This is a genomic window from Shewanella sp. S1-58-MNA-CIBAN-0166 (assembly GCF_040310085.1).
In the GTDB taxonomy this organism is placed as follows: Bacteria; Pseudomonadota; Gammaproteobacteria; order Enterobacterales; family Shewanellaceae; genus Shewanella.
In genome coordinates, this window is the sequence record NZ_JBEOPN010000027.1 from 1 (window position 1) to 57671 (window position 57671).

Consider the following 57671-nt stretch of genomic DNA (forward strand, 5'->3'; position numbering starts at 1 on the left):
TAATTCACTTGCTGTAACTTACCGCTCCCTGTTTATTTGTAAATTAATTGAGGCGACAACTATCCTGACACAGGGGGGTTAGTGTAGCGTGTAAAGTTTTAATGTATTAGCATCAACGCGTATGAGTTATGCTTATATTGTTTAAATACAGCATGTGAGTTATTTATTACAGGGCATCCAGTTGTTCACTTAATTCGATTAAACTACTGGCGGTTATGTCTGGTTCAATGCCCCACGGGTCAAATATTTTTTTACTGTCTCTTTTGATCCAAGCCGTATTCAGTCCGGCGGCTTTTGCACCAATCACATCCCATGGATTACTCGACACCATCCAACAATGATTGAGGTCAGATTGGGTGCGAGTCATTAAATAATGGTAAACGGCGGGGTTAGGTTTAAACGTCTTTAGGTCATCAACACTGATAACGTCATGGAGCTGCGGTAAAACGCCTGAATTTTGCATCAGTGTACGAACCGCAACTTCAGGTCCATTTGAAAAAGCGGCGAGGGTATGACCTTGATTGCGCAGTAATGCTAGCCCAGGAATGACATCATCAAAAGCCGTGAGTTGACTAAATTTAGCCAGTAAATCTTGTTGTTCGCTGTTTGACAGTGTGACGTTGAAAACAGATAAACAATATTGTAAAGCTTGTTGAGTACACACACCGAAATCTTCATATTGTTGCATTAAGCCACGACGAAATGCATATTCGACTTTTTTATCGTGCCACAATTGACCAAATGCTTGTGCCTTGTCGCCAATCAATTGCTGCAGATGCTGGCCCATATCCACTGGATCCACTAATGTGCCGTAAACATCAAATCCAATCATTTTATGCATGTTCATTGTTCCATTTGGGTTATGAGCCAAGTGCTTAAGCTCTTTATCATTTGATATACTTGCCAATAAGTTCTATCTGTAGCGAGTTAGCGTGCTCATAATGTGAGCCATGAGTTACTATAAACTAACTATATCATTCGTTCAATTACTATTTTGAACGAACGTTCCAAATGATGTGAGTTATTAAATGATATTAGCTTGCTCTGTAATATTGGCTCTCAAGGAAAACTTTGATGTAGAGTTAATTCATTGTATTATTTTGATAAAAATTATTGAAGGTAATGTTAAATGGAGTGTCCTCGTTGTAAGGGTATCTTTACCCGTAAAGCGCTTAAACAAGTCCGTAAAGGTAAACATGGGGTTGAAACACAGTGCCCTAAATGTGATCAATGGTTGATGTTCGAGCCTAAAATGATGATGACCAAAAATATTGGCTTATTCATTTTGTTGGTATTCAGTGTGGCTAACTTCTTCATCGACAACACTGATTATCGCTTAATATGCTCGTTTTTAGGTTTTGCGGGTGCTTGTATTGCTTTTTATGGCGTATTTAAAAGTAAGCTTATTGCAGCGCAGGAGTAATGGGTAATGAGTAATGAGTAATGAGTAATTTTAGCGATGGTGTGGAAAAATAGCGCTATATCTTGCAGGTGTAGATACAACTAAGTCGTTTGCTATGCTATAGCGTATTTAAAAGAGAGGTGATGCTGATTACCTCTCTAAAGCGATGTTGATTATTATCCCGAGCTGAGATTATGTAGATATCCCAAACTGTGATTATTTAGAATTTCTCATCATTTCGTGATGAGATTGAAACTCTTCAGTATCAATAAACTTATTGCGGTCCAAATCGATACGCTCAAACATTTCATCACAATCCGATGCGTTTTTTAATAGTCGCCCTTCAGATTGATGCAATGCTTGCCTGGCTTTTTGAAAGCGTTCAAATTCCTCTTCAGATATCAATTTGTCTTGATTAGTATCAAAATCGGAAAATGCAGGCATCTGAGACATTCTCATCATTCCATTTTCATTTCCAATAACATTAGCTGACATAAAAATAGTCAGACAAACGAGTAATACTGATAGAACATAGCTACTCATAATATTCTCCTTGTTAACTTTCCAATATTATTATACGCCTATTTACCCATGTGAAAAACAAGGTTATATAAAGTGTGCAAATTGATCATATTACTTTTTAGCAAACATAACGGTTCACTCATGACTATGTGGGAAAAAGCAATTGATTGAGGTTTAGCCAGTAATGAGACTATTGTGTTTGCTTACAAGAGGGTTAACTATCGCCTCAGAAATGTGCAGCGTTTAGGCAACCAGCGGTTATGGTTAACCCACTTGCTGCTTAATTAAAAAAAGCGGTTTAATTCGGTATTAATTCGGTATTAACTCGGGGGGAATTCGCTGTCAACTCGGGTTAGCTTGACGTTCATTAAAGGAGAAGGGCTAATTAAATAGGGAGACAATAACCTGACAATTTATTCGATAGTGTATTCGATCACATATTCGATAATTTGTCGGAATGTCTCCCTAGGTGTTCACATGAGTGAATAAACGATCGATTTAATACTCGTCGCTGTTTGCATCACTCATGCGCTCGCGTCTTTCTTGGGCTTCTTCAAATGCAGCGTTAATTTCTTCTAATACAGAATCGACGTCAGCCGCTGTTGTGTCTTCTTCAAATAAACCGGTCAATTGTGTTTCCGGCGTTAATTCACCTTGTTCGTACAAGGCCCACATTTCTTTAGCATATTTTGTTGCGGCTAATTCTGGGGCAAATTGAGAATAATAGTCTGTCATATTATTCACATCACGAAATAACATCGCTTTGGCATTATTGTTTGCTGATGCATCAACAGCTTGGGGCAGGTCAATGATAACCGGTCCATTCTGATCTACGAGCACGTTAAACTCTGATAAATCGCCATGAACAATACCTGCACATAACATTCGTACGACATAACCCATCATAACGTAATGCTGCGTTTGCGCTTGTTCAGCACTCATCTGAGTAACATCATTTAATCGAGGTGCAACATCACCATGAATATTGGTGATCAACTCCATCAATAGCACTCCATCAAAGCAGCCATAAGGCACTGGTACTCTAATTTTAGCGGCGGCGCATTTATATAACGCGTCGACCTCGGCATTCTGCCAAGCTTTTTCTTGTTCTTCACGACCGTATTTAGAACCTTTTTCCATGGCTCTACCACGACGACTGTTTTTGGTTTTTCGACCTTCTTGATATTGTGCTGCTTTTTTAAAACTGCGCTTAGTGGCTTCCTTATACACTTTGGCGCAGCGAATCGCATCGCCACATCTGATCATATAGACCGTAGCTTCTTTGCCACTCATGAGTTGGCTTATCACTTCATCGACGAGACCATCGTCAACCAGTGGTTGTAATCGTATAGGCGTTTTCATAGCGTCGTTATACCTTACTTGCGCGCTGGATGATATATCTAAGGAAATAATTTTTACTTGCTGATGGGCTACTGATTAAATGAGGCTCAATAGTACTGAATTTGTGCTTTGTAGACTCTTGTTTATTAGATGAAAATGCTGTAGCCATTCAGCTAAATATAGTCGATTCTGATCCTTTTACCGAAAGATATCGATGGGGTGAATGTTGAGTTATCACTAAAAAGAGCTGCCAAACGTGTTATATTAGCGGCCGTCATTTAGCGTAATGATATCAGTTGCGCCTATAGATTAAAAATATTGCTGATGGTACGCCTAAACTAACGTTAGGTATAAAGGCCATCATTTAACGCAGTATAATATCTTGTATTTAATGATGGAGAACTTCAGCAAGACTTAAGTTCTTCTTCAGTCAGTATTGAGTGATGAGTAGGATAATCTTTTTTGATTTAGTTATTATTTGATTCTTATCTGAATCGGCTATTATTTGAAGCGATTATTGTCGATAACTCATTGAATAGTGATTCCAAAATTTGGCATGGAAGTCATCATGCACGCCTATTTTTTTTAACATTTTAATAGAGTTTTTATGAAACGGACCTTACTTTTAACACTATTTGTTTTTTCTAACGCCGCAACCGCAGTTGAACCTTTATTTGAAACCCCCAAAGATATGCAACCAACATGGATTGATGACATTTTGTCGGTTTTTGGCGCGGATGGTGAATTCGATGATACTAAAGCTATTGATATGAGTTATTTACCTACGGCTTATTACACCCCAGAGAAAAAGTTTGGTGTGGGTTTACTTATGGTGGGGTTATACAAAACAGATAACGCATCAAGTGAACAACAGCCTTCATCATTGGTGTTGAATTCATTTGCTTCTGTGAACAATTCTTATGGCGTCACGGTAGAAAATATGACGTTTTTAAATCAAGGTAAACAGCGTTTGTTGCTTGACTTAGAACTGCATAATGAAGCTGCTGTTTATTATGGAATAGGGATTGAACAAGGCGACCAAGACCTTAATCATCATGAGTTCAAAGAACAACTGTATAGTTTTAAGCCGCGTTGGATGACCGAAGTTGCCAGTAACTATTTTATTGGTGTGGGTGCTGACTTTATTTATACCACGGCCGACAGCTTAGAATTAGTCGCAACAGAAGCTCCTGTGGATTCAAGTACGCTTCTGCCAGACAACTTTAGCTCAGGTGTTGTAGTAACCAGTATTTATGATTCAAGAGATTACCGTTTAAACGCAACAAAAGGCTGGTTATTTCAGGTTGATGCTGGATTATACCAAAATGACCAGTTCGATTCGTTTTCTACTTATAATATTGAATTAGCGAACTATATTGATTTAGGCTCGACACCGGGTTTAATCGCATGGCAAGTGCAAGGTCATCTAACCAGTGGCGATGTACCTTGGAATCTATTACCTGATCTTGGTGGCTCCGACGCGATGCGAGGTTACATTAGAGGCCGATATCGTGACGAGCAAATGATGATGGGGCAAGTTGAATATCGCTTACCAGTGTTCCAACGATATGGCATGGTATTTTGGGGCGCTGTTGGTAGTGTGGCACCTAAAGTGAGTGAGCTAACCGATACGCTATTAACGGCCTATGGCACAGGATTTCGATTCAAAATTAAAGACAATATTAATTTACGATTTGATGTAGGGGTCGGTGAAAATGAAACTAACTTCTACCTAAATGTGAATGAAGTCTTTTAAGGCGATACTATTGATGATGACAGTAATGTCGCGAGTGAAGCTTATGCTTATGATGACCGGGTGTCGTAACATCCGGATATCTGCGACAGCTTATGCTGTCGACTCGAGAATGATGATCATTGTGTGTTTGGTTAGTGGCTTATTGCAGAGTAATAGTGCCTTGGCCAGTGACATTCCACACAGTTGCCAGCGAAGCTTTAATTACGCTATTTATCTCAGTGGTCTACACACTGGTAAGATGAACCGTACTGAGAACTGGCAGGGTAAATCTGCTGTTATAACCTCAAAGAGTGAAGCCAGTATTCTAGGAATTGGCACTCAATATCAACAACGTACTGAGTTATCGTGGTCAAATAACCGCAATGAATGGCTAACCGATAGTTTTCATCAGCAGGTAACCGGTTTTCGCTCAAGAGACATGCAAGCCACTTTTTACAATAATGGCCTTGAGTCACGAGTGGATGTTGATGGCGATATTGAGAATTATACCTCAAGCCAAATACCATTAAGGGATGTAGACACCTTAGCCATTCAAATACGCGAAAACTTGCTCGGTGGCCGACGTCAATTTGCGTTAATTAGGCAAGCTTCAGATGCAATTGAACCTTATCAATTTTATGTAAAGGACGAATTAACCGCTACCATCGCGTCTTTGGGGGAGATACAACTTATTCCGGTGGAGCAAACCGGGGCCGAAGAGGTGACGTACTACTTTGCACCAAGTATGAATTATCAACTGGTGAAAGCCCATTATCATGGGATGATTTTGCAAGGTGTTATTGAGCTAGAACATTATGTTTCATCTTGCGATACCATAACGGAGAGCTAACCTTACCTCGTGATAAGCAGCAAGTTCAGTACCGTTTACTTCATTAGGCTTATTGACGCGTCAATGAGCCTAATTTTCACGGTATTATTGCCATAAATGGACACTATAGAGAATTGATTTACTCGTTATGGGCGGTGGCTGACTCATCACTATTTATGCTAGTTATTTTAGCATTAGCCATTATCTACTCTAGCCATAGCCATTATCTACACTAGCATTAGTCATTATTAGCACGAGTCAATAATGATTAAAGGATTAATCTCGATACCTTAATATTAGCCCCGCAAGATCATCAATAGACTTTTTCGTACAAGCTATCAAGTAACAATATCCCTGCGATAAGCTCGATGGCGTTAGTTGCTGACTAACATGATGAAATCGTGTCGTCTATGTTATATGATTTTGGCTGGTGAATATGACCCAAAATTTTTATCGAATAGGTATAATCTACTGCTGATGTTCCCATTGGAGATACCATGGCCAAGGTGATCAATAAAGCCATTTTTAGCAGTCGAATATTATCGATAAATCTGGTGACCTACCATACTCATCATCGTGTGATGACACATATCGATCCGGTACAACAAGGCCGCTATTACAAACTCAACTTTGTTCTTGTACAACCTAAAGTGGGCGGGGTGTTTCGTTGTGCCAAATGCATCATGAACTTATGGGGACGAGTATATTTATTTCGTCCAGATAAATATGAACACAGCGTGACTAAGATTGAGACTGGTAAACGTGTGTTGCTAAGTGTTGCTTTGAACATCTAGAAGGGTGTTAACGGGACGATAAGTTAACGTTCGTGGACAAGTTTAGGGTTAGCCTGTAATTGTTGGGTTAACGCAGTTGTTGGCTTATGAGTGTCATTGGTTGAAACATATTGACGTTTAGCCACCACTTGTACACCTTCAGTTGATAGTTTGAGGTTTAAATCACCCTCAGGTACACAACAACAGGGCAGACATTCATCTGGTTTCAGTTCTGCTAGTGGCTCGGAGAAGTATTTGACTTCTCCTGATATCACTGTGGTTTTACACGCGCCGCAAAATCCATTACGACACTCTGAAAACACTTTTACTTTTTTCGACTCAAGCGCTTCTAATAAGCTTGAATGTTGGCCGTCAAATAAAATAACCGGCTGTCCTTTCAAGCTCACGATAGGGGCTTTTTTGAAAAAATTTTTATAGGTCAAAATCTAAAAACTCGTCGCCATCAACAGAAGAATCAATTTGACCAACAAGATAAGATGATACTTCTACTTCTTGTGGGGCAACCTGTACTGCATCACTTTCTAACCAGTTTTTCATCCACGGTAGTGGGTTTGACTGTTCATCATAAGGTTGAGGTAAGTGAACTGACTTCATCCGTTGGTTAGTAATAAACTCAACGTACTGGCATAAAATCTGTTCATTTAAGCCAATCATCGAACCGTCTTTGAATAAGTACTTGGCCCATTCTTTTTCTTGTTCCGCCGCTTTAACAAATAAGTCATACGCTTCTTGCTTACACTCAGCAGCAATTTCTCCCATTTCTGGGTCGTCTTTACCACCCTGCATCAGGGCTAAAATGTGTTGTGTACTATTGAGGTGTAATGCTTCATCACGGGCAATTAAGCGAATAATTTTAGCATTACCTTCCATGACACGGCGCTCTGCAAAGGCAAACGAACAGGCAAAACTGACATAGAAGCGAATCGCTTCTAAGGCATTAACTGACATCATGCACAAATATAATGACTTTTTAAGAATACGTGAATTAACGGTGATTTCTTTACCGTTAATAATGTGCGTTCCTTCACCTAACAAGTTATTAATCTGGGTGAGGTTAATTAAGTCATCGTAATAAGCGGCAATATCACCGGCACGCTTTAAGATTTCGTCATTTTGTACAATATCGTCAAATACCACAGACGGGTTATTAACAATATTACGAATAATGTGGGTGTACGAACGCGAGTGAATGGTTTCAGAAAACGACCATGTTTCAATCCACGTTTCTAATTCTGGTAGCGATACCAAAGGCAAAAATGCCACATTCGGTGAACGGCCTTGAATTGAGTCGAGTAATGTTTGGTATTTTAGATTTGATAGGAAAATATGCTGTTCATGTTCAGGCAAATTACCGAAATCAATTTTGTCACGGCTGACATCAACTTCTTCTGGACGCCAGAAAAACGATAATTGCTTTTCAATTAGTTTTTCAAAGACTTCATATTTCTGTTGATCGTAGCGTGCCACATTAACCGATTGACCGAAAAACATAGGTTCTTTGGTAGAATCGTTAGGTGTTTGACAAAATGTTGAGTAAGCCATTATTTAGGTGTCCTGAAAACGCATTTTTCAAAAAGCGGGGAAGGCCCCCGCTAAATATACATAAAGTGATGATTAGATCTTACACGCACCGCCACCACAACCATCGTCTTCTTCTTCGACAGCAATAATGTCGTCAAACTGATCAGAAGCACCGTCACGAGTATTATGATAATACAATGTTTTAATGCCCAGTTTGTAGACGCTTAACAAGTCTTTTAACAATGTTTGCATCGGTACACGACCGCCTTCAAAACGGCTTGGGTCATAATTGGTGTTAGCCGAAATAGCTTGGTCGATAAACTTCTGCATTAACCCAACAAGTTGGATGTAACCATCGTTGTTTGGCATATTCCACAGCAGTTCATACTTATCTTTCAGTAATTCAAAATCAGGAACGACTTGCTTTAACTGACCATCTTTACTGGCTTTAACGCTAATTAAACCGCGTGGAGGCTCGATACCATTAGTCGCATTTGAAATTTGCGATGAGGTTTCAGACGGCATTAGCGCAGACAAGGTTGAGTTACGTAAACCGTACTGCTTAATGTCGCTACGTAAGCTTTCCCAGTCCATGTGCAATGGCTCGTCACAAATCTTGTCTAAATCACGCTTGTAGGTGTCGATAGGTAAAATACCTTTCGAATAAGTTGTCTCGTGGAATAACGGACATGCACCTTGCTCTTTTGCTAAGTTCATCGACGCTTTCAGTAAATAAAACTGAATCGCTTCAAAGGTTTTGTGAGTTAAGTTATTAGCTGAACCGTCTGAATACTTTTTACCGTTTTTAGCTAAATAGTTAGCAAAGTTAATCACCCCAATACCTAAGGTACGACGGTTCATTGAACTCGTTTGCGCGGCTTTAATTGGGTAGTCTTGGTAATCAAGTAAGTTATCTAGCGCACGAACAGCTAAATCAGCTAATGGTTCAAGCTCTGATAAATCTTTAATTGCGCCTAAGTTAAGTGCTGACAAGGTACACAACGCGATTTCACCGTCTGGATCATCGATGTTTTTAAGTGGCTTAGTCGGTAAAGCAATTTCTAAACATAAGTTAGATTGCTTAATTGGCGCAACTTTAGAGTCAAACGGGCTGTGAGTATTACAGTGATCGACGTTTTGAATATAGATACGGCCAGTCGAAGCACGTTCTTGCATCATCAATGAAAACAGTTCAACCGCTTTAATTTGTTTTTTGCGGACATTGCTGTCTTGTTCATACTGAAGGTATAAACGTTCAAACTCAACTTGGTCTTCAAAGAATGCATCGTAAAGACCAGGCACGTCTGATGGGCTGAATAGACTGATATATTCGCCTTTAATCAAACGTTGGTACATTAATTTGTTTAACTGTACACCGTAGTCAAGATGACGTACACGGTTGTCGTCAACACCACGGTTGTTTTTTAGTACTAATAGCGATTCAACTTCTAGATGCCATAAAGGATAGAACAGCGTTGCTGCACCTCCACGTACGCCGCCTTGAGAACAAGACTTCACCGCTGTTTGGAAATACTTATAAAATGGTAAACAACCGGTGTGGAATGCTTCGCCGCCACGAATAGGGCTACCAAGGGCACGAATACGACCCGCATTAATACCAATACCAGCACGTTGGCTAACGTATTTAACGATAGACGATGCAGTCGCATTGATTGAATCTAAGCTGTCATCACACTCAATCAATACACATGAGCTGAACTGACGTGTAGGGGTACGCACACCGGCCATGATTGGTGTCGGTAAAGAAATCTTAAACAGAGACGTCGCGTCATAGAAGTCTTTAATGTACTTCAAACGAATTTCTTTTGGGTAACGGGCAAACAAACATGCTGCGACTAATATGTATAAAAACTGGGCGCTTTCGTACACTTCATGGGTGACACGGTTTTGAACCAGGTATTTACCTTCAAGTTGTTTTACCGCGGCATAAGAGAAGTTCAAATCGCGCCAATGATCGATATAGGTGTCGAGTGTGTCTAATTCTTCACGGCTGTAGTCAGCCATGATATGCATGTCATATTTACCCAGTTCAACTAATTTGGTGACATGGTCATATAACGTTGGTGGTTCAAATTGACCAAACGCTTTTTTACGTAAGTGGAACACCGCTAAGCGGGCAGCCACAAATTGGTAGTCAGGTGACTCTGGAGAGATCAAGTCAGCCGCAGCTTTAATGATCGTTTCATGAATGGCTTCTGTTGGAATGCCATCAAAAAACTGCAGATGAGATCGAAGTTCTACTTCAGATACTGAGACGTTTTTTAATCCCTTGGCTGCCCAAGTGATTACGCGATGAATTTTATCTAAATCGATAGATTCACGTTCGCCACTGCGTTTAGTGACTGTCATATTGCTATTCATTGAAGAGAGGCCTTGGTTCTATATCTAATCATGTGATCTGTTGTTGGATGCAGTGCTGCTTGATTCGATCCGAACCAGTTACAAAACAATTCCATGTTAAAACAATCAACCTGATGTACTCACAACGTGGTAGTTAAACACCAGTACGTTCAGTTAGCCACTACATCCTTTGGAACGTCGTGGAGTAGTGTTTTGATTGTCAGCCACACACAAGATATGGTGTTATTTAAAATCTAAGATACAAGATAGTGAGGTTTGAGGTTTATTGCAAGCCACAATTTCATTAACTTCTTGTGGATAACTTGAGGATAAACGGCAGGGTTAGTGACAACTAACCCTAGAGCCCAAATTCATAAAGAGTTTTTGATAAATGATATTTTTTAATCCATCAAATGATAAAAATTTGATCGCTAAAATAAACAGCGATCAAAAAAAATGGACCGTTTATTGGTTGATCTTTTGTTGGTTTTGATCGGGTAGAAATTGATGACTGTTAACTGTACATTTAAGCTTAATAAGACCCGTTAAACTTCACTCATGCTTTGTTCATTTACCCAAAAATTAACCCGCTAAACCGATGCCGAACACTGTCATTAATCAGTGAAAAACTGTTTAAGTGAGGCTCCGTGTTGAAATTGTTTGCCTGCTGGCCATGTGTCAGGTTTATCTGTCGCAGATAAATAACCCCATAACGCAACGCCGCCTAACATACTGGCATTGTGGGCGGCGACTAAGTCACGTTCAGCGTCACCTAGATATAAGATACTTTGAGGAGCAATGGCAATTTGTTGTGCTGCTAACAGCATTGGTGCGGTATGAGGTTTAGAGTGACGAGTGCTATCACCACTGATCATGGTTTTCAATTTATGAGTTAAACCAAGCTTTTCCACTAATGGCCTGGCAAATCGAGCCGGCTTATTGGTCACTACGCCATAAGGAATCGATTGGGCATCAAATAAGGATAATAGTTCGGGTAAGCCAGCGAATAAACGGCTGTTGTCACCATTGATACGGGCATAATGCTGAAGTAGTGCTTGCTGGATGGTAATTTGTACTTGTTCATCGGCATCTGGAATGGCCGTTTTAACTAAATATAAGCTGCCATGTGATGCCGCATGGCGCATCAAGTCAAGCGGTTGGACGTTAAAACCGGCTTCATCCAAGCTGAGATTCAATGCCTGTACTAAATCTGGTGCGGTATCGGCTAAGGTACCGTCTAAATCGAACAGCACTCCTTTTATATCTTGTTTATGCAAGGGCTAGCTCCTAACGAGAGAAAATAACAATAGACAGTGCAAGCCCTTTATAGCGTTATTGGCACAACATAACGCTATTGTGGTGCATTCACATTGAAATGTTGAAAAGAATCACCTGGATGATTAATCAATTTTTTGAGTGGCTATCATATAATTTACATCGACACTTTTAGTGTACTTAAACACACCCGACAATGGATTGTAGGTAATTCCCAGCGCATCTTTACACAATAAGTCGGTGTTATCGACCAATGCCATCAGTTCCGATGGGCGAATAAACTTGCTGTGATCGTGAGTACCAACTGGCAGCATTTTTAATAAATACTCTGCGCCGATAATCGTCTTTAAATACGACATCATATTACGGTTTATGGTTGAGAAAAACACAAATCCATTAGGTTTAACCATGTCACAACAGGCTTGAATAACTGATTGGGGATCGGGTACATGTTCGAGCATTTCCATGCAAGTGACCACATCATAATATTCGCGGTGGTTATCGCGATGTGCTTCGGCTGTTGTTTTGAGGTAATTAACCGTAACACCAGACTCTAAAGCATGTAGTTTTGCCACTTCAAGTGGTGCGTTGCCCATATCAATACCGTCAACGTTAGCACCTAGGCGCGCCATACTTTCTGACAAAATACCGCCACCACAGCCAACATCAAGTACTTTTTTGTCAAAAATACCTTCAGCGGTTTGGTCAATGTAGTTTAAACGCAGTGGATTAAGTAAATGTAATGGCTTGAACTCGCCATTGAGATCCCACCACGTTTGCGCCATGGCTTCAAATTTTGCGATCTCGAGTGGATCAACATTGGGTGTCGATTGTTCAGCGTGTGACATAACGTAACCTAAGTGTGTAATAAAGTATGGTCGCTATTATAGCGATAACCTTTGCGAATAGTAGTCAACAATGGCTTTTGCCGTTTACGCTTGCTCATAAAATATCCATTTAAGCGAGGTAAATGGATGTTTTATGCTATCAACTGCTTAAATCATCAGCAAGTTAACGATAATTGTTGCTCAAATTTAGTCGTATATTAGCCAATGAATAAACTAAATTAGCTGAAAATATTAGCTTTTTTGTAATTTTTAAGAGTGATAGAGCATTTGGCTGGTCTTTGCTCTGGCGACATTAAATATCTGTGTTAGAATGCCAAATCACGTTTTTAAGCTAGATAATAATATGGAAGTTTTATTGTCAGCTCACTTTAGGGGAACGCGCAGTTTATGACTGATCTGGCATCATCTATTTCGCCAATTAACATCGAAGACGAACTTAAAAATTCTTACCTTGATTACGCCATGAGCGTAATTGTAGGTCGTGCATTACCTGACGTCCGTGACGGTTTAAAACCAGTTCACCGTCGAGTATTGTTCGCAATGAGCGAATTAAAAAACGATTGGAACAAACCATATAAAAAATCCGCTCGTGTCGTTGGTGACGTAATTGGTAAATATCACCCACACGGTGATACTGCTGTATACGATACAATTGTACGTATGGCGCAACCGTTCTCGCTACGCTACACATTGATTGACGGACAAGGAAACTTTGGTTCGGTCGACGGTGACTCTGCAGCGGCGATGCGTTACACCGAAATCCGCATGCAAAAGTTGGCGCATTCATTATTAGCCGACCTTGAAAAAGAAACTGTGGATTTTGTGCCTAACTACGATGGCACAGAGATGATCCCTGCGGTGTTACCAACACGCGTACCGAACTTATTAATCAATGGTTCATCAGGTATTGCGGTCGGTATGGCCACTAACATTCCACCTCACAACTTAACAGAAGTAGTGAAAGGCTGTTTGGCGTTAATCGAAGATCCAAGTTTATCGATTGAACAGTTAATGGAATACATTCCAGGTCCAGATTTTCCAACGGCAGCGTCAATAAACGGTCGCAAAGGCATTATCGATGCTTATCACACTGGCCGTGGTCGCGCGATCATGCGCTCGAAAGCGGAAATTGAAACTGAAGATAATGGTCGTGAACGTATTATTGTTCATGAAATTCCATATCAAGTTAACAAAGCCCGTTTGATTGAAAAAATTGCCGAGCTTGTTAAAGATAAAAAATTAGAAGGTATCAGTGGCCTACGCGATGAGTCTGATAAAGACGGTATGCGTATTGTTATTGAAATCAAACGTGGTGAAGTGGGTGAGGTTGTACTAAACAACTTATATTCTCAAACACAAATGCAGTGTTCTTTTGGTATCAACATGGTGGCATTGACTAACGGTCAGCCTAAATTGTTTAACCTTAAAGAAATGCTTGAGTGTTTTATTCTTCACCGTCGTGAAGTGGTCACGCGCCGTACTGTATTTGAACTGCGTAAAGCCCGTGAACGTGCTCATGTTCTTGAAGCACTAGCCATTGCATTGGCTAACATCGACCCTATTATTGCGCTTATTAAAGCTTCACCTACACCTGCTGAAGCCAAAGCAAAATTGGTTGCACAAGGTTGGGAATTAGGCCATGTACAAGGCATGCTTGAAAAAGCTGGCGATGACGCTGCACGCCCTGAATGGTTAGAGCCTGAGTTCGGTATCCGTGACGGTCAGTACTATTTAACTGAGCAACAAGCCCAAGCGATTTTGGAATTACGTCTGCACCGTTTAACCGGTCTAGAACATGACAAGATTTTAGCTGAATATGAAGAGCTTTTAGTTCTTATTGCAGGTTTGTTATTCATTCTTCGTACTCCATCGCGTCTGATGGAAGTGATTAAAGAAGAACTAGAAGAAATACTTGAGCAATACGGTGACGAACGTCGCACCATTATTAACGCCAACGAAATTGATATGAGTCTTGAAGACTTAATCAATGAAGAAGATGTTGTAGTGACCTTGTCTCACTTAGGTTATGCGAAATACCAAGTGCTGTCAGATTACCAAGCGCAGCGTCGTGGTGGTAAAGGCAAAGCGGCAACTAAAGTAAAAGATGAAGACTTTGTTGAAAAGTTATTGGTGGCAAACACCCATGACACCATCTTGTGCTTCTCTGACTTTGGTAAGATGTACTGGTTAAAAGTGTATCAATTACCATTGGCAAGTCGTACTGCCCGTGGTCGTCCTATTGTTAACTTATTACCACTGTCTGACGGTGAGCACATTACTGCAATCCTACCAGTACGTGAATACGCAGATGATAAATTTATCATCATGGCTACAGCACATGGTACCGTTAAGAAAACAGCATTAACTGCATACAGTAACCCTCGTGCAAATGGCATTATTGCGGTGAACTTAAAAGACGGCGACCAATTAATTGGCGTTGATATTACTGAAGGTAGTGACGACATTATGTTGTTCTCTAATGAAGGTAAAGTGGTTCGCTTTAATGAAAAAGCGCGTGATTCTGAAACCGGTGAAGTGAAGATTGATGCTGAAACTGGCGAAGAAATTATTGCACTGCGCCCTATGGGTCGTACTGCTACCGGTGTTCGTGGTATTAAACTTGATGCTGGCCAAAAAGTGGTGTCGTTAATTGTACCTAAAGGTGACGGTGCTATTTTAACCGTAACTGAAAATGGTTACGGTAAGCGTACTGAGCTGAGTGAATATCCAGCGAAGAGCCGCGGTACTAAAGGCGTGGTATCAATTAAAGTCAGTGAACGTAATGGTGAAGTCGTCGGTGCAGTTCAAGTAGGCACATTTGACGAAATCATGTTGATCAGTAATAAAGGCACCTTAGTGCGTACTCCTGCTGAAGGCGTATCCATTATTGGTCGTAACACTCAAGGTGTGACTATCATCCGTACCGCAGAAGACGAGAAAGTCGTTGGTTTGCAGCGTATTGAAGAAATTCAAACTGAAGAGTTGTTAGACGAAGAAGGCAATGTTATTCCAGTAAGCGATGTTATCGATGCTGAAGCGACAGATGCTGAGTCAACTGACGATGTTGAAGCAACAGATGCAGACGAAGCCAAAACCGGAGATGACGAACAAGAGTAATAGATTACTTTTGTTGTAGATATCCTCGAACGGGCGCCCTTATGGCGCTCGTTTTATTTTACGGAATAAATTTCATCAAAATAGGTAAATAAAGGCCTATTCATCAACCCGTAAAATACTTACTATTACGGTTAAATTGTTATTGTCTATATTGATTATTTGTCAAAGGAGTTGTCTGTGAGCGCGATTTATAATTTCTGTGCTGGACCTGCCATGTTACCTCAAGCTGTAATGCAAAAAGCACAACAGGAATTAATTGATTGGAATGGCCTAGGCGTCTCCGTGATGGAAATCAGTCATCGCAGTAAAGAGTTTATTGCGCTGACCGATCAAGCAGAGGTGACATTACGCAAGTTGATGAACATTCCTGCAAATTACCACGTGTTATTTATGCACGGTGGTGGCCGGGCTCAATTTTCTAACGTAGTGAATAACTTTCTTGGCGATAATGGTCAGGCACTTTATTTGGTCAGTGGTCAGTGGTCATCGGCAGCGGTCACTGAAGCGAAGAAATTGGTAAGCGAGCACAATATTGACAGTATCAATATTGTTGAGCAAATCAATGGGCTTCATCAGGTTAAATTGCCGGACTTCACGGCAATCGATAAAGATTATCGTTATGTGCACTATTGCTCAAATGAAACCGTAGATGGTATCGAGATTTTTGAAGAGTTAGACAGTCCATGGCCAATTGTTGCTGATTTATCATCGACCATCATGTCGCATGAAATTGATGTCAGCAAGTACGGTCTTATTTATGCCGGCGCGCAAAAGAACATTGGTCCATCAGGCTTGTCGATTGTCATTGTGCGTGACGATATGCTTAAACTGCCAAGTCTGCCGCAATCATCAGTAATGGATTATCGCGTTGCCGTTGAGTATGGTTCTATGTTTAATACGCCGCCAACGTTTGCTTGGTATTTAGCCTCTGAAGTGTTTGCGTGGTTAGCCGCAAATGGCGGCATAAGTGCGATGGCTGAAGTGAACCAACAAAAAGCTGCGTTACTGTATGCTTGTATCGACAGCAATCCGTTTTATAAAAACGGTGTAGCACCACAAAACCGCTCACGCATGAACGTCACCTTTCAACTAGTGAATGATGCCTTAGACAGTGAGTTTTTAGCCCAAGCGGAGGAGGCTGGGTTAGTGGCGTTAAAAGGTCATCGTATTGTCGGTGGTATGCGTGCCAGTATTTATAACGCCATGCCGCTAGCGGGTGTGCAAGCCTTAGTGGACTTTATGAATAACTTCGCCGTAAAGCACAGTTAATTCGAACCGCTTATTTATTTACCGTAAGATCGGCTTAGTAAAGACAAAAAGCGAATGCCTAACAGCATTCGCTTTTTTTATGCCATCAATAAATGTGTATGTTATCGCTATATTACTGTTCTAACTTCTTGCCACTGGTCTTTCTGGCCTGTGAGTTCTGTTAATTCATCGGCTTTAATTTACAGCGCAGTAAAGTATGACCTAGGCCAATGTTGTCGATATCTTCATCAACATACAGCCCAGCCTCATTGATCATTTTAAGCATGTCTTTACTGTGATACATCCGGCTATTTCCATTGGCTATCGCGGTAAAATACAACGAGGTTGCGTTAACGCAATAGGCGCCCGCTTCGTGTGGCTGTCTGTCCCAATAGGTCTCTAAAATACACAGTTCACTGCCAGGTTTCATCGCAGCCACTGTGCGCTGGAGAATAGTGATGATTTGTTGTTTAGAAAAACAATCTAAAAATTGACTCATCCAATACAAATCACCTCCTTGGTAAAACGGTTTGTTGCTATCAAGCAAATCGGTTTCAAATGGATGAACGCGGTCGGCAACCAAACATGCTTGGGCATTTTTCATTGCCACAGCAAGTTGACCGGGTAAATCCATTATGGTGACGTTGACGTTTTTATTATAGCGGGTGCAGGCAAATGCCCATTTACCGGTATTACCGCCTACATCAATAATATGAGCTGGATCTGACTTGAAAATCAAAGGTAATAAGCTGTCAAAGGCATGATCTGAATAGTAATGATCAAATTCAAACCAGCTTTTTTTAGTTTGTTCAGGTAGCTGGCTTAACCCTGGGTAAATAGTATCCCAATCGCCAAAGTGTTTAAGTCCTATTGCTTTGCCTTGCTTAAGTGAATCATCAAGATCAAACAAGCCTTGATAGCAAACATCATGGACGAAGTTTAGGTTCTTGGCGGCCATATCATCATGGAGTAAGAAATAACCCGTTTTATCGAGTCGATAATGATCATCCTTACACCAAAAAATGCCCATGCTTAATCCCATATCGAGCAATACATGAATGGCATACTCAGACAGTTCAAAATGTTGAATCAGTTGAATTAAGCTAATACCTTCGTCTCCGGCGTCATCAACTTTTGCCAGTAAGCCAAATTGACTTAAGCAACGGGCGACTTGAAAGCTTACGGGTGCGAAAGCTATTTTTTGTGCTTCAAACTTAGCATCAAATGCAGACATTTTTTTGGGAGATTGGTAAAAAGACATTAACCGTATTAACTCAAAGGAAGGAGGTGATATGGGTTTTATAGTAGCAAGATAATGCTAGTAAGGTTTTGAGCTACTTCTAGTTTTTGTTTTTTGATAAATGTATAACAATAGAAGTTGAAGCATAACACTACATTTTGTCTGAGTTTTTTATACAAAACTTTGCCTCAATCAATAATTCGAGCAGGTGTGAGCCCGCCCAAATTATCTTATTTAACTCAGCAAGCCGAATAGAATGGCAGTCATAGATAATAAACCGGTAATGACGACGAATATGTTGCTTACTCGACCGCGGTAGGCTTTTAGTGCCGGTACTTTGTATATCGCATACATTGGCATGAGATACAAAATAGCCGCAATCACTGGGCCACCAAGCGCTTCAATCATACCCAGAATACTTGGATTCATAATCGCCACGCCCCAGGTGGTGATAAACATAAACCCTAAAATAAATTTATCCAGTTTTTTGCTATTTTCTGGCTCGCTGCTATCCGGTAATTGCTTAACAATAATGCCTTTTAACCCTTCTGTGGCACCCATATAGTGACCGAAGAAAGATGAAATAATGGCGATGAAAGCAATGACAGGGGCAAAATAACTGATAAAGCCACTTTCATGCACGTTGGCAAGATAAGACAATATCGGCAAGTTATCGGCTTTAGCTTCTAATAACTGCGCCGGTGTTAACGACAGTACACAAGAGAACACAAACAACATCACAAATCCGACTAACATAATGGCTGTATTGCGGAGGATGACATCGGCTTTATGGGAGGCATTCGCGCCGTGTTCTTTTTTGAGTGAAACCGAGAATTGTGAGATAGCGGGTGAATGGTTAAAGGCAAATACCAACACTGGAATGGTTAACCAGACAGTCCCAAGAAAATTAGTTGTCGAAGGCACAACCATTAATGCATCAAACTTCCAGTCTGGTATGAGGTACAAGGACATAAAAGCAAGGATTGCGACTAACGGATAGACTAATAATCGGGTCACGGAGAGCATAAATTTTTCACCCGCAACCATCACCGACATCATGCCTGAGATTAGCATTCCCGAAAGCAGCCAACGTGGAATACCACTGACTTTATCGATTATTTGCCCGCCAGCTTCCGTCAGTGCAGGCGTACCGTCGAGTAACATTCTTGGCACTTCGGTAAACATGCCTAATTGATTAATAATGAAACTGTCGACAGTATTAGTTATGCCAACGCCATAGATTAATACAATAGGATATATGGCGAGAAAATACAGCCAAGTAATCGCTTTACCTGCTCCAGTACCAAAATGTTCTTCAACGACCTGAGTGATGTCACTGCCAGGAATCGCTGATGAACATAGGAAACGAGATAATCCACGGTGAGCGAGATAGGTCATTGGGCCTATCATGAGTGCCATTAACACTAATGGCCAAAAACCTCCCATTCCCGCATTGATCGGTAAAAATAAAATTCCGGCGCCAACCGCGGTGCCAAACAAGCTCAACATCCAAGTGGTATCCTGGCGTGACCAGCCAGTGGCTGAAACAACGGAGGATACGGGGATCTCTTGTACACTTATGGTTTCATTTTGCATGGCTGACTCGCTTTGTTGATATATTAAATTCAGCGTCAGGCTATCTCTTTTTAAGAAAAATTAAACAGTTACAGAGTCATTATGTTAATAATGTTCATGCAATGGGAGCTGTATCCCGATGAGCGTAAATTAAAAACTACAAGCAGCTTCAATTCATATACAACCATCACCTATAGATTTAACAGTGCTATTACTTTAATAGATACCCGAGAATTAACAGTATTATGCATTAGCCATATTGACTCAATTCGATAAATTGCATTGCTGAGATTTGGCATCACTTGAACCTGCTATTTACAAGGGCAGGTAAGTTAACCTAACTCGGATTGCGGTGTTGGGGAATTATGATGGAATAACAAAATGGCTATTTTTGATAACTGATTTTTATGTCATTTTGAGGGGGTAAGCAGACAATTTGTAGACCTAACATAAACAAGGCCGCATTAAGCGACCTTGTTTATAGCGTAATATTACCAGCTACCCATAATCAAAATGGTATCGGTTATAGCACTGCCGCAATTGATTTCGCTAAATAATCAACATTAGTTTCACTAATACCAGCAATACTGATGCGGCTTGAGCCGACCATGTACACACTGTATTGCTGTTTAAGGGTTGCCACTTGTTCTGGCTTAACACCTAAAAATGAGAACATCCCTTTTTGGCGGGCGATAAAACTAAAGTCACGGTCAACACCATTGGCCGTTAATTGATTGACCAACATTGCCCGGTTACCGTTAATACGGTCGCGCATGACTTTTAGCTCGTCTAACCATTGTTGCTTGAGGGCTGGGGTACCTAAAATGGTTTCAACAATCGCAGCACCATGTGCTGGCGGCATAGAATAAATACAGCGCACTACGTATAACAATACCGATTGGGCAACATCTACAGTTGCACTATCTTTCGCCACAATTGAGCAAGCGCCAATACGTTCGCGGTATAAACCGAAGTTTTTCGAGCAAGAGCTGCATAAAATCATGCTTTCAACTGCTGCAGCCATTTGACGTACGCCATAAGCATCTTCATCTACGCCGTCACCAAAACCTTGATAAGCCATATCAATTAATGGCGTAAAGCCTTGCTTAACCGTAACCTTAACCACTTCATCCCATTGCTCAGTCGTTAAATCCATGCCACTTGGATTATGACAACAAGCATGTAAAAGCACTACGTCATCTTTACCAATGGTATTTAAGGTTGCCAGCATTTGATCAAATTTAAGGGTTTTGCTGTCGTAGTCATAATACGGATAGGTTTTCACCGTAACACCAGCTGCTTCAAATAACCCCGTGTGGTTTGCCCAGGTTGGGTCGCTAACCCATAACACTGCATTAGGATTACAACGCTTAATAAAGTCAGCCGCCACGCGCAGGGCACCAGTTCCGCCAGGGGTTGACACTGTTCGCACTCGGTTAGCCAGTAATGCACTGTGGCTAGCACCAAAAGCTAATTCACCCATAAGTTGGTTAAATGACGCAGAGCCAGTCGGGCCGATGTACACTTTGGTTGTTTCGGTATCTAAACGAATTTTTTCGGCGGCTTTTACACAATCTAGAATAGGTGTATGACCAACAGGATCTTTATATACGCCCACACCTAAATCGACTTTATTTGGGTGGCTGTCTTCGCGGTATTGAGTCAATAGGCCTAAAATCGGATCGGCAGGCATCGCGGTTAATGAATTGAACATGAATTGACCTTCTTATTTAAAATTACAGGCATTAGGGCGAAATAAGCTAACAATATATGCATTATGGTCTTAAGCATAACGTGATTTACATCAATAAAGAACTGCTAAATCAGCTGTGATGGGATATTAGCAAGAGGGTTGTTACAATTTCTGGCAACTAAGCCTGACAGGTGAAATAGCCAATGTTGTGGTCCGATTTGCTAATAAAAAAAGCGATAAAGATAAAATAAATTCAACTTGAGTATAAAAGTCACCTAAAACACAAAATAACGGTTGAATCCTTGCTGACAATCAGTAACGTAGGGCTACGAAGAATTATTTAGTAAATTATTAGCAAACTGTACCGAAAAATTGCCAGTGACATGTATTTTAAGATGTGCACCGATCCGCATCACGTTAACAATGTCACACTTATTTCTCCAGCGAAGCCTTTTACTCATATCTCGGTCGATAGACGTTTAATGAGTGCAACACTAAAGAAGAGTATTAATGAAACAACTGCGTCTAGACCAAATTACTCGCATGAATGGCGAAATTAACATTCCAGGCTCTAAGAGCATTTCAAACCGTGCACTGTTACTCGCAACTTTAGCGCAGGGTAAAACCACTCTGACGAACTTGCTCGACTCTGATGACATTCGCTATATGTTGGCATCATTAAAGCAGTTAGGTGTGCATTACCAGCTGTCTGACAATAATACTGTTTGTGAACTAACCGGTTTAGGTGGCGCTGTTTCATCTGTGGACGCACAGCGTTTATTTCTTGGCAATGCAGGCACTGCAATGCGACCATTATGCGCCGCACTCACATTAGGCCATGGCGAATTTACCTTAACCGGTGAGCCTCGCATGGAGGAGCGCCCAATTGGGGATTTGGTCGATGCGCTGCGTCAATTAGGTGCCGATGTCACGTATCTTAAAAATGACGGTTTTCCACCATTAACCATTAAGGCAACCGGCTTAAATGGCGGTAATGTTGACATTGCCGGTGATTTATCAAGCCAGTTTTTAACCGCATTACTCATGGTCGCGCCACTGACCAAAGACAGCGTCAACATTAATATTAAAGGCGAGCTTGTCTCTAAGCCTTATATTGATATCACCATTGCGCTAATGAAGCTGTTTGGTGTTGAAGTGATCAATCATCAATATCAACGTTTCGAAATTAAGGCCGGTCAACAATATGTCTCACCAGGTAAAGTACTGGTAGAAGGCGACGCTTCATCGGCATCTTACTTCCTCGCGGCAGGCGCTATCCAAGGCGGTGAAGTTAAAGTCACTGGTGTTGGACGCTTAAGTATTCAAGGCGATGTTAAGTTTGCCGATGCGTTAGCCCAAATGGGGGCAGATATCGAGTGGGGCGATGATTTCATTATTGCCAGAAAATCGAGCCTTCGCGCGATAGAAATGGACATGAATCATATCCCTGATGCTGCAATGACCATTGCAACAGCGGCTTTATTTGCCAAGGGCACCACAAAACTGACCAATATATATAACTGGCGTATTAAAGAAACTGACCGCTTAGCGGCCATGGCCACTGAATTACGTAAGGTTGGCGCGACAGTTGAAGAAGGCCATGACTATATTACCATTACACCACCTGCAGAATTAAATACTGCAGCAATTGATACCTATAATGATCATCGTATGGCAATGTGTTTTTCAATGATGGCTTTTGCTGATTGTGGTATCACCATTAACGATCCAGACTGCACATCTAAGACATTTCCAGATTACTTTGCTCAATTTGTACAGCTAGCAAAATAATATTACAGCGCGGAATTAAAACGGACCCTTTAGCGCATCAGGTATGTGCTAAAGGGCGATCTTGGTTTTAATAACCGAAAATTCATCAGTAATTAACATTTTTTTGTTATACAATGCGCGCGCTTATTTTGATGAACCCTTTATCTTTTCAAGGAAGATAGATTATTTTCGGAGGAAATTATGTCTGAACGATCTCCAGTGATCACAGTAGATGGCCCAAGCGGTGCAGGGAAAGGGACGATATGCCAATTGTTGGCACAACATTTAGGGTGGCATTTGTTAGACAGTGGTGCGATTTATCGTGTTTTAGCCTTAGCCGCTATTCATCATGATGTTGAGCTAGAAAACGAAGAAGCACTGACCTTATTGGCTGCACACCTTGATGTTCAATTTTTAACGGGCACCGAGGCCGATGCCATTAAAGTGATTCTCGAAGGTGAAGATGTTACCACCACCATTCGAACACAAGAATGCTCAAATGCTGCCTCAAAAGTGGCGGCATTACCACGCGTACGTGAGGCATTATTACGCCGTCAACGTGCATTTTGTGCCGCTCCAGGACTTGTTGCCGACGGACGCGACATGGGCACAGTGGTTTTTTCTAAAGCACCAGTAAAAATATTTTTAACTGCGTCTGCTGAAGAACGTGCGCAAAGACGCTATAATCAGTTGCAGGACAAGGGCTTCGATGTTAAAATCGACCGCCTTTTAGCTGAAATTATTGAACGAGACGACCGTGATATCAATCGCGCCGCTTCGCCTCTAGTTCCAGCTGATGATGCCCTTGTTATTGATACAAGCGGCATAGGTATTGAAGATGTATTGAAGCAAGTACTTGAATACGTTGGGCAAAAAATTACTGTTGCGTAATCGAATGGTCGATTATTGTACAGTAGGTATTCGTGTTAAGGATGACACGAATAATATTACTAGACTCCACATCTAGGATGGATGGTGGTTTATTTAATGAAAGTAACCTAAAACATGACTGAATCTTTTGCTGATCTATTTGAACAATCCCTTCAAACCCTAGAGTTCCGTCCAGGTTCTATCGTCCGTGGTACAGTTGTTGCCATCGAAAACGGTATGGTACTTGTTGACGCTGGTCTTAAGTCTGAAAGCCCAATCAATGCTGACGAATTCAAAAACGCACAAGGCGTTTTAGAAATCCAAGTAGGTGATGAAGTTGACGTAGCCCTTGACTCTGTTGAAGATGGTTTCGGTGAGACTCAATTGTCTCGCGAAAAAGCTAAGCGTCATGAAGCTTGGATCGTTCTAGAAAAAGCGTACGAAGATGCTGAAACTGTAATCGGTATCATCAATGGTAAAGTTAAAGGTGGTTTCACTGTTGAATTAAACGGTATCCGTGCCTTCTTACCAGGTTCTCTAGTTGACGTGCGCCCAGTTCGCGACACCGCTCACTTAGAGTACAAAGAATTAGAATTCAAAGTTATCAAGCTTGACCAGAAGCGCAACAACGTTGTTGTTTCTCGTCGTGCAGTTATCGAATCTGAAAGCAGTGCTGAACGTGATACTCTTCTTGAGAATCTACAAGAAGGTCAAGCTGTTAAAGGTATCGTTAAAAACCTTACTGACTACGGTGCATTCGTAGACTTAGGTGGTGTTGACGGTCTTTTACATATCACTGATATGGCTTGGAAACGTGTTAAGCACCCATCTGAAATCGTTAATGTTGGTGACGAAATCAACGTTAAAGTTCTTAAGTATGACCGTGAACGTACTCGCGTATCACTAGGTCTTAAGCAACTTGGCGAAGATCCATGGTTAGAAATCAGCAAGCGCTACCCAGAAAGCACACGTCTTACTGGTCGCGTAACTAACCTAACTGACTACGGTTGTTTCGTTGAAATCGAAGAAGGTGTTGAAGGTTTAGTACACGTTTCTGAAATGGATTGGACTAACAAGAACATTCACCCATCTAAAGTTGTTAACTTAGGTGATGAAGTTGAAGTGTTAGTACTAGACATCGATGAAGAGCGTCGTCGTATTTCTCTAGGCCTTAAACAGTGTAAAGTTAACCCATGGGATGACTTCGCAACTCGTTACAACAAAGGCGACAAAGTATCTGGTAAGATCAAGTCAATCACTGACTTCGGTATCTTTATCGGTCTTGACGGTGGAATCGATGGTCTTGTTCACTTATCTGACATTTCTTGGAACGGTACTGGCGAAGACGCAGTTTCTGAATACAAGAAAGGCGATGAGATCCACGCTGTAGTTCTTTCAGTAGACCCAGAGCGTGAGCGCATCAGCCTAGGTGTTAAGCAAACTGAAGATGATCCATTCAACGCATACTTAGCTGACAAGAAGAAAGGCACCGTAGTTCACGGTACTGTTTCTGCTGTTGACGCAAAAGGTGTTACAGTTGAATTAGCAGAAACAGTTGAAGGTTACATTCGTGTAGCTGACATCTCTGCAGACCGCATCGAAGACGCATCTACTGTATACTCAGTTGGTGATGCAATCGAAGCTAAGTTCATGGGTGTAGATCGTAAGAACCGTTCTATCAGCTTATCTATCAAAGCGAAAGATGAAGCTGAACAGAAAGAAGCGATTGCTACTTTGAACAAGCAAGACGATGTTGTAATGAGCAGCGCAATGGCTGAAGCCTTTAAAGCAGCTCGTAAGTAATCGAAAATCGTCTGTTGTATGGGGACCTTGTCCCCATTAGGCGACTGTGTTTGGCTTGATAATATGGGATAGCTAAGATGACAAAATCTGAACTTATCGAAAAACTCGCCACTAGGCAGTCGCAACTGTCGGCGAAAGAAGTGGAAAGTGCAATCAAAGAAATGTTGGAGCAAATGGCGACAACATTAGAAACCGGTGATCGTATAGAAATCCGTGGATTTGGTAGTTTTTCACTTCACTATCGTGCGCCTCGTACGGGTCGTAATCCAAAAACAGGAACCTCTGTTGACTTGGAAGGCAAGTATGTACCGCACTTTAAGCCGGGAAAAGAGCTGCGCGAACGTGTCGATGCTGTTAATCCTTGATTAACGCTTGAATAAAAAGCCTCCTATTGGAGGCTTTTTTGTATCTAATGGCAGTCAATGCTGGTCAGCCCAGTAAATTTCTTGGATAATCATTATATTGATGCACCTTCATGGAGAATAGCGTGAGATCATTTATTGTCGTTGTACTGGTTGGATTGATGTTTGTTCTAGCATTATTATTTGGCGCTAAAAATGAACAAGTCGTAACCTTAAGTTACTTTATTGCTGAAGGGCAGTATCGATTGCCTATGGTACTTGCTGTGGTATTTTTCAGCGGGTTTATTATCAGCTGGATATTTGCAAGTTATCACATCGTGAAGTTAAAACTCGCATTGCGTAAAAGTAACAAAGCGCTTAAAAAGCTCACCGCTGCGGATGCAACCAGTGTAGTTGTAACGCCTAAGGATCAAGCCGCCTAGTATGCTAGAAATCTTGTTCTTGTTATTGCCTATCGCTGCCGGTTATGGATGGTACATGGGACGACGCAGTATTCGTCATAGCGATAGCCAGCAGACTAAAAAATTAAGCCGAGATTATTTTACTGGGCTTAACTTTTTACTGTCGAACGAGTCTGACAAAGCGGTTGATTTATTCATCAGCATGCTCGATGTTGACGATGAAACTATCGACACCCATTTATCGTTAGGTTCGTTATTTCGTAAACGTGGTGAAGTGGATCGTTCCATTCGCATCCATCAAAATTTGATTGCTAGGCCCAGCTTAACCAATGAGCAGCGTGACATTGCGATGATGGAGTTAGGTAAAGATTATATGGCTGCAGGTTTTTATGACCGTGCTGAAGAAATCTTTATTAACTTAGTCAGCCAAGATGACCACAGTGAAGAAGCTGAAACACAACTGCTGTTAATCTACCAAGTGACTAAAGAATGGCAAGACGCCATCAATATCACTAAGCGCCTACCTCGTAAACGTCAGCAAGTGCTTAAATGCACCACGGCCCATTTTTATTGTCAGTTAGCTGATGAAGCCAATAATGATGCTGATAAAATCAAAAAACTACAACAAGCCATTAAACAAGACGCCCAATGCGGCCGTGCTTGGTTAACCTTAGCTAAAATGTATCTTGATGCAGGCCAATTTGAGCTATGTAAGCAGGCGCTACAAGAGTTAAAAGTGGCAGATATTAATTTATTTGCCGATGGTGTTTCAATTGCAAAGCAAGTGTATCGAGATACCCAAGATCCAAATGGTTTTCATGAGCTGCTCGCCAAAGCGATTGCTGATGGCGCGGGAGCCAGTGTAGTAGTTGCACTCGCCGAACATAAAATTAGCCTCGGCCAGCATCAAAGTGCTGAAACCATGATGCTCGATAATTTATATCGTCATCCGACCATGAAAGGCTTTCAGCATTTAATGAAATTACACATTAAACAAGCTGAAGATGGTCAAGCCAAACAAAGTCTGTCCATGCTTGAACAACTTGTTGAACAACAAATTAAATTCCGCCCTAGTTATCGCTGTACTGCCTGTGGTTTTCCCTCTCACGGTTTGTATTGGCATTGTCCATCGTGTAAACAGTGGGGCAGTATCAAGCGAATAAAAGGCCTCGATGGCGAATAACGTCGCCATCACAAGATAGAATCCCTATAATAAATGCATTAACACAAGCTATTGCCGCTGGAGTCCTAATGACTGATAAATCCATTGTAGTCGCCCTCGACTATGACAATAAAAATGACGCATTAACCTTTATTGATAAACTTGACCCAGATATGTGTCGTTTAAAAATCGGCAAAGAGATGTTTACGTTATTCGGACCCGATCTGGTTAAAGACATCCACAGTCGTAATTTTGATTTATTTCTTGATTTAAAATTTCATGATATTCCCAATACGGTTGCAAAAGCCGTTGCCGCCGCCGCTGATTTAGGCGTGTGGATGACCAATGTGCATGCAAGTGGCGGCTTAGCCATGATGCAGGCAGCCAAAAAAGCATTGATACCATTTGGTGAAGATGCACCAATATTGATAGCCGTTACCGTATTAACATCGATGTCAGATGAAGATTTAGTATTACTTGGTATTAATGTCCCTGCATTTGAACATGTACTACGTTTAGCCAAATTGACTCATCAAGCAGAGTTAGACGGGGTTGTGTGTTCCGCTCAAGAAGCTAAATTACTTAAATCATCATTTGGACAAGATTTTACCTTAGTCACGCCGGGGATTAGACCCGCAGGCAGTGATGCTGGTGATCAACATCGCGTCATGACACCACCCCAGGCCATTGCGGCAGGGTCAGATTATTTGGTGATTGGTCGACCTATCACTCAAGCAGCCGATCCATTAGCAGCACTTAAAGCTATTTATCAATCATTGCATGTTTGATTTGTTATCGCGCTAACGGCTAAATTGACTGAGTCATGGACTTGGTCAATCTAGTGGCTAAAGGAAACTTATCTACATTAACCAAATCACACAGAAATAAGGGATGACTATGTTTGATGACAAAGGGTTTGATAGAACAGGGTTTGATTACACAGGCAAAAATGTTGTTGTGGTTGGCGGTACATCTGGCATTAACCTTCAAGTAGCCATTCAATTTGCTACTGCTGGTGCCAATGTTGCGGTCGCAAGTCGCAGTATTGATAAGGTTAATGCTGCGGTAGAATTACTGATCCAAGCTAACCCGAACGCCAAACATTTAGGTGTCAGTTTCGATGTACGTGACAACGATGCATTAACGGTTGGTTTTGCAAAAATTGCTGACCTTTACGGTCATATTGATGTGTTAGTGAGTGGCGCAGCGGGTAACTTCCCCGCCAGTGCGGCAAAGCTGTCGAACAATGGCTTTAAATCGGTTATCGATATTGATTTAATTGGCAGTTTTCAAGTATTGAAACAAGCTTATCCATTGTTATCTCGCCCGAATGGCAGCATTATTCAAATTTCCGCACCACAAGCGTATATCGCTATGCCGTTACAAGTGCATGTTTGCGCCGCTAAAGCCGGAGTCGATATGTTGACTCGTACATTAGCGTTAGAGTGGGGTGTTGAAGGGATACGAATTAACTCTATCGTACCTGGTCCAATAGAAGATACCGAAGGCTTTAATCGCTTAGCCCCCAGTGAGGAACTGCAACAACGAGTGGCCAATAGTGTGCCGCTAAAACGCAATGGTAAAGGTCAAGATATTGCTAATGCAGCTTTGTTCCTTGCATCTGACATGGCGTCATACATTACCGGTGTTGTTTTGCCTGTTGATGGTGGTTGGTCATTGGGTGGAGCCAGTATTGCAATGACAGAATTAGGCGACATAGCCGCCAAGCACGGTTTATAAAAATCGATAAATTTAAAGGTAAATACCATGGCAAATGCATTACAAGATCAACTGCTGAAAGCAGGTCTTGCCAGTAAACAAAAAGTACGCGATGCAAAAACACAAAAGCGTCGTGACAAAAAAGCCAAAGTTGATGACGGCAGTTCAGAGCTCAAGCAACAAATTGCTGAGCAAAAGTTGCAACAAGCGAAAAAAGATAAAGCATTGAATGAAAAGCGCTTTGCTGAAGCATCTGAAAAAGGTCAAGTACGTGGTTTAATCAGCGAGTTTTCTAAGTTTGCCATTACCGTAGCCCGTGATGCTGAGCTTAAGTTTAACTTCACCTTAGAAAACAAAATTTATTCGGTTTATATTACCGATAAAATCCAAGCTGATTTACTCAATGGCAGTTTAGGCATAGTCCGTTATGAAGATAAAACCTACATCGTGCCGCATAAGCTCGCAGAACGAGTGAAGTTACTTGTTCCACAATGGTGTGGTTACTTATGGGATAAAGCCGCTAAAGACTCTGTTGAGCAGGTGAGTGGAGCCGATGACCCATATGCAGATTATGCAATTCCAGATGATTTAATGTGGTAGTTGGTTACCATTAACCATTAACCATTAATCATTAATCATTAACAACAAAACGCCTCTAAATAGAGGCGTTTTTGTTTGGTGTTAACCAATACTTTACGAGTCTGCATTAGCCTGTTTTGCCGTTAACGCGATAACTTGCTGACAATAAGCAAGGTGATGGCGGATAGTATCTAAGTATTGTGATGCTTGATTATCGATAAGGTACCAATAACTGGCTGTTTGTGGATACTGATTATAAAACAAAGACTCTGCCATGATGAGATCGCTTTGGTTAGCATAGGTTAACCATTGCACGCTCGGTAAGTTACTCAAGGCGGCTAACAACGCATATTGCACATCAAGATTGTCAGGTTGTTCAGTCGTCACTTGCAAGGCTAAGCGCTGGGCGATTTTAAATTTCGGGTCAGCGTTATCTGGGGTCAACACTTCATTTTGGCGTCGACGAACCGCATCACTCAATAGAACCTCAAACGGATTAATATCAACGGGTTCAGCTTCGTGAAGCAATAGGATAGAGGCATCATCTACAAACAATTCGGGCCACTGAATATTATTACTGGTGAGTTGCAAACCTAATGCAATACGACGCTCACCTAACCAATTATGCACCATGCAAGGCAAATGCTCTGAAGCAGGCATGTCATTGGGTCTCGCTAAAGACGGTAATAAAGACATACGTTTTACATTGACCTGTTTTGCCATCAACGACATTAATAAAATGGTCACCAATCCCGAAGATGGCCAGCAGTTAAGTTGTCCTTCGAGTTTTTCACCCACTTCGGTTAGCAATGAAACTAACTGATTGTCATCTAAACTATTACTGACAACGAAGGCCTGATGCGAACCAGCATAAGGACCATTACAAATGTTAATAACGTTTTCGGCATCATGTTCAGTCCCATTGAAAATAAAAGTATGTCCAATGTCGGCTGGTTGCCAATCGCCATGTGCATTACCAATGACGGTGATCTGTTGATAGTGCTCAGATAGGGAAGATGATGGGGGGATCTCGTCAGTACGTGTATGCATAAAAGTGCTGTTCGCTATGGTTTATTACTAGAGTTTAATATTCGTGTTTAATTCTGTGGCTTAATACTCGGGTTTAATACTCGGGTTTAATACTTGGGTTTGGACCTATTGGGTCATCAAATAAAGTTAAAAAAGACCACAGATCTCAATCAAATAAGCTGCTAACTCATGGATCGTACGGCTAATTGTAACTCATTGGAACCCTATTGGGCTGAGAAACGTAAACTATCGAGATAAAGGCTCGCTCTAGCCGACATTCGTCAAATTATGGTTAGATAATTGCTAAAAAGCTTTTCTTTTTGTAGCGCTTTAGTATAAATTAAAACAACTGTTTTAATTATTTGTTTAAGAGACTCTTATGAACCCATACCAAGCCCCGTTAAAGGACATGCAATTCTTGTTGGAACAGGTATTTGATGCCCAAGCTACATGGGAACAACTTCCAGCTATGGCAGATGTTGTCGACATGGATACTGCATTAGCCATTCTAGATGAAGCGAATAAGATCAGCCGTGATCTGCTTCACCCTTTAAATCGCAGTGGTGATGAGCAAGGTGTGGTTCATAAAGGTAATGACATTATTACTCCTGATGGCTTTAAAGAAGTGTATCAGCAGTTTTCAGAAGGCGGCTGGGTAGGGCTTTGTGGTGAGTCAGATTTTGGTGGCATGGGCATGCCAAAAATGCTTGGCGTGTTAGTGGATGAAATGAATTACAGCTCGTGTAATTCGTTTACGTTATATAACTCACTGACCGCTGGTGCTGCGTTATGTATTAACGCACATGCCAATGAAGAATTAAAACAAACTTATTTACCTAATTTATATTCTGGCCAATGGGCTGGTGCAATGGACATGACTGAGCCACATGCTGGTTCTGATTTAAAAGGTATTCGTACCAAAGCAGAACCGCTTGATGATGGCAGTTATTCTATTACCGGTAACAAGATTTTTATTACCGGCGGCGATCATGACTTAACTGAAAACGTCATTCATTTAGTACTCGCAAAACTTTCAGGCTCGAATGGCATATCATTGTTTGTCGTGCCTAAAATCAGCGTTAATGCCGATGGTAGCTTAGGCGAAGCTAATGGTGTTACGGTGGGTTCTATTGAACACAAAATGGGTCTTAAAGCGTCAGCTACCTGTGTGATGAACTATGATAACGCCAAAGGCTTCTTAGTTGGCGAGCCCGACCGCGGTTTAGTGTGTATGTTCACTATGATGAACTACGAGCGTTTAGCCATTGGTTTACAAGGTCTAGGTAACGCACAAGCGGCTTATCAAATGGCCACAGACTATGCTAAAGATCGCCTACAGGGTGTTGCTGCTGCAGGTTCAGCGACTGGCGCAACGTCCGATCCTATTATTGTGCATGGCGATGTACGCCGCATGTTACTCACTATCCGTGCGATGACGGAAGCGGGCCGAGCATTATCGGTTTATACCGGTAAGCAGTTGGATTTAGCAAAGTATGCCAGTGGCGATGTGCAAGCTAAAGCGGCTAGGTACGTTGGTTTGCTTACACCTGTTTCAAAAGCATTTTTAACCGACCGCGGTTTAGATGCCACGGTTATGGGTCAGCAAGTGTTTGGTGGTCATGGTTATATTCGTGAAACCGGTATCGAGCAATTTGTTCGTGATACCCGTATTGCACAAATATACGAAGGCACTAACGGTATTCAAGCAATCGACTTTTTAGGTCGTAAAATTACTTACGATAATGTCGCCACTTTGACTGAATTTGTTGCTGAAGTGAAGGCAAGTATTGCGCAATTAACTCAGGCTAATGCTGAGCATAAAACTATGGTAAGCCAAGTGTTTGCGGAGTTACTCACAACAGCTAACTACGTCAATGACAACAAGAAAACTCAACCAGCATTAGTTAACGCTTGTGCTGTCGACTTCTTAGATGCCTTTGGTTATGCCTTATACGGTTACTTCTGGCTATTGATGGCTGACAAGGCATCAAGTCATGAAGATGCTAGCTTTGCTGCCCAAAAGCAGTTTGTGGCTGACTTCTATATGGATAAGCTATTATCAAAATCTCAGTATCATTTATCACAAGTTAATCAGGGTGATAAATCGATAATGGCAATGCCTGCAGAAATGTTCTAAGTCTACATTTGCAATGCAACAAGATAATAAGCCTTCCGATGGAAGGCTTATTTGTTTGGCAGCCTTTATATCATCAAGGGTTTAAGCAGCGTTTCAAGCGTTGTGCTAACCAAGGTAAATAACCAACGTTTAATCGCGTTGATCTAGCAAACTATTTTAGCTTTAGCATCGCATAACGTGTTGACTACAGGTTGGGCAATTACTTACTGCGCTTCCAATAGATAAACGCTACAACTGCCACAAGAGCAATGGCGGGTGTTAATTGAATTAAATGGTGAAACAGTCCAACACCACCATGTCCCTCATGCGCCATAGCAATAGATGGAATAGTGGCAAGGATAAAGGCAATTGATAAGTATTTCATGGTGTTGTCCTTGTATTTTTAAGGTTACTCTGGTTATTAGGTTAGGGTATTTCAATATGACGCTTTAATAAAAATTGTGTTATGTGTCCATGACAAGCTGCATTAACATCATGTCTTCACCGTCAATCACGGTGGTTTTATTTGACTGGCAAATGGGGCAAACAATGGTTCGTTCATCTACTTGCGATTGTTGTTCGCATTGATTGCACTGCAACACTAATGGCTGAACATTAATAATTAATCTTGCCTCATGACAAACACTGTCTAATTTAAACGTTTCAAAAGCTGTCGACAGTAAGGTTGGCTCAACGCCACTTAACACCCCAATTTTTAGTTCAACTTGCTCAATTCGTGTGGCTTTATGCAGCTGTGCAAGCGCTTCGCATTGTTCCATTAATGACATCACAATCGAGTATTCATGCATTAACAAATCCTTGGCAGTAATTCACCTTGTGGTAAATCTAAATAGCGACTGCTGCCCCAAGGTGTTTGTAGCACCACTTTGCCAGGATGGCGTTCAGTAACATGGCCAATAATTGCTGCGTGTTCACAATGTCCATAGCGCTGCATAACCTCAATAGCCCCTTCGGCGACATCCATTGGCAATGCCATAATAAAGGTGCCCTCATTGGCTAAATCGAAAGGTTCAAAGCCAAATAACTCACATAAGCCTTTTACTTCATCACAAATAGGAATGCAGGCTTCTTCAACATCAATGCCAATGTTCGAGGCTTTGGCCCACTCATTTAGCACTGCAGATAAACCACCGCGGGTCGCATCTCGCATGGCATGAATATCGATATTTGCCACCAGCAGTTGTTCAACAATCGGCCATAGCGTATCGCAGTCACTGCACAACTCAGATTCAAGTGTTAAGCCATCACGGGCCATTAAAATTGCCGCACCATGACATCCAATGTCACGAGAGACAATAATGGCGTCGCCCACTTGTAAATTACGCACTGAAATATTCGGATGTAAAATACGCCCTACACCAGAGGTATTAATAAATAGCCCGTCAGCACAGCCTTTAGGCACCACTTTAGTGTCGCCGCAAACTATCCGCGCGCCTGATTTATGTAATTCAGCAGCCATGCTATTCACAATAGTGGTTAAGTCATCCAGTGGAAAACCTTCTTCAATAATAAAACTACAGCTTAAATATTCGGGTTGTGCAGCCATCATGGCTAAATCGTTTACCGTGCCGGCAATCGCGAGTTTACCGATATCGCCACCAGCAAAAAATAACGGTGAAACGGTAAAAGAGTCAGTGGTAAAAGCAGTATGACCACACATATTCAGTTTGGCCGCGTCTTCTTGCGAAGTTAAAATCGGATTATCAAAGGCTTTAAAAAACAAATCGTGGATCAATTGATCCATTTCTTTACCGCCACCACCGTGGCTAAGTTGAATCGTCTTTTTAGATGGCATGATTAACTTCTCCATAGCGGTAATAAGCATTACACGCGCCCTCTGAGCTAACCATGCAGCTGCCCAGCGGTGTTTGTGGTGAGCAGCCACGGCCAAACACTTTGCAGTCTTTAGGGTTGGCTAAGCCTCGCAAAATATCGCCACACATACAGGCTTTATGGTCATCAATTTCGGTTGTCGGCAATACTTTTGCATAAATGCGTTCGGCATCGCGATGATGATATTCAGGGCGTAATGTTAGAGCCGAATTGGCAATAGGCCCTAATCCACGCCAGCGAAAGCTGTCGCGGACCATAAAATATTTGTCGACAAGTTGTTGTGCAGCAATATTGCCCTCGTAACTCACTGAGCGGCTGTATTGGTTATCAAGCTCCGCTTTGCCAGCCACTTTTTGGCGTGTGATACGTAAAATGGATTCCATCACATCTACCGGTTCAAACCCAGACACCACAACAGGGGTTTTGTATTGGTCGACAGTTGATTGGTAGATTTGAGCCCCACTAATCACGCTAACGTGAGCAGGACCGATAAAAGCGTTCACTTTACTGCGGCTATCAGACATCACTGCATCAATGGCGGGTGGAACCAGCACATGATTAATATGAAACAAGATATTGTCTATTTTCAGTGCTTCAGCCTGTGCCAGTAAGGCGGCCGTCATGGGCGTCGAGGTTTCAAAACCAATAGCGAAAAAAATCACGGTTTTGTCAGGATTATCTTGGGCAATTTTTAAGGTATCCAATGGATCGTATATAGGCCTAATATCGCAGCCTTTAGCGCGAAACTGCGCCAAGCTGCCCATTGAACCTGGCACTCTGATCATGTCGCCCAAGGTGACTAAAATGGTATCGGCTTGAGAGGCAAGGGTAGCGGCATGGTCAATTCGCTCTTTAGGCATAACGCACACTGGGCAACCCGGACCGTGAATAAAGTGAATATTGTCGGGTAAAAGCTGTAATAAACCGTACTTCATAATGGTATGGGTGTGGCCGCCACACACTTCCATAATGTTAATTTGATCGTCGGTTTTAGCCGCTTGTTGAGCTATCAATTGCGCTAAATGACGAATAGTCTGAGGATCTCGAAACCCTTGATAAAAGTCATTGAGGCTAATCATTGCTCAGACTCCAATTCCATCTCAGCGACAATTTGTTGATATAAATCGAGGCTTTCTTGTGCATCATTGTGGTCAATTTTATTCATCACAAAACCGATGTGAATCAATACAAAGTCGCCTAATGCCAACGGATCGCATATTAAATGACAACTCACACGACGTTTAACACCAAGCGTATCAACAGTGACTGTTGCATCATCATGAATTTCAACTACTTTTGACGGAACTGATAAGCACATAGCTAATATTCCTTATGTTCATCAAACCACGTTGCTAATACTTTCATCGAATCAGGATTTTTCACTGATACAACGAGTAATTCCACATCTGGGTTTAATTTACTTAACTGTGCTTTGGCTTCGTCAATACTAAAGTCAAAGTAAGGAAGTAGGTCAGATTTGGTGATAACCACTAAGTCAGCTCGGCGGAACATCACCGGATACTTCTCAATTTTATCGTCACCTTCAGGCACTGATAACAACACAATATTTTTATGGGTGCCAACATCATAACTGGCAGGACACACAAGATTACCGACGTTCTCAACGAAGCAAATATCAACATCATCTAAATTAATGTGATGCAGTGCACCGTGAACCATAAATGCATCGAGGTGACAGGCAGAGCCAGTTTGAATTTGATAGGCGTTGATACCCTTGGCAATTAAACGGTCGGCATCGCGTGAGGTTTCAAGGTCGCCTTCGATCACGGCATAGCGAGCATCAAGGTATTCATGTAAACATTCTAAAAGACTGGTTTTACCGCTGCCAGGACTACTCATTAGATTAAAGGCGCTGACCTGATGAGCCGCAAAATGATCACGATTATGTTGTGCTTCGACATCATTTTTATCCAATATTTTATGGATAACCGCTAAGGTCTTTTTATCGTTAAGCTGAGGATTACTATGAAGAGTATGGTCATGATCATGGGTAATTGAACAGCCGCAATCTTTACACATGTTATGTTCCTTAACCTTGTTGTTATTCTTATTAACTAGTGTCGGTTAAGTGGATTAAGGATTCTTTGATACACATCAGTTTTTGCAATAAACACTGTGAACAACAGTGTTATTGCGTTAATTATGTGACCAAAGCCACAATTATCTGAAGGTCAACATTGATGTAGCATTGCAGCGTCAGCGATACCGGCTGCTAGCCGGATTATGATAAAAATTAATCTATTCAAGTTACTTACAGTGGTTAAATTGTCATTAGTATTTGATACACCTAAGCCTAAGCCATGTGATGTATGCCATACCACAATTGACCTAATGCAATACCACCGTCATTAATGGGAATATGGCCACTGGGCAAAACTTGCCGTTGGCCACGTTTACAATCATTAATGCACTGGCTTAGTAAGGTTTTGTTTTGAAATACACCACCACAAAATACCTGCGGTAACTGGGGATATTGTTGCCCAATCTTATCCAATTGCTGGCTAATCGCATTGATAAAATGCCAACATATTTGTTGGTTAATTAAAGGGTTATGTGAGATTTCCACAGCACAGTTCACCAACTGAGTGATAAAGTCGCTACTGTGCCATTGAATCGGTTGTGAGTCAGTGTCGCTTATGGTGTTGAGTGTTACAGGTAAAGGTTCAATATTTGACTTGCAATTATAGGCATTGGCTGCCGCTTCAATCATCATTCCCGCTTGGCCTTCGTACTGCGAGCTACCAATAAAGCCTAACGCCACCGCAAGAGCATCAAATAAACGTCCAACGGAACGACATTCAATACAATGGCTATTGTTACGCCATAATTGATACAAATTAGTGACAGTTTTGCTGCCCAAATCGGCTATAGCGGCAATCGGGAGTAAAAGTACTTGTTCAAGCGGCATCTGTTCAAACAATAATGCCAGCAGAATTCTAACCGGGTGTTTAATGGCTTGTTCACCGCCAATGAGCTTAAAGCAACTAAAGTGGGCCACAGTGGTAAAACCGTTAACATCAGCCAGCATCACTTCGCTGCCCCATAATGCACCGTCATCACCTAAGCCTGTGCCATCAAAACTGAATCCTAATACTTGCTCAGTGCGTTGGTGCATCGCCATAACCGACAAAACATGGGCGAAGTGGTGTTGTATGCCAATACAATGAGATGGCAAAAGGTGATGTTCCGATTGGTAATTTTCCGCCCATTGTGTCGGCGCATATTGCGGGTGATTATCATGCACAATATGACTCGGGTTGAAGTCATACAAACGCTTAAACGTCGCTAAGCTTTGGCTAAAATATTGCTCTGCTTCAAGGCTGAATAAATCACCAATGTGCGGTGATACAATCAAATTATCGGCAAAACCAAATGCGACCGTGTTTTTTTGTTGTGCGCCAACAGCCAACACGCTGTTTTGGCTGTTTGATAGCATTGGTGTATGCAAATTAATGGTTAGCGGCGCATAACCGCGAGCCAATCGAATCACTTGCAGTTGCCCGTCAATCACTTGTACCACACTGTCATCACAAGCATTAATAATCGGCCGATTATGGTCGAGTATCCCATCAACTACATGGCTTAAATACTGTTCAATGTCAGCCTGATTACCAATAATGGGTTCATCGCTGCGATTGGCGCTAGTCGCTACAATGGGTTTCTGTAATCGCTGCATCAATAAATGATGTAATGGTGTGTAGGGTAAAAATACTCCAAGGCGATCAATACCCGGCGCTAGCAATGGACTCAGTGTGATCGGCCCATTATTTGATCCATCATCTTTACCATTACCACTGTTATCATTACTAACAACACGTTTGGTCATCAAAGTAATCGGCTTCTCAGGGCTGGTTAACACTTGCCATTCCGTTTCAGTACCGCTGACACATAATTTTGCTTGGGCTAAGTTGGTCACCATTATCGCTAATGGCTTACCGAGGCGTTGTTTACGTTCGCGCAGGGCTGCAACCGCATCGTTATTGGTGGCATCACACACCAAATGAAAACCGCCTAAACCTTTAATGGCGATGATGCCACCACGGTTTATCATTTCAACGGCTTGCTCTAATGCTATTAACATCGATGAATCATAAAGACATTCAGCATGAGCATTGATGACGCTAAAGGTTAACTGTGGGCCACAATGTGGGCAACTGACAGGTTGGGCATGGTAGCGTCGATTCATTGGGTTGGTATAAGCGGCGTGGCAATCTTCGCACATCTCAAAATCAGCCATGGCGGTGTTGCATCGGTCATAAGGCAGGGCGTTAATAATGGTATAGCGCGGACCGCAATTGGTGCAATTAGTAAACGGATATTGATAGTGGCGGTTTTGAGGGTCATTAATGTCGTTAAGACAATCTCGGCAAATACTCATGTCGGCCGAAATAGCCACATTTGCATGCTCGTCAGATGAGGCATGGCTTTCAATAATACTAAATTTGTCAAACAAACTTAATTGAGTTTGATGAGTAACCTCAATGGCATCAATTCGCGCTAATGGCGGCGGGGATTTAGCTAATGTATCGATAAACTGTTCAATCTGTTCGCTATTACCCTGTAAAACAATCGTCACCCCAAGGTGATTATTCAGCACACTACCGAGTAAAGTTAACTGATGTGCCAAACGAAACACAAAGGGGCGAAAACCAACCCCTTGTACAATACCTTTAACAATAATGGTAACTTGCTGTAATGGTTTCATAAGGACTCAATCTCATACAAGGATAAGCAATAACTGATATACCTTAAGATACCTTTTATCCACGTCTTTGTTTGAGATATAGCCCACCAATTGCGATATTAACGCCATCTAAATCCAGTAATGGATTAACCAGCAGCGGAAAGTTTTTACCAATGCGTAATTGCACCCGATCAGTTAACACCGGATTAGCAAATTCGCTTCCTGCAATCACTAATTGTTTTACGCCAATATTTTGATCTAAATGTTCAACCCAATGGCTTAAGTAGTCGGCAAACGAGTCATGAAATGCAAACGCAAGTTTTGCTAAGTTAGTCTCGCCTGCCAACTTGAAACTCATTAACGAGCCCAATGTTTTACACCAATTAAGGCTACGATGTGCGGCACCTTTGGTGAGTGGAAAGTCAATGCGTGGTGCATTGTTGCCATGATGCGCCATCGCTAAAGCAATAAATTTATCGGCAAGTTCGGTTACCGTCACACGTTGAGCGGTTTCTACTGGATAGGCACCAATAATCAGGGTAGCAACAGCCATTAGCTGAGACAATGCACCATCGTTGGCTTGAATGTGCAGGTCCAATAATTGATTATATTCGGCGGGAAATAATTGTTTAAACTTATCTAACAGGCTTTTTTGAGGAGACTCAGACAAACTATGACAAATCTCATAACCTGTTGTCGGCAACGTCGGTAATTGGAAAAATAACTCAGGCTTACTTTGGCTGTCGAGGGTGACAATTTGGCAAGTATTTTGTTGGCTGAAATACAATACCGCAGCATGCTTAACAAATTGTGCTTTATGATGATTTTTATTGGGGTCACAGCGCAGTACCGCGGCATTTAACGCACATAAGCTGGTAGTAATATCGTTAGTGATCGTGCTCGAATCATCTGCTAAAGAGCTTGCTAAAACAGCTGGTACAGCTAACGGTGAAGCTGACTGTGAATTAGAAGATTTAGCACCGTTGTCACTCACTCGCCAATTAATGTCAGTTGTAGAACTTTGAACCGTAAACGTATGCAGATCATCTTGGTAATGATGCTCATCATGCAAACAGGTTACGTTAGTGGGTAACGGTATGGTGCCATTACCTAGGGTGGTAATGGGTAACCATTGTTGATTAACACTGGCCAAACGCAGCGGCTTATTGAGCAAGGCTTCTTGGCTAGTATGCTGGTCAATATCATGAGTGACATGCAACCAATTAATGCCTTTTTGGCGTAACACTTCCGTGAGTATCACTAACAAACGATTTTCAGCAAATTGAATTTCATACAGTGGCGCTAATAAACTGGGGTGATCACTACTTGGTCGTACTCTTAGTAACGGTTTTTCGATGCTAGATAATGCCAACACTTGGCTGTCATTAACAATAAAATGGCTATTTAAAGAATTGGGATTACAGACTAATATTCGCGGCCGTTGATATTTTATTGTTGTGGTTATTGCGGTTATAGGCGCATTGGTCTGTGATGAGTTTATGCGTTGATCATCTGCATTTTGCGATATTGTTGAGGGGAGTATGGTTGAGGGTTGTATGGTTGAGGAGAATATGGCCGCGGGTGGGGTCAACCATAACGTGATCCCAAGAATAGGTAAGGGTAGAGCCTTATGGCTTAGTAGGCGGTTTGCCATCGCGGCGATGTCGGCCTGAGTTAACGATTTTTCATCGCGACTGAGTTTTTCATGTCCCATACAATGATGACATTGCAGATTAATATCACCAAAAGAGGGATGTTGATTATCGCCAAATTGTGGTTGGCAATGCTGACAAAAATACAGCGGTAAACCAGAATAAAGCGGTTTAATCTTAAATGGTTTTCGCTGTCCGCTGTGTTGCTCAATCCGCTGAATGTGAGTGTCAAGTAACCAAACGGATAACAAAAAATCACTGGCAATCTCATCGGCTAATGCTTCAAGTTGCGCTTGCGTAGCAAAGGCCTCAATAAAGTAACGTATTTTACTGGTTTGAGGCTCGGATTCAGCACCAATACTGATATTAAATTCGTTACGCTCCAGGTATTGATTACACAAGTGCTCATATAAGGGCACATGGCGTTGGCATACAAAATCAAATCGAATGTTATGCATCGACATAGCAACCTCGCTTATAGGCGTCAGGAATCACCTCATCAATAGTAATATCAGCCACAATCTGCTGGCTAAACCCTAAGTCGGTCAAATGGGTTAACAGAGCATGTTCCATTAGCGGAATGGCGGCATGTAAATGTGGTGTAAGCCCCAAAGTCATTGGCTCAATCACGGTAGGGGTAACGCCTAATACAAACGTGTGTGGTCTATCACCCACAATGTCCATCATGTTGAGTGTTTGCAGCATTTCCACTTCATGAGCACTGCCTTGCCAATCGATTTCAGCAGGGGCGTGATCAAAATCAAAAAAGTACACTTCACCGGGCTCCACACCAACACTATTAACCGTATCGACCACAATCAAATGGTCGTACTGGCTTATCATCGGAATAAGGCCTTGAGCTAGGGTGCCACCGTCGACAATATCTATGCTGTCAGTTTGGTGGCTGAATTGGTATTTGTCTTTGATATAATTGACAAAATGTACGCCGACTCCTTCATCGGCGTACAATACATTGCCTATACCTAACAGCAATATTTTTTTCACAATTATTCATTCATCCTATTTATGTACTTTGTGATAGTCATAACCAGACACAATAGAATCGACTGAATTATGTTTAAAGCGAATACCAGACCACACCGCCATATACATATGGATCACCACAAAGATGATGAAGGCCCATGTTAAGTAATGATGATAAATCCGCAGTGGCGCTAAACCACCACAGAGGCCGGTTATCCATGCCGATACATCACCGAGCATTCCGCCAATACCTAAATGGTACACATTGGCGTACAGCACTAAACCGGTGATACACATAATCAAGGCGACAAACGAAATGGCCACATAGGTCATAAACTGTAATGGTCCGTAAACGCCGGCTTTGTCTAAACTGCCCATCCAAAAATAGGATTTTATTTGCGATATCCAGCTTCGAGGCGATAGTACATCTTTAAATGATCGTCTTTCATTGTTAATACGACTAAAGAAAAACAAGTAAAAACGCACTAAGGTAATACTGGTTAACAAAAATCCAAAAATGATATGGGCAAAGCGGATCCAACCTTGTACCAATACATCAGTGCTGGCAGGCGCCACTAAAAATGGCCACGAGATATAAAATCCGGTGATCACTAATACCAAAATGGCCAGAGCGCGTAACCAGTGAAATATTCGAATCGCTGGAGTAAATATCAGCTGCCGATTATGGGTTGCAATATGTTCCATACTTTTATCCCTCCTACTCCATTACCTCTGATTAAAACCCATTTGGATCAATTTTAAATTGACCTAGGGTGTGTTTCTTGTAATCCATCACGTGAACGGAACACGCCATACAAGGATCAAAGGAATGAATAATGCGAATGACTTCTAACGGCTTAGTTGGGTCTTCAAGTTTCAAACCAATCAACGAAGCTTCGTATGGGCCCATTTTACCGTTAGCATCCACAGGGCCTGCGTTCCAGGTAGTAGGAACCACAGCTTGGTAGTTTTCGACTTTGGCATCTTTAATCCGGATCCAATGACTTAACATGCCGCGAGGGGCTTCAATCATCGAATAACCTTCGTAAACACGGTCTGGGTCTATTTCAGGTTTAACGTAAGTTGACTGATCCGACTGTATATTCACCAGTAAAGCATCAAAGGTTTGCAAACTGGCCTGGCCAACCAACACCGTTTGCAACATACGTGCAGCAGTACGGCCTAAAGTGGTAAACAATGCTTCAAGAGGCAAACCAGTGCGAGCTAACAAACCATCAACCGCATTGACCACAACTTGATTGCCACGGGCATAGTTAACCAACAAACACGCTAGTGGACCTACTTCAATCGGTTCATCTTGGTAACGCGGAGACTTAACCCACGAGTATTTACCATCGCCATTAATGGTGGGTAATTTGCCATACACAGTGTCGCGCTCAATAAACCCGGTGTAATCAGGAATGGTGGTTCCTTGATATGGATGTTGCGGACCATCAGCTTTATACCAGGCGTGAGTCACATCTTCTTTAATCAAGCTCGGGTCGATATCCAATACATTGGCTAAATCACCGTGTAAAATGACCCCTTGGTTAAATAAGTACTCGCCATCGGTTGTAATAAAATCTTCACCGCACAAGAAACTGTTAACATTTACGCCGCCAAGTACACTGGCTTCTGTACCAAATGCTTCTGCTGCCATCACAATATCGGCTTGGTAAGCTCGCTCAATAAAGTCTTGCACGATAGCGTGCTTTTGTTTCCATTCTTGTAAACGGGCAGGGCTTAACATGTCTCGTACTGAGGTTATGCCGCCCACAACAATAGACTGTGGATGTGGCGATTTGCCGCCAAAAATAGCTAACATTTCAGCTGCCACACGTTGTACTTCAAGTGCTTTTAAATAATGCGATAACGCAATGAGGTTTTGCTCAGGGGTAAAACGATAAGTACCATTACCCCAATAGGCATTGGCAAATGGACCCAGTTTTCCGGTTTCGACCAAGCCTTTCACTCGTGCCTGTACCGCTTTTAATTCACCTTCACCGGCAGCCATCGGTGCATCAGAATAATTCATTGCCACTTTAGCCGCTAAGGCTGGGTCGGCACTTAATGCTGATACCACATCCACCCAATCCAAACCATGTAGATGATAAAAATGCACAATATGATCATGCATGTAGAGTGATGACTGCATTATGCTGCGCAGGTATTTAGCATTAAGTGGGATCTTAACCCCAAGGGCATTTTCAACGGCCTCAGTACCGCAACGATAATGCGAATAGGTACATACGCCACAAATACGCTGCACAATTAAGCCCACATCCATTGGAGTTCGGCCTTTTAAAATAACCTCAATACCTCGCCATAAGGTCGACGAAGACCAAGCCTTGGTAATGACATTATTGTCATCCACTTCAACTTCGACACGTAAATGGCCTTCGATACGGGTGATAGGGTCGATAACGACACGTTTACTCATGATTATTCCTCCAAAGGCTTAGCAAATACGCTAGCAACTGCATGGGCGCCAATACCAACAACGGTAGCGCCTAAAATGACCGCACCAATGGTGTCTGCGGTGGCATCTATGCCATGTAAAAGTTGGCGTCCTAGCGGTTTTTCAAAGTCCGCCATGTCATCCCAAAAATTCGGCTCAGAGCAACCCATACAGCCATGACCCGCTAACACCGGCCAACTGGTGTGATGGTTAAAACGCTCAGTAGGGCAGTTGTTATAGGTATATGGGCCTTTACAGCCGACTTTATAAAGGCAGTAACCTTCTTTAGCACCTTCATCACCAAATTCTTCAACAAACTCACCAGCATCAAAGCGCCCACGACGTTCACAGTTATCATGTACCCGTGCGCCGTAAGCCCATTTAGGACGATTAAACATATCCAGTGCAGGTAACTTACCGAACATAATGAAATACATTAGCGTGCCAACAATGTTCTTTTCGCTCGGAGGGCAACCGCCTAAGTTAATCACAGGTTTATCGACCACTTCGTAAACACCTTTTGCCCCAGTCGGGTTAGGTGCAGCGGCTTGTACACCGCCAAAAGCAGCGCAAGTACCAACGGAGATAATCGCGGCAGCATTTTCCGCTGCTTCCTTAACAATGTGTAAACCCGTATGACCTTTACAACCCACGGTTAAAAAGGTGCCGTTATTGGCGGTAGGGACCGCACCTTCAACGGCCAGCAAATACCGACCTTTGTAGGTTTCAAGAGCGTTTTCTAGGTTCTCTTCTGCTTGCCAGCCAGAGGCTGCCATTAAGGTTTCGTGATATTCAAGCGAGATATGATCGAAAATCAATGTGTCGAGGTTGGGCGTGTCGGTACGAATTAATGACTCAGAACAGCCAGTACATTCGGCTAAATGTAACCAAATTAGCGGTACTCGGTCGGCTAATTCAGCCGCTTCGGCAACCAGATTACTAAAGGGTAGGGGCAAGGCAAACATTGCAGTGACCGACGCGGTCCACTTAATGAAGTCTCGACGAGATATCCCAATGTTGGCCATTTTTTGTTGTAGTGACACGGGCTGACGTTGGGCAAATTGGCGTAAATAATCAAGGCGGTCTTGACCCTGTTTATAAAGGGCTGCATGTGTGTCCATGTTGATACCTTCTGCTTAAGTTAGCTCAGTGGCTAATAATTAGTTGCAATCCATCGGTATCAATATTAAAACTCAGCCAAAAATGGTCTTTGATGTAAATCAACTTGTAAGATATTTCCTTAACATATGTAGGGCTATATCGTCGAATACATGATGTTGATCAAGTTAACAAAAATGAAATCGGACAAATTGTCGCAGATCACCATTTTATTGACGTTATTATTTATAGACTTGCTGATGTTGGCGAGTTAAATCTTGTTCAATCTAGTTGTGTACGGAGCGGATGCTCGTTGGATACTTATCACTAGCCATCTCCGCCACAGGATAACGTCATGGTTAAACGGCTAATAACGGTTCTGCTTATTATGAGTGAACTTGTCATCCGTTTACCGAATACAGAGCAGGGATCATTGATTAAAGAATGCTAATAATGACAACGTACAGCGAAGTAAGCTGGACAAAAAATGCTAATTTATCCATAAGATAAACTCACAATTTGATTAGACACAGCTTTAACTTTGCTTGTTTTTATAACATTATGACAACAAAGATGTGTTTTACTTAAACATCAATGACATTAACTATGACGTTAACAATGACATTAAAAGGATGTTACTCACCCATGAGAGCCACTTATCTATTTTTGTTATGCTCATTGCTCGTGCCGACAGTTGCCAGCGCAAACAACTTACCAAACTTCCTCACTGCAGACTCTGATAAAGAGTACCGTGCAACAATTAATCATTTACGGGGTTTATTACCCAAAAATGGCATTGCAGAAATATTGCCTGGGTTAGCCTCACCGTATGGTGTGCTTGATGTGCATCCAACAAAATTTACCTCTGCAGAGGATAAAAATGATTTTGCTAACTTCAATTTAGGTGTAATGAGTCACGCGATATTTAAAGCCGATCCCCAATTTGTCACCAGTTTGCCCAATAGAGTGCTGTGCAATGAAAAATCATGTCGAGACCAAAGGGTTAAGGCCATCAACATATTGCTGATAGAGCAAGACGTAATCAGTCGTTTTTTTAAGGACAACGTCGATATCACTATTGTTCAGCGCTCAGATGATAATGTATTTAGAGTCAATAACGTATTTTTCACCCCCGCAGGTATTATTCAATATCAACCGTCAGCGGTAGCTGGGTTTGTACCTTCAGCCGATGCCACATATTTTAAAAATGTCACCAATATAGAAGCGTGTAATTTGTGCTCATCACGCTCAGCTAAGGTAAGAGACATTATGGCCAAGCACCACATTGCCGCGATGGTTAAAGAAAGTGACGGCGTAATAAATATTATTTTCGATGGTATCAGTAATAATCATTGGGGAGTTAAGCTAAGCGACAACTCAGATGTTAAGCCAGTAAAAGGGCAGCCAAATGCTTTGGGGTATCGATATGATGATGTTATAGCGATAACACCAACCGTTATTTACTACCAAACTAACTAAAATGATCACCAGCTAAAATATTCACTTCAATATTGCGAATCTCGATACGAAAAAACCATTAATGTCAGCTACATTAATGGTTTTTTCGTGTTTATGAAGGGGCAAATTTACCGAAGTTGACTAAGTGTTTACTGCTACACCAGGTTAGACCTCATACTGTTATGGCCTAATTACCTTGTCTTCTGCTGCTATTGCCAATAGAGTGACGGCCGGAATGTCCGTAATTCAGCACCATGAGTGTGGAAACAAAAACAACGTAGGTAACAAGTTTGATAGATAATATAGCTTTGATCGTCGATTTTTTTCTCGAACACAAATTATTATTAACGGTGTTAATAATAATGCTTATCTCAGTGATAAAACGTTTTATCATTTCAAGTATTCGTGGCGACGTCGCTTTTCTTTCTGATGTGCAACGCAAATGGATGTCACGCACTAAAAATGGCACCTTCATTTTAATACTGGTTATTTTGTTCATGCTTTGGCAATCCGAAGTTAGCAAGTTTGCACTGTCTGTTACCGCCATTGCCATTGCCATAGTGATAGCATCAAAAGAAATTATTCTTTGCTTTACCGGCTCAATACAACGCGCGAGTTCACGTTCATTTGTGATTGGTGATTGGATTGAAGTAGGGAAAATATATGGCGAAGTGATTGAACATAACTTAATGGCCACCGTGATCCAAGAGATCGATCTTGATCAAGGTCAATATCATTACACCGGTAAAACCGCGACATTACCTAACAGTATGTTTTTTACCTATGCGGTGAAAAACCTCAACTTTATGAAACGTTATGTTTACCACAACATAACCATTACCGTGGTCCAGTTTGTTAATCTCTATACACTGTTTCCTGGGTTAACCCGTCAAATAGAACAGCACTGTGAAGACTTTATCGAAGTGGCTAAGCGTTACAACGGTGTGATAGAAAAACATGCTGGTGTCGATTTGCCTGGCAGCGAACCGCATATTCATATCACCAGCGGCATCAACGGCGAGCAAAATGTGCATATCATGATTTTTTGCCCCACCGAACGCGCCATACATTTAGAGCAGTTAATAAGAGAAGACTTTATGATTGCTTACCACGAAAACTTTAGCTAATTCATCTGAAATCGCTCTCTATCGTTCCACATGTTTAGTCCGCACGGCATGATTAATCTCAGTTCAACACTGGGATTAATCATTAACTTCACTGTGTTTTAGCATCAATAACATCAATAACATCAATAACATCAATACAAAGTCTTTGCATGTGTCTATTACTCGTCATCATGACCTTTCAGTAGCGTTTATAGACTCATCTCAGCTTAGTCTCAGCAATTGAGTTACACCTCAGTGTACAAGGCGTTGTGTACCTCCAACCCTATGCATTTGCGTAGCGAATACAACGCCGTGGTTAATAAACCGAAAAATAGGTTATTACAACATTGATATACTCAGCGTTGCAGATGTTGTGATGTTATAGATGTTGTAAATAAGGCTTTTTACGCACTATTTTTTAGAATATTTGATGTAAATAAACAGTGACAATAAAATAACCCCGCCACCAATGAGCTTTTGCATTTCAACTACCTCATCAAGAAAGCTGATAGACAATATTAATGTCCAAATGGGTTCTAAAATCATGATCAGCGAAGCGGTTTCAATTTTAACGCTAAATTGACCGACAGTTTGAAGCAAATAACGCACACTGGTTGCGATAACCGTTGATACCGCAAACCAAAATAGCACATGACCATTTATCTCAAAATGTTCAGGTGAAACCGCAGCCATAATCACGCAACCCACAATGCCCACCATGAATAATTGTACGCAGATGGATGTTAACGGTTTTATATTGGTCAAGACCCGCTTATTCAATACAAAATGCAATGACAGCAGTGCCGATGATAATAAGAAAAACCACTGGCTGTTATCAACTTCCCAGCCAGTTGTGATGGTCAATAACATAATGCCTATACAAGTAATAGGCAGTGATATCCAAAACATGCGGTTAGGTCTTACTTTGAATAATAGCCAAGAAATAAACGGGGCTATAATCATCGCCAGGCTCATGATAAAAGCACCTTCAGACAAAGTACTAGAGATGGTAATCGCGTGAACCCATACTTCAATCGAAGCGGCTAATACCATGCCAACGCCACCAAGCGCGGCAATTTGTTTCAGGCGTAAAAAAAAAATCTGCTGATAACAAAATGGCAATAAAATCAGACTCGCGATTAAGAAGCGAGCAGCAATAAACACCTCTCCAGGCATCTCTAAAATAACAAGTTTGGAGGCTATCCATCCCACAGCCGCAAGCATTGTGGCCAGTAATAAGGATATTTTGCCGCGCAACGCTTCTTGTTTCATCAAACCGTTTGTTCCAGCTGAGGGATGGGAAAAGGGGCAAGGCTCTTGGCAAGTCGCAATGATACGAGAAAACCAAAAAATATGTCGTGATAAATAAATGATGTATACGTATAAAGCGATCCTACCTTACGTCAGAATCGCTCACATATTAACTCAACTAAACAGTGTGATTACTATTAGCTTGGGCTGTATTCGGGGTAATCAGTATACCCGCGTTCAGCACCACCAAATAATGTCTCTGGGTTGTGAGAGGCTAATGGATAGTTATGCTTAATACGGTTTACCAGATCTGGATTGGAGACAAATGGTCGGCCAAAACCAATCATATCCGCTACACCAGCATCAATGGCCTGAGATCCATTTTCGCCGTTGTAACGTCCCGCATAAATAAGCACACCTTTATAAACGTCGCGAACCGTATCTTTAAATACTGTTGGTGTCTCTGGGGCATCATCCCAATCAACTTCAGCCACATGGATATAGACCACATTGAGGCTATTAAGTAATGCAGCCGCGGCAATGTAGGTGTCTATCGGCGTTGCATCAACAGTACCATTTAGCGATGTGAATGGCGCAAGACGAACACCAACACGATCAGCGCCAATGGCTTGCGTCATTGCACCAACCACTTCACCCAGGAAGCGCAGGCGGTTTTCGATACTACCACCATATTCGTCGATGCGATTATTCGCTTCAGAATCTATAAACTGGTTAATTAAATAACCGTTAGCAGCATGCAGTTCTACGCCATCAAAACCGGCTTCAATCGCATTTAACGCTGCTTGACGATATTCGCCAATCACATGTTCAATGTCAGCTTTAGACATTTCACGAGCCACTACCACGTCAACAAAACCGGGTTCGTCGGTACCATTATCCACAAACACTTTTACATTTTGGGCTTTTAGTGCAGAAGACGAAATAGGTTGTTGACCACCGATATTATCAGGGTGAGACACTCGACCAACGTGCCAAAGCTGAGCGAAGATAGTGCCATTTTGTGCATGAACCGCTTTGGTGACCTTCTGCCATCCGGCAATTTGTTCTGCAGAATAAATACCTGGCGTCCACGCGTAGCCTTGGCCCATGACTGATATTTGGGTGCCTTCTGTAATAATAAGACCCGCGGATGCTCGCTGAGCATAATATTCAGCCATCATCTCATTAGCCACATTACCCGGTTGGGTTGAGCGCGAGCGCGTCATTGGTGGCATAACAATACGATTTTTTAAAGAGAGTTTACCGAGCTGTATTGGTTGAAATAGTGCATTGTTCATTCTGTATTCCTCTTTACTTGCTAATTTGGATGAGCTCAATTTGGTATCCATCAGGATCGACGATAAAGGCGATGTGGGTTGAGCCACCTTTTACCGGTCCTGGTTCACGGGTGACGTTGCCACCGCGTGCTTTAATGTCATTACAGGCACTATAAATATCCTCTACACCCAGCGCAATATGACCAAAAGCATTACCATGGTCATACTCATTGGTGTCCCAGTTATAGGTTAATTCAATCGTGGTGCTGTCTGCTTGAGTGCCATAACCCACAAAAACTAAGGTGTAGCGATAGTCTTTGTTTTCGGTTCTTTCTAGCACTTTCATGCCTAGCACATGGGTATAAAACTCAATTGATTTCTCTAGGTCAATGACTCTCAACATAGTGTGTAAAAATTTCATAACTCTCTCTTTAAGCGACATCTTTTAAACGCATCAGCGAACGTGCCCATTCCCGAATAAACAAACGAATAAACAACCGAATAAACAACCGCATAAACAATCGGATAAATTACACAATAAGGCGTGCGTATGAATGATGAATGATGTTCGATAGACGTAATATACAGTGAACAAGGCTAAACAATAAATTATTAAAACTTATCATTTTAATAATAAAACGTTATCAATGGAGGGTTTAACAATTAACGTCCAAAATTTTTTGAACATAATTAACAAATTATTTGCTGGTTATCATGGTGACAATAAACATTATCATGCAAAGCAAACCGAAAGTTGACAATGTGCCCCTCAAATACAAATGAAAACGGTCTGTGATCTCTCTGATTTTTGCAAAAAAGAGGCACGCCTTATCGTCTAAATTTTGCTTAGGCACAGATGTATGAACTGCTTTTTAACCATTAAACCCTGGTGATAGTGCGTTTTTGTTGTTGCAAAGAGTATTACGCCTATAGCATAGGCGCATTAATGACGCAGTGTAGAAATATTTAGGCTCAATAAATATTGGGCAGCATGAAAATAAGATTAACCATTGTTGCGATAATCTTTACCGCTATTTCGATGCCGGTTATGTCACAGACTGTTAACGAAGAAATACCACAAGCCATTCAACCTATGCACGAAACATCTAACCCTATTGCCTTTGAACACTGGCGCCATACTCGTGTGGAATACACTCAATGGCATAAATAATAATGTGCATTGAGGTAATGATGAGTCTCGACCTTAAGCTTATATACCCGCACCGTCATTTAAGCTCAGAGTAGGTTGAGTCTTAATCTGACTTTCGCTGCGGTATATCTCGTCAAAATCAACTAGCGGTAGGGATTCAAAACCAGGTTTAGCAAATAAATAACCCTGCATCAGCTCAATGCCACAATCGCGTAACCATTGCATTTCTTCTATTGTCTCTACGCCTTCAGCCAAAGAGGTAATGTTAAGTTCAGTAAACAAGTTTAAGCAGTTTTTTATAATAGCTTGTCGGGTTTTATCTTGGTCGATATTACGAACAAGCTTCATATCAAATTTGATAATGTTGGTTTGAAAATCAGCCAACAGTCCCAAACCGGCATAGCCAGAACCAAAATCGTCTAGTGCGGTGATAAATCCTGATTTCTTATAATACTCAACGATACTCTTAACAAATGCAGTATCACTAATGTTCTCATTTTCTGTAAATTCAAACATGATTCTGTTGGTTGGGAAGTTATACTCTTTAGCGGCTTCTAAGGTTGTTCTAATACAGCGCTCAGGTTTATAAATAGCATTTGGAAGAAAGTTAATGCTAAGCATTGAATCTAGCTTTAGTTTCGCCGCCAGTGCGATGGCTTTAACGCGGCAAAGTTGATCAAAGAGGTAACGATTATCATCATTAACTTGAGAAATGATCGAAAAGGCCGATTCATTCTGTAAGCCACGTACCAATGCTTCATAGCCAAATATGCTATTGGTCTTACAGTTAATAATTGGCTGAAAAGCCATGGTGAAATCAAAATCAAGGCTGCTTTTATCAAAACATTTATTACAAGTAAATCTGTCATAAATTATTGGCTTTGTTTCCATTGTAGCAACCTCAATTAATATAACGCTCGCTTAAGCTATGCCGTAACGAACTTAGGATTCTACCTTGCATGGTAATGACTAAAAACATTACCAATGCAGCGCGTTGCAAATCAACATTAAGTGTTTGTTGAGCTTAGCCGCTATGCGGCAGGAAAAGATAAAACTCATCTTAATTGTATCAATTTTAATTTGATTAACTGTCGACTTAATCGATGTTGCCACACTGTGTGGGTTAACACTCAGACATCATAATAATATCAACGATAAAGACATTAAAACAACATCTTACCTATTTCAATTTTTAAGGCAAGCCACGCACAAACATCATTACACATTATCGAGTATTTAATAGTATATCGGTCAATTTGTTGGCTAATTGCTTAATAAAAAAACATCATATTCACCATCTTTACGCACTAACAGTAGCCCAAATCTGACCAATGAATTACCAATAAAGCGGTCGGTAGTTTGTTGTACGGATTGATGCGCTGATTAGAACGGCAGTTGCTCACCGTTAACATCATAAAACTGACCGGTATTGTGAATCGATAAATTGTTGATCACTTTTATAATCCCAAGGGCGGAATCATTAACCTTTACCTTTGCAGAGCTGCCGCCCATATCCGTTTGTACCCAACCAGGATGAACCGATACCACCGCGACGTTATCATTAACCAGTTCAGTCGATAAATTCACAGTTAACATATTGGCTGCGGCTTTAGACATTCGGTAACCATACCAGTCGACACCTTGTGCTTGTGATAGTGATCCCTTAGAAGAAGAGATAATCGCTATTTTGCATAAACGATTTTTATTCAATAGTTCTAATAAGCAGTGTGTTAAAAATAATGGCCCGAGCGCGTTCACTTTAAAACACATTTCAGCGTCAGCATAATCAATAGCATGAATACTGTGATTATCTCGATCTAAAAAGCCCGCATTATTAACAATTAAATCGAGACTAATATTTTGCTGACTGAGATTATTCGCTAAGCGCTGGATTGATTCAGAGCTCGTGATATCCAGTGACTCAATCAATAATTTGTCAGCAAACAGGGCCTTCAACGACAAAAGCTCAGTCGCTGTTGCGCCATCTCTACAGGTTGCTATGACGCTGCAACCGTTGACAAGATATTGCTCTGTTAACGCTAAACCAATACCTCTATTCGAACCGGTGATTAATACCACTTCACTATTCATTAAAAACCTCTAAATCGATTGTTTTATATAACTTTTCTGGTAAGTTTTATTGAAAAATTCTTGTGTAAATTCTTGTGTAAATTCTTGTGAAAAAGATAGATGTAAAATATTGATAAATATCATCTTGTAGTTGTGTCACTGCTGATGTGATTCGATATGTTTACTCTGTGTTGCGATAAAAATCGTCATTCGATAAAACACAATGGCTGAGTGATCATCGTCATGCTTTGCTTATTCCTCGTATACTCGCTCCGAATTAATAAGCTGGTGGCTATAAATGATCACTCAATCTGTTCGTTCAATTTACTCGTTCAAAATGTTCGTTCAAAATGTTCGCGCCAATAGCCTTGCTCAAACGACTAGCTGCGAAATAACTACTTAGACGTTGCAGCAAGGCTTAATGTATTGAGGACACCAGAGATTTTATTAATAACCTTATCGCAGCCTGCAATACTATGACGCTGTTTAATGTACTGCGGATTGTTATACGACAGCCAAACCTTGTTATCAGCATCCTCGCTAATCAATACCTTTTGTGGCAAGTCAATCGCGACAAGTTGGTTACACTGCATTAATTGAGTACCGATGTTAGGGTTACCGAAAATAATCACTTCAGTTGGTCTCAGAGTTAAGTTCACACCGGCGGCATTTTTTTGATGATCAATCCTGGAAAAAACCGTAAAACCTTTGTCTTTTATGATCGACTCAAACCTATCTGCCGTTTCTTCGGCCGAGTAATGGCTTTCAACAGTGATAAGGCTTTCTACCGCATAAGCATGAGTAGAAGCCAACAAGACGGCAACGGCTAAAGAAATATTTTTAATCATAAAATCACCTATTCGTTATGTTTGGTCATACTAGTTGTGTTTGGTCATACTAGTTGTGTTTGGTCATACTAGTTGTGTTTGGCCATATTAGTTATGTTTGATCAATAGAAGCATTTCGGCAATAAACTCGGCTAACATCAAGGATATAAAAATCGACTTAAGCATTTGTTGTACGCAAATACTATTAATACCCGTTTAGTTTCAGGCGTATTTATCTGCTTGGCCCTAATTTAACCGCAGTACCAAAAGCCATAATTTCAGACGAGCAATCCATAATGGCACTTGTCGTAAAGCGGATCCCCACAATTGCATCAGCCCCTTTTTGTGCCGCACTGGCAACTAAACGCTCAACTGCGACATCTCTGGCATCAGATAACATTTCGGTGTAACCGCGGATTTCGCCACCAACAATGCTTTTTAAGCCGGCCATAATGTCTCGACCAATATGTTTAGATTGAACCACATTACCGGTTACAACACCGACAATCTCGATAATGTCCCGACCAGGAATGGTTTCAGTCGTGGTATAAATCATAAATCCTCCATGAAAAATCAACCGTAAACCATCGTACTGCTAACACGCTTAAATAGGAATCCAATTAGTGATACTTAACTGACCCCCAATACTGTTGTTTACGCTTTAGGCGCATCTTGTAATAAAGGGAAGTAATGATGAGTCGTATTGAAGAGAAGCAATAAAGGGTCGTGATGAAGAGCCGTAATCAATAGTGGTAATGTAGATTCATAATACAGAATCGTAATCTAGACGATCCATAAAATGCTGGTGGACGTAATAGGTCACTTAATGAGTATCGTAATAGACACTTAATGGCAGAGTAAAATACGCTCGGTGTTTTATAGGTCGCTTTTATGTAACCTGCGCAGACTTATTTTGAGTAAATATGCATTAAAGTGAGTGAAGGTTAAAAATTTACCGAGGGTAATACTTTTATTTTTGCATAATCACGAATAGTTATTCTAGTGGTGTGCTGGCGGCATTAGCCTACGTTAGCGGTGTTTTTTACTATCACTTTATTTTTATAGGGCGGTTTATGGCGTTAAACATGGCATAATTAGTCACTAGGTTCAGCATTGGTTTTTGTGTAAACATTTTTGGCAATCGCTTTAGTGACAATAGAGGTATGTTTGGCTTCACATCATTCATTATTAAATCATCAACGTCATTTTGAACGTATCGGGCCCGACTATCGTAATGGCGATTCGGTCAGTTTTCTCGACATTAAACACACTTTTGGTTTGCAGCATATCCGTGTTGGAAAATGGGTTAACCGTGAGGAGTCGGCACTTGCGGCTAATTTAATTTTTGATTCACTAGCCGACTTAGCCAACATATTAGCGGTACCACCAGAGTTGATTGGTTTACGCGGTAGCTTGCGCTTTGCCTTTGGCCATGGCGGCCAAAAAGGTGTGCAAGCTCATTATGCGCCAGCATACCGGGAACTGGCATTAGCCAAAAATGCCGGAGCAGGGTCGTTAGCTCATGAATTTTGGCATGCATTCGATCACTATATCGCTGATAAAATGTTTATCGACGACAGTATATTAGACCCGTATTTGTCGTCGCTTGTAATATCAGAGCAAACTACCAATACAACTAGGGCTAACTTAAGTCGTGCCAATTTATTTGCTTGTGCCAGCGACAATTGGCTGGCCGATAAATCCATAATTGCTCACCCGTTGAATAATAAACTCTCTAGCTTATTTAAAGTGACCTTGCTGAGCGCCAACGGCCAAGAGCCACACGACTATGTGCGTCGCTCCATCGCACTCGATAAACAGCAACGCTGCCATTACTTTGCTAAACCGACCGAAATGATGGCGCGCGCCTTTGAATCATGCATTGAAATGTATTCACAAGATTATGCTAATATATCCAATCCTTACCTGGTTAATAGTACTATCGACTCGCCACTTGCTAAGCATGGCGCTTATCCCGATGCAGAACATTGCCGTGAAATATATCGAGCCATGATGGAATATTTTGAACCTTTAGGGCTAGCGTTTGATAAGCAACAAGGTGAACAGTAGGCACCTATCTCTATGGGGTAACGATGTAAGTTAGTAGCTTGTATGAGTTAGTTTGAGAATGGTGTCATTTCCAATGTTACAAACAAAGGGCGATTAATGTGGCCTTTGCTTTAATGTTTATCTATAGAAAATCAGTTCGGCCAAGACTTGTTTTCACCTAGCTAACGTCATTTGCTAGCATTGTTGAGTATTCTGGGACAGATATTGCCATTTGTGTCCCTTATTTTATCTCTTTTGCTTTGGTGGATAATGCCCGCTTTGCAATTTGATTTGCATAATGCAACTCAAATTGCGTCTCAACATGCAAACCAAATACCCATAGACTCTCCAATGTTGGTTGATGTTGGAAATTGTTGTCTAATAACAATGTGTTAGATTGCCTCTGTATGAATGGCGTAC

The 57671-nt window shown here is 41.5% G+C and carries 51 protein-coding genes; 20 read left to right on the forward strand and 31 right to left on the reverse strand.

Going from position 1 to position 57671, the window contains the following annotated elements:
- Window positions 1-166: 166 nt before the first annotated feature.
- A complete protein-coding gene (locus AAEY99_RS15700) occupies window positions 167-841 on the reverse strand; it encodes a haloacid dehalogenase type II (RefSeq protein ID WP_242445141.1) in 675 nt (224 codons plus the stop codon).
- 288 nt (window positions 842-1129) lie between these two features.
- On the opposite strand from AAEY99_RS15700, the gene AAEY99_RS15705 reads away from it, so the two are divergent.
- Window positions 1130-1423 carry a hypothetical protein gene (locus AAEY99_RS15705; RefSeq protein WP_351011133.1) on the forward strand — a complete coding sequence of 98 codons (294 nt, stop codon included), beginning with the start codon at window positions 1130-1132 and terminating at the stop codon, window positions 1421-1423.
- 195 nt (window positions 1424-1618) lie between these two features.
- On the opposite strand, the gene AAEY99_RS15710 is transcribed toward AAEY99_RS15705, so the two are convergent.
- Together AAEY99_RS15710 and AAEY99_RS15715 are read right to left on the reverse strand one after the other, a co-directional pair.
- On the reverse strand, window positions 1619-1945 hold the full coding sequence (locus AAEY99_RS15710; RefSeq protein WP_335692001.1) for an EF-hand domain-containing protein: 327 nt from the start codon (window positions 1943-1945) through the stop codon (window positions 1619-1621).
- A 477-nt stretch (window positions 1946-2422) separates the two neighbouring features.
- The gene (locus AAEY99_RS15715; protein WP_101087073.1) at window positions 2423-3286 is read right to left on the reverse strand and encodes a PA4780 family RIO1-like protein kinase; all 864 of its coding nucleotides are present in this window, start codon (window positions 3284-3286) and stop codon (window positions 2423-2425) included.
- A 586-nt stretch (window positions 3287-3872) separates the two neighbouring features.
- Here AAEY99_RS15715 and AAEY99_RS15720 point away from each other — a divergent pair.
- The 3 genes from AAEY99_RS15720 (at window position 3873) to AAEY99_RS15730 (ending at window position 6623) form a co-directional block, all read left to right on the forward strand.
- On the forward strand, window positions 3873-5021 hold the full coding sequence (locus AAEY99_RS15720; RefSeq protein ID WP_101087074.1) for a BamA/TamA family outer membrane protein: 1149 nt from the start codon (window positions 3873-3875) through the stop codon (window positions 5019-5021).
- 16 nt (window positions 5022-5037) lie between these two features.
- Window positions 5038-5850, forward strand: a complete 813-nt coding sequence (locus tag AAEY99_RS15725) for a hypothetical protein (protein WP_502959504.1) — start codon at window positions 5038-5040, stop codon at window positions 5848-5850.
- A 476-nt stretch (window positions 5851-6326) separates the two neighbouring features.
- Window positions 6327-6623: a hypothetical protein gene (locus tag AAEY99_RS15730; protein WP_101087075.1), complete on the forward strand. Its 297-nt coding sequence runs from the start codon at window positions 6327-6329 to the stop codon at window positions 6621-6623.
- A gap of 23 nt (window positions 6624-6646) precedes the next feature.
- Here AAEY99_RS15730 and yfaE read toward each other — a convergent pair whose 3' ends face one another.
- The 5 genes from yfaE to ubiG form a co-directional block, all read right to left on the reverse strand.
- Complete coding sequence (gene yfaE / locus AAEY99_RS15735; RefSeq protein ID WP_351011135.1) at window positions 6647-7045, reverse strand: class I ribonucleotide reductase maintenance protein YfaE; 399 nt, start codon at window positions 7043-7045, stop codon at window positions 6647-6649.
- Window positions 7035-8165 carry a class Ia ribonucleoside-diphosphate reductase subunit beta gene (nrdB, locus tag AAEY99_RS15740; protein ID WP_101087077.1) on the reverse strand — a complete coding sequence of 377 codons (1131 nt, stop codon included), beginning with the start codon at window positions 8163-8165 and terminating at the stop codon, window positions 7035-7037. The genes yfaE and nrdB overlap by 11 nt, the downstream gene beginning before the upstream one ends.
- 72 nt (window positions 8166-8237) lie before the next feature.
- Window positions 8238-10526 carry a class 1a ribonucleoside-diphosphate reductase subunit alpha gene (gene nrdA / locus AAEY99_RS15745; protein WP_101087078.1) on the reverse strand — a complete coding sequence of 763 codons (2289 nt, stop codon included), beginning with the start codon at window positions 10524-10526 and terminating at the stop codon, window positions 8238-8240.
- Window positions 10527-11119: 593 nt separating this feature from the next.
- Window positions 11120-11782 (reverse strand): HAD family hydrolase, encoded by a 663-nt coding sequence (locus AAEY99_RS15750; RefSeq protein ID WP_101087079.1) that lies wholly within the window; start codon window positions 11780-11782, stop codon window positions 11120-11122.
- A gap of 123 nt (window positions 11783-11905) precedes the next feature.
- Complete coding sequence (gene ubiG / locus AAEY99_RS15755; protein ID WP_101087080.1) at window positions 11906-12628, reverse strand: bifunctional 2-polyprenyl-6-hydroxyphenol methylase/3-demethylubiquinol 3-O-methyltransferase UbiG; 723 nt, start codon at window positions 12626-12628, stop codon at window positions 11906-11908.
- Window positions 12629-13015: 387 nt separating this feature from the next.
- On the opposite strand from ubiG, the gene gyrA reads away from it, so the two are divergent.
- Both gyrA and serC read left to right on the forward strand, forming a co-directional pair.
- The gene (gene gyrA, locus AAEY99_RS15760) at window positions 13016-15745 is read left to right on the forward strand and encodes a DNA gyrase subunit A (RefSeq protein ID WP_101087081.1); all 2730 of its coding nucleotides are present in this window, start codon (window positions 13016-13018) and stop codon (window positions 15743-15745) included.
- A 177-nt stretch (window positions 15746-15922) separates the two neighbouring features.
- Window positions 15923-17014: a 3-phosphoserine/phosphohydroxythreonine transaminase gene (gene serC / locus AAEY99_RS15765; protein WP_182743505.1), complete on the forward strand. Its 1092-nt coding sequence runs from the start codon at window positions 15923-15925 to the stop codon at window positions 17012-17014.
- 160 nt (window positions 17015-17174) lie between these two features.
- Here serC and AAEY99_RS15770 read toward each other — a convergent pair whose 3' ends face one another.
- The 3 genes from AAEY99_RS15770 to AAEY99_RS15780 all read right to left on the reverse strand — a co-directional run bounded on the left by AAEY99_RS15770 (window position 17175) and on the right by AAEY99_RS15780 (window position 21522).
- Entirely contained in the window at window positions 17175-18254 is a 1080-nt protein-coding gene (locus tag AAEY99_RS15770; protein WP_351011138.1) for a methyltransferase, read from the reverse strand.
- Between the two features lie 213 nt (window positions 18255-18467).
- On the reverse strand, window positions 18468-19829 hold the full coding sequence (locus AAEY99_RS15775; RefSeq protein ID WP_351011140.1) for an SLC5/6 family protein: 1362 nt from the start codon (window positions 19827-19829) through the stop codon (window positions 18468-18470).
- Window positions 19830-20331: 502 nt separating this feature from the next.
- Window positions 20332-21522, reverse strand: a complete 1191-nt coding sequence (locus tag AAEY99_RS15780; RefSeq protein ID WP_101087085.1) for an amino acid aminotransferase — start codon at window positions 21520-21522, stop codon at window positions 20332-20334.
- A gap of 489 nt (window positions 21523-22011) precedes the next feature.
- On the opposite strand from AAEY99_RS15780, the gene aroA reads away from it, so the two are divergent.
- The 9 genes from aroA (at window position 22012) to AAEY99_RS15825 (ending at window position 30188) form a co-directional block, all read left to right on the forward strand.
- Window positions 22012-23292, forward strand: coding sequence for a 3-phosphoshikimate 1-carboxyvinyltransferase (aroA, locus tag AAEY99_RS15785; RefSeq protein WP_351011141.1), 1281 nt, complete (start codon window positions 22012-22014; stop codon window positions 23290-23292).
- A 180-nt stretch (window positions 23293-23472) separates the two neighbouring features.
- Window positions 23473-24162, forward strand: coding sequence for a (d)CMP kinase (cmk, locus tag AAEY99_RS15790; RefSeq protein ID WP_101087087.1), 690 nt, complete (start codon window positions 23473-23475; stop codon window positions 24160-24162).
- Window positions 24163-24276: 114 nt separating this feature from the next.
- Window positions 24277-25944: a 30S ribosomal protein S1 gene (gene rpsA, locus AAEY99_RS15795; RefSeq protein WP_059743635.1), complete on the forward strand. Its 1668-nt coding sequence runs from the start codon at window positions 24277-24279 to the stop codon at window positions 25942-25944.
- 77 nt (window positions 25945-26021) lie between these two features.
- Complete coding sequence (gene ihfB / locus AAEY99_RS15800) at window positions 26022-26309, forward strand: integration host factor subunit beta (protein WP_011637578.1); 288 nt, start codon at window positions 26022-26024, stop codon at window positions 26307-26309.
- Window positions 26310-26431: 122 nt separating this feature from the next.
- Entirely contained in the window at window positions 26432-26728 is a 297-nt protein-coding gene (locus AAEY99_RS15805) for a LapA family protein (RefSeq protein WP_162023219.1), read from the forward strand.
- 1 nt (window position 26729) lies between these two features.
- Complete coding sequence (gene lapB, locus AAEY99_RS15810) at window positions 26730-27890, forward strand: lipopolysaccharide assembly protein LapB (RefSeq protein WP_101087089.1); 1161 nt, start codon at window positions 26730-26732, stop codon at window positions 27888-27890.
- Between the two features lie 68 nt (window positions 27891-27958).
- Window positions 27959-28657: an orotidine-5'-phosphate decarboxylase gene (gene pyrF / locus AAEY99_RS15815; protein ID WP_335691994.1), complete on the forward strand. Its 699-nt coding sequence runs from the start codon at window positions 27959-27961 to the stop codon at window positions 28655-28657.
- Between the two features lie 109 nt (window positions 28658-28766).
- The gene (locus AAEY99_RS15820; protein WP_182743502.1) at window positions 28767-29609 is read left to right on the forward strand and encodes an SDR family oxidoreductase; all 843 of its coding nucleotides are present in this window, start codon (window positions 28767-28769) and stop codon (window positions 29607-29609) included.
- A gap of 27 nt (window positions 29610-29636) precedes the next feature.
- A complete protein-coding gene (locus tag AAEY99_RS15825) occupies window positions 29637-30188 on the forward strand; it encodes a DUF2058 domain-containing protein (protein WP_101087092.1) in 552 nt (183 codons plus the stop codon).
- Between the two features lie 93 nt (window positions 30189-30281).
- On the opposite strand, the gene AAEY99_RS15830 is transcribed toward AAEY99_RS15825, so the two are convergent.
- Window positions 30282-31217 carry a hypothetical protein gene (locus AAEY99_RS15830; protein WP_351011144.1) on the reverse strand — a complete coding sequence of 312 codons (936 nt, stop codon included), beginning with the start codon at window positions 31215-31217 and terminating at the stop codon, window positions 30282-30284.
- Window positions 31218-31575: 358 nt separating this feature from the next.
- Here AAEY99_RS15830 and AAEY99_RS15835 point away from each other — a divergent pair, with 358 nt between their 5' ends.
- Window positions 31576-33333: an acyl-CoA dehydrogenase C-terminal domain-containing protein gene (locus AAEY99_RS15835; RefSeq protein WP_351011146.1), complete on the forward strand. Its 1758-nt coding sequence runs from the start codon at window positions 31576-31578 to the stop codon at window positions 33331-33333.
- Window positions 33334-33532: 199 nt separating this feature from the next.
- Here AAEY99_RS15835 and AAEY99_RS15840 read toward each other — a convergent pair whose 3' ends face one another.
- From AAEY99_RS15840 to hyaA, 12 genes are all read right to left on the reverse strand, one after another.
- Entirely contained in the window at window positions 33533-33697 is a 165-nt protein-coding gene (locus AAEY99_RS15840; RefSeq protein WP_174839639.1) for a hypothetical protein, read from the reverse strand.
- A gap of 79 nt (window positions 33698-33776) precedes the next feature.
- Window positions 33777-34121, reverse strand: coding sequence for a hydrogenase maturation nickel metallochaperone HypA/HybF (locus tag AAEY99_RS15845; RefSeq protein WP_162023214.1), 345 nt, complete (start codon window positions 34119-34121; stop codon window positions 33777-33779).
- Entirely contained in the window at window positions 34121-35128 is a 1008-nt protein-coding gene (gene hypE / locus AAEY99_RS15850) for a hydrogenase expression/formation protein HypE (RefSeq protein ID WP_351011148.1), read from the reverse strand. Before hypE ends, AAEY99_RS15845 begins: the two co-directional genes overlap by 1 nt.
- Window positions 35118-36245 carry a hydrogenase formation protein HypD gene (gene hypD / locus AAEY99_RS15855; protein ID WP_351011150.1) on the reverse strand — a complete coding sequence of 376 codons (1128 nt, stop codon included), beginning with the start codon at window positions 36243-36245 and terminating at the stop codon, window positions 35118-35120. Before hypD ends, hypE begins: the two co-directional genes overlap by 11 nt.
- Complete coding sequence (locus tag AAEY99_RS15860; protein ID WP_011637566.1) at window positions 36242-36484, reverse strand: HypC/HybG/HupF family hydrogenase formation chaperone; 243 nt, start codon at window positions 36482-36484, stop codon at window positions 36242-36244. The genes hypD and AAEY99_RS15860 overlap by 4 nt, the downstream gene beginning before the upstream one ends.
- Before the next feature lie 2 nt (window positions 36485-36486).
- Window positions 36487-37206: a hydrogenase nickel incorporation protein HypB gene (hypB, locus tag AAEY99_RS15865; protein WP_059743617.1), complete on the reverse strand. Its 720-nt coding sequence runs from the start codon at window positions 37204-37206 to the stop codon at window positions 36487-36489.
- 274 nt (window positions 37207-37480) lie between these two features.
- Window positions 37481-39892, reverse strand: a complete 2412-nt coding sequence (gene hypF / locus AAEY99_RS15870; RefSeq protein WP_351011152.1) for a carbamoyltransferase HypF — start codon at window positions 39890-39892, stop codon at window positions 37481-37483.
- Window positions 39893-39947: 55 nt separating this feature from the next.
- Complete coding sequence (locus AAEY99_RS15875; RefSeq protein WP_351011154.1) at window positions 39948-41987, reverse strand: NiFe hydrogenase; 2040 nt, start codon at window positions 41985-41987, stop codon at window positions 39948-39950.
- Entirely contained in the window at window positions 41974-42528 is a 555-nt protein-coding gene (locus AAEY99_RS15880; RefSeq protein ID WP_101087100.1) for a HyaD/HybD family hydrogenase maturation endopeptidase, read from the reverse strand. Before AAEY99_RS15880 ends, AAEY99_RS15875 begins: the two co-directional genes overlap by 14 nt.
- Window positions 42529-42543: 15 nt before the next feature.
- Window positions 42544-43212, reverse strand: coding sequence for a Ni/Fe-hydrogenase, b-type cytochrome subunit (gene cybH, locus AAEY99_RS15885; protein ID WP_101087101.1), 669 nt, complete (start codon window positions 43210-43212; stop codon window positions 42544-42546).
- A gap of 31 nt (window positions 43213-43243) precedes the next feature.
- On the reverse strand, window positions 43244-44947 hold the full coding sequence (gene hyaB, locus AAEY99_RS15890; RefSeq protein ID WP_351011156.1) for a nickel-dependent hydrogenase large subunit: 1704 nt from the start codon (window positions 44945-44947) through the stop codon (window positions 43244-43246).
- 2 nt (window positions 44948-44949) lie between these two features.
- On the reverse strand, window positions 44950-46086 hold the full coding sequence (hyaA, locus tag AAEY99_RS15895; protein ID WP_101087103.1) for a nickel-dependent hydrogenase small subunit: 1137 nt from the start codon (window positions 46084-46086) through the stop codon (window positions 44950-44952).
- Window positions 46087-46708: 622 nt separating this feature from the next.
- Between hyaA and AAEY99_RS15900 the strand changes: the two genes are divergently transcribed.
- Together AAEY99_RS15900 and AAEY99_RS15905 are read left to right on the forward strand one after the other, a co-directional pair.
- Window positions 46709-47542 (forward strand): hypothetical protein, encoded by an 834-nt coding sequence (locus AAEY99_RS15900; RefSeq protein ID WP_351011158.1) that lies wholly within the window; start codon window positions 46709-46711, stop codon window positions 47540-47542.
- Between the two features lie 341 nt (window positions 47543-47883).
- Window positions 47884-48648: a mechanosensitive ion channel domain-containing protein gene (locus tag AAEY99_RS15905; RefSeq protein ID WP_409085805.1), complete on the forward strand. Its 765-nt coding sequence runs from the start codon at window positions 47884-47886 to the stop codon at window positions 48646-48648.
- 390 nt (window positions 48649-49038) lie between these two features.
- On the opposite strand, the gene AAEY99_RS15910 is transcribed toward AAEY99_RS15905, so the two are convergent.
- From AAEY99_RS15910 to gloA, 3 genes are all read right to left on the reverse strand, one after another.
- Complete coding sequence (locus tag AAEY99_RS15910) at window positions 49039-49899, reverse strand: DMT family transporter (RefSeq protein WP_351011159.1); 861 nt, start codon at window positions 49897-49899, stop codon at window positions 49039-49041.
- Between the two features lie 176 nt (window positions 49900-50075).
- On the reverse strand, window positions 50076-51176 hold the full coding sequence (locus AAEY99_RS15915) for an alkene reductase (RefSeq protein ID WP_192114982.1): 1101 nt from the start codon (window positions 51174-51176) through the stop codon (window positions 50076-50078).
- 13 nt (window positions 51177-51189) lie between these two features.
- Complete coding sequence (gene gloA, locus AAEY99_RS15920; RefSeq protein WP_101087107.1) at window positions 51190-51576, reverse strand: lactoylglutathione lyase; 387 nt, start codon at window positions 51574-51576, stop codon at window positions 51190-51192.
- A 570-nt stretch (window positions 51577-52146) separates the two neighbouring features.
- Between gloA and AAEY99_RS15925 the strand changes: the two genes are divergently transcribed.
- A complete protein-coding gene (locus AAEY99_RS15925) occupies window positions 52147-52326 on the forward strand; it encodes a hypothetical protein (RefSeq protein WP_351011160.1) in 180 nt (59 codons plus the stop codon).
- Between the two features lie 39 nt (window positions 52327-52365).
- Here AAEY99_RS15925 and AAEY99_RS15930 read toward each other — a convergent pair whose 3' ends face one another.
- From AAEY99_RS15930 to AAEY99_RS15945, 4 genes are all read right to left on the reverse strand, one after another.
- The gene (locus AAEY99_RS15930) at window positions 52366-53196 is read right to left on the reverse strand and encodes an EAL domain-containing protein (protein WP_351011162.1); all 831 of its coding nucleotides are present in this window, start codon (window positions 53194-53196) and stop codon (window positions 52366-52368) included.
- Between the two features lie 492 nt (window positions 53197-53688).
- Entirely contained in the window at window positions 53689-54396 is a 708-nt protein-coding gene (locus AAEY99_RS15935) for an SDR family oxidoreductase (RefSeq protein ID WP_351011164.1), read from the reverse strand.
- A gap of 374 nt (window positions 54397-54770) precedes the next feature.
- Window positions 54771-55223 (reverse strand): DUF302 domain-containing protein, encoded by a 453-nt coding sequence (locus tag AAEY99_RS15940; protein ID WP_351011166.1) that lies wholly within the window; start codon window positions 55221-55223, stop codon window positions 54771-54773.
- 211 nt (window positions 55224-55434) lie between these two features.
- Window positions 55435-55758 (reverse strand): heavy metal-binding domain-containing protein, encoded by a 324-nt coding sequence (locus tag AAEY99_RS15945; protein ID WP_351011168.1) that lies wholly within the window; start codon window positions 55756-55758, stop codon window positions 55435-55437.
- 611 nt (window positions 55759-56369) lie between these two features.
- Here AAEY99_RS15945 and AAEY99_RS15950 point away from each other — a divergent pair.
- A complete protein-coding gene (locus AAEY99_RS15950) occupies window positions 56370-57272 on the forward strand; it encodes a CLCA_X family protein (RefSeq protein WP_351011170.1) in 903 nt (300 codons plus the stop codon).
- The last annotated feature ends 399 nt before the right edge of the window (window positions 57273-57671 follow it).

What these genes read in the sequence shown, in the direction of transcription:
- AAEY99_RS15700 (WP_242445141.1), bottom strand. Translation starts at nt 841, where the DNA reads ATGCATAAAATGATTGGATTTGATGTTTACGGCACATTAGTGGATCCA.
- AAEY99_RS15705 (WP_351011133.1), top strand. Translation starts at nt 1,130, where the DNA reads ATGGAGTGTCCTCGTTGTAAGGGTATCTTTACCCGTAAAGCGCTTAAA.
- AAEY99_RS15710 (WP_335692001.1), bottom strand. Translation starts at nt 1,945, where the DNA reads ATGAGTAGCTATGTTCTATCAGTATTACTCGTTTGTCTGACTATTTTT.
- AAEY99_RS15715 (WP_101087073.1), bottom strand. Translation starts at nt 3,286, where the DNA reads ATGAAAACGCCTATACGATTACAACCACTGGTTGACGATGGTCTCGTC.
- AAEY99_RS15720 (WP_101087074.1), top strand. Translation starts at nt 3,873, where the DNA reads ATGAAACGGACCTTACTTTTAACACTATTTGTTTTTTCTAACGCCGCA.
- AAEY99_RS15725 (WP_502959504.1), top strand. Translation starts at nt 5,038, where the DNA reads ATGACAGTAATGTCGCGAGTGAAGCTTATGCTTATGATGACCGGGTGT.
- AAEY99_RS15730 (WP_101087075.1), top strand. Translation starts at nt 6,327, where the DNA reads ATGGCCAAGGTGATCAATAAAGCCATTTTTAGCAGTCGAATATTATCG.
- nrdB (WP_101087077.1), bottom strand. Translation starts at nt 8,165, where the DNA reads ATGGCTTACTCAACATTTTGTCAAACACCTAACGATTCTACCAAAGAA.
- nrdA (WP_101087078.1), bottom strand. Translation starts at nt 10,526, where the DNA reads ATGAATAGCAATATGACAGTCACTAAACGCAGTGGCGAACGTGAATCT.
- ubiG (WP_101087080.1), bottom strand. Translation starts at nt 12,628, where the DNA reads ATGTCACACGCTGAACAATCGACACCCAATGTTGATCCACTCGAGATC.
- gyrA (WP_101087081.1), top strand. Translation starts at nt 13,016, where the DNA reads ATGACTGATCTGGCATCATCTATTTCGCCAATTAACATCGAAGACGAA.
- AAEY99_RS15770 (WP_351011138.1), bottom strand. Translation starts at nt 18,254, where the DNA reads ATGTCTTTTTACCAATCTCCCAAAAAAATGTCTGCATTTGATGCTAAG.
- AAEY99_RS15775 (WP_351011140.1), bottom strand. Translation starts at nt 19,829, where the DNA reads ATGCAAAATGAAACCATAAGTGTACAAGAGATCCCCGTATCCTCCGTT.
- AAEY99_RS15780 (WP_101087085.1), bottom strand. Translation starts at nt 21,522, where the DNA reads ATGTTCAATTCATTAACCGCGATGCCTGCCGATCCGATTTTAGGCCTA.
- aroA (WP_351011141.1), top strand. Translation starts at nt 22,012, where the DNA reads ATGAAACAACTGCGTCTAGACCAAATTACTCGCATGAATGGCGAAATT.
- cmk (WP_101087087.1), top strand. Translation starts at nt 23,473, where the DNA reads ATGTCTGAACGATCTCCAGTGATCACAGTAGATGGCCCAAGCGGTGCA.
- rpsA (WP_059743635.1), top strand. Translation starts at nt 24,277, where the DNA reads ATGACTGAATCTTTTGCTGATCTATTTGAACAATCCCTTCAAACCCTA.
- ihfB (WP_011637578.1), top strand. Translation starts at nt 26,022, where the DNA reads ATGACAAAATCTGAACTTATCGAAAAACTCGCCACTAGGCAGTCGCAA.
- lapB (WP_101087089.1), top strand. Translation starts at nt 26,730, where the DNA reads ATGCTAGAAATCTTGTTCTTGTTATTGCCTATCGCTGCCGGTTATGGA.
- pyrF (WP_335691994.1), top strand. Translation starts at nt 27,959, where the DNA reads ATGACTGATAAATCCATTGTAGTCGCCCTCGACTATGACAATAAAAAT.
- AAEY99_RS15820 (WP_182743502.1), top strand. Translation starts at nt 28,767, where the DNA reads ATGTTTGATGACAAAGGGTTTGATAGAACAGGGTTTGATTACACAGGC.
- AAEY99_RS15825 (WP_101087092.1), top strand. Translation starts at nt 29,637, where the DNA reads ATGGCAAATGCATTACAAGATCAACTGCTGAAAGCAGGTCTTGCCAGT.
- AAEY99_RS15830 (WP_351011144.1), bottom strand. Translation starts at nt 31,217, where the DNA reads ATGCATACACGTACTGACGAGATCCCCCCATCATCTTCCCTATCTGAG.
- AAEY99_RS15835 (WP_351011146.1), top strand. Translation starts at nt 31,576, where the DNA reads ATGAACCCATACCAAGCCCCGTTAAAGGACATGCAATTCTTGTTGGAA.
- AAEY99_RS15840 (WP_174839639.1), bottom strand. Translation starts at nt 33,697, where the DNA reads ATGAAATACTTATCAATTGCCTTTATCCTTGCCACTATTCCATCTATT.
- AAEY99_RS15845 (WP_162023214.1), bottom strand. Translation starts at nt 34,121, where the DNA reads ATGCATGAATACTCGATTGTGATGTCATTAATGGAACAATGCGAAGCG.
- hypE (WP_351011148.1), bottom strand. Translation starts at nt 35,128, where the DNA reads ATGCCATCTAAAAAGACGATTCAACTTAGCCACGGTGGTGGCGGTAAA.
- hypD (WP_351011150.1), bottom strand. Translation starts at nt 36,245, where the DNA reads ATGATTAGCCTCAATGACTTTTATCAAGGGTTTCGAGATCCTCAGACT.
- AAEY99_RS15860 (WP_011637566.1), bottom strand. Translation starts at nt 36,484, where the DNA reads ATGTGCTTATCAGTTCCGTCAAAAGTAGTTGAAATTCATGATGATGCA.
- hypB (WP_059743617.1), bottom strand. Translation starts at nt 37,206, where the DNA reads ATGTGTAAAGATTGCGGCTGTTCAATTACCCATGATCATGACCATACT.
- hypF (WP_351011152.1), bottom strand. Translation starts at nt 39,892, where the DNA reads ATGAAACCATTACAGCAAGTTACCATTATTGTTAAAGGTATTGTACAA.
- AAEY99_RS15875 (WP_351011154.1), bottom strand. Translation starts at nt 41,987, where the DNA reads ATGTCGATGCATAACATTCGATTTGATTTTGTATGCCAACGCCATGTG.
- cybH (WP_101087101.1), bottom strand. Translation starts at nt 43,212, where the DNA reads ATGGAACATATTGCAACCCATAATCGGCAGCTGATATTTACTCCAGCG.
- hyaB (WP_351011156.1), bottom strand. Translation starts at nt 44,947, where the DNA reads ATGAGTAAACGTGTCGTTATCGACCCTATCACCCGTATCGAAGGCCAT.
- hyaA (WP_101087103.1), bottom strand. Translation starts at nt 46,086, where the DNA reads ATGGACACACATGCAGCCCTTTATAAACAGGGTCAAGACCGCCTTGAT.
- AAEY99_RS15900 (WP_351011158.1), top strand. Translation starts at nt 46,709, where the DNA reads ATGAGAGCCACTTATCTATTTTTGTTATGCTCATTGCTCGTGCCGACA.
- AAEY99_RS15905 (WP_409085805.1), top strand. Translation starts at nt 47,884, where the DNA reads ATGCTTATCTCAGTGATAAAACGTTTTATCATTTCAAGTATTCGTGGC.
- AAEY99_RS15910 (WP_351011159.1), bottom strand. Translation starts at nt 49,899, where the DNA reads ATGAAACAAGAAGCGTTGCGCGGCAAAATATCCTTATTACTGGCCACA.
- AAEY99_RS15915 (WP_192114982.1), bottom strand. Translation starts at nt 51,176, where the DNA reads ATGAACAATGCACTATTTCAACCAATACAGCTCGGTAAACTCTCTTTA.
- gloA (WP_101087107.1), bottom strand. Translation starts at nt 51,576, where the DNA reads ATGAAATTTTTACACACTATGTTGAGAGTCATTGACCTAGAGAAATCA.
- AAEY99_RS15925 (WP_351011160.1), top strand. Translation starts at nt 52,147, where the DNA reads ATGAAAATAAGATTAACCATTGTTGCGATAATCTTTACCGCTATTTCG.
- AAEY99_RS15930 (WP_351011162.1), bottom strand. Translation starts at nt 53,196, where the DNA reads ATGGAAACAAAGCCAATAATTTATGACAGATTTACTTGTAATAAATGT.
- AAEY99_RS15935 (WP_351011164.1), bottom strand. Translation starts at nt 54,396, where the DNA reads ATGAATAGTGAAGTGGTATTAATCACCGGTTCGAATAGAGGTATTGGT.
- AAEY99_RS15940 (WP_351011166.1), bottom strand. Translation starts at nt 55,223, where the DNA reads ATGATTAAAAATATTTCTTTAGCCGTTGCCGTCTTGTTGGCTTCTACT.
- AAEY99_RS15945 (WP_351011168.1), bottom strand. Translation starts at nt 55,758, where the DNA reads ATGATTTATACCACGACTGAAACCATTCCTGGTCGGGACATTATCGAG.